At 66.2% G+C, this 41782-nt stretch carries 30 protein-coding genes; 16 read left to right on the forward strand and 14 right to left on the reverse strand.

Annotated features, from left to right (window positions below; all coding sequences use genetic code 11):
* Window positions 1-91: 91 nt before the first annotated feature.
* Together ACODS5_RS20205 and ACODS5_RS20210 are read right to left on the reverse strand one after the other, a co-directional pair.
* Complete coding sequence (locus ACODS5_RS20205; protein ID WP_134693008.1) at window positions 92-748, reverse strand: CoA transferase subunit B; 657 nt, start codon at window positions 746-748, stop codon at window positions 92-94.
* Between the two features lie 35 nt (window positions 749-783).
* Complete coding sequence (locus ACODS5_RS20210; protein ID WP_134693009.1) at window positions 784-1482, reverse strand: CoA transferase subunit A; 699 nt, start codon at window positions 1480-1482, stop codon at window positions 784-786.
* 120 nt (window positions 1483-1602) lie between these two features.
* Here ACODS5_RS20210 and ACODS5_RS20215 point away from each other — a divergent pair, with 120 nt between their 5' ends.
* Both ACODS5_RS20215 and ACODS5_RS20220 read left to right on the forward strand, forming a co-directional pair.
* Window positions 1603-2508, forward strand: coding sequence for a LysR family transcriptional regulator (locus ACODS5_RS20215; protein ID WP_134693010.1), 906 nt, complete (start codon window positions 1603-1605; stop codon window positions 2506-2508).
* On the forward strand, window positions 2496-3317 hold the full coding sequence (locus tag ACODS5_RS20220) for an aldo/keto reductase (protein ID WP_489109504.1): 822 nt from the start codon (window positions 2496-2498) through the stop codon (window positions 3315-3317). The genes ACODS5_RS20215 and ACODS5_RS20220 overlap by 13 nt, the downstream gene beginning before the upstream one ends.
* A gap of 122 nt (window positions 3318-3439) precedes the next feature.
* Here ACODS5_RS20220 and ACODS5_RS20225 read toward each other — a convergent pair whose 3' ends face one another.
* From ACODS5_RS20225 to lexA, 4 genes are read right to left on the reverse strand one after another with little or no spacing between them, the layout of a single operon-like run.
* Entirely contained in the window at window positions 3440-6514 is a 3075-nt protein-coding gene (locus tag ACODS5_RS20225) for an error-prone DNA polymerase (protein WP_489109505.1), read from the reverse strand.
* Window positions 6511-7929, reverse strand: a complete 1419-nt coding sequence (locus tag ACODS5_RS20230) for a Y-family DNA polymerase (RefSeq protein ID WP_134693013.1) — start codon at window positions 7927-7929, stop codon at window positions 6511-6513. The genes ACODS5_RS20225 and ACODS5_RS20230 overlap by 4 nt, the downstream gene beginning before the upstream one ends.
* A 6-nt stretch (window positions 7930-7935) precedes the next feature.
* Complete coding sequence (gene imuA, locus ACODS5_RS20235) at window positions 7936-8556, reverse strand: translesion DNA synthesis-associated protein ImuA (RefSeq protein WP_134693014.1); 621 nt, start codon at window positions 8554-8556, stop codon at window positions 7936-7938.
* Window positions 8556-9173, reverse strand: coding sequence for a transcriptional repressor LexA (gene lexA / locus ACODS5_RS20240; protein ID WP_177414255.1), 618 nt, complete (start codon window positions 9171-9173; stop codon window positions 8556-8558). The genes imuA and lexA overlap by 1 nt, the downstream gene beginning before the upstream one ends.
* Before the next feature lie 94 nt (window positions 9174-9267).
* Between lexA and ACODS5_RS20245 the strand changes: the two genes are divergently transcribed.
* Window positions 9268-9921: an HAD family hydrolase gene (locus ACODS5_RS20245; protein ID WP_489109506.1), complete on the forward strand. Its 654-nt coding sequence runs from the start codon at window positions 9268-9270 to the stop codon at window positions 9919-9921.
* Here ACODS5_RS20245 and ACODS5_RS20250 read toward each other — a convergent pair whose 3' ends face one another.
* Complete coding sequence (locus ACODS5_RS20250) at window positions 9922-10254, reverse strand: YdcA family protein (RefSeq protein ID WP_134693017.1); 333 nt, start codon at window positions 10252-10254, stop codon at window positions 9922-9924.
* A 202-nt stretch (window positions 10255-10456) separates the two neighbouring features.
* Between ACODS5_RS20250 and ACODS5_RS20255 the strand changes: the two genes are divergently transcribed.
* Window positions 10457-11185: a DUF899 domain-containing protein gene (locus ACODS5_RS20255; RefSeq protein WP_489109507.1), complete on the forward strand. Its 729-nt coding sequence runs from the start codon at window positions 10457-10459 to the stop codon at window positions 11183-11185.
* A gap of 47 nt (window positions 11186-11232) precedes the next feature.
* Here the strand turns inward: ACODS5_RS20255 and ACODS5_RS20260 are convergent, their stop codons facing one another.
* Window positions 11233-12114, reverse strand: a complete 882-nt coding sequence (locus ACODS5_RS20260; protein ID WP_134693019.1) for a LysR substrate-binding domain-containing protein — start codon at window positions 12112-12114, stop codon at window positions 11233-11235.
* Window positions 12115-12283: 169 nt separating this feature from the next.
* On the opposite strand from ACODS5_RS20260, the gene ACODS5_RS20265 reads away from it, so the two are divergent.
* Window positions 12284-12931, forward strand: coding sequence for an ankyrin repeat domain-containing protein (locus ACODS5_RS20265; RefSeq protein WP_489109508.1), 648 nt, complete (start codon window positions 12284-12286; stop codon window positions 12929-12931).
* A 92-nt stretch (window positions 12932-13023) separates the two neighbouring features.
* On the opposite strand, the gene pobA is transcribed toward ACODS5_RS20265, so the two are convergent.
* Window positions 13024-14211, reverse strand: a complete 1188-nt coding sequence (gene pobA, locus ACODS5_RS20270; RefSeq protein ID WP_489109509.1) for a 4-hydroxybenzoate 3-monooxygenase — start codon at window positions 14209-14211, stop codon at window positions 13024-13026.
* A 169-nt stretch (window positions 14212-14380) separates the two neighbouring features.
* Here pobA and ACODS5_RS20275 point away from each other — a divergent pair, with 169 nt between their 5' ends.
* Both ACODS5_RS20275 and ACODS5_RS20280 read left to right on the forward strand, forming a co-directional pair.
* Window positions 14381-15256 carry a helix-turn-helix domain-containing protein gene (locus ACODS5_RS20275; RefSeq protein WP_489109510.1) on the forward strand — a complete coding sequence of 292 codons (876 nt, stop codon included), beginning with the start codon at window positions 14381-14383 and terminating at the stop codon, window positions 15254-15256.
* Window positions 15257-15313: 57 nt separating this feature from the next.
* Window positions 15314-16267, forward strand: coding sequence for a siderophore-interacting protein (locus ACODS5_RS20280; protein WP_489109511.1), 954 nt, complete (start codon window positions 15314-15316; stop codon window positions 16265-16267).
* A gap of 202 nt (window positions 16268-16469) precedes the next feature.
* On the opposite strand, the gene ACODS5_RS20285 is transcribed toward ACODS5_RS20280, so the two are convergent.
* The gene (locus ACODS5_RS20285; RefSeq protein WP_134693024.1) at window positions 16470-17249 is read right to left on the reverse strand and encodes an AraC family transcriptional regulator; all 780 of its coding nucleotides are present in this window, start codon (window positions 17247-17249) and stop codon (window positions 16470-16472) included.
* Between the two features lie 112 nt (window positions 17250-17361).
* Here ACODS5_RS20285 and ACODS5_RS20290 point away from each other — a divergent pair, with 112 nt between their 5' ends.
* Together ACODS5_RS20290 and ACODS5_RS20295 are read left to right on the forward strand one after the other, a co-directional pair.
* Window positions 17362-18258 (forward strand): EamA family transporter, encoded by an 897-nt coding sequence (locus ACODS5_RS20290; RefSeq protein ID WP_489109512.1) that lies wholly within the window; start codon window positions 17362-17364, stop codon window positions 18256-18258.
* A gap of 202 nt (window positions 18259-18460) precedes the next feature.
* Window positions 18461-18643, forward strand: coding sequence for a hypothetical protein (locus tag ACODS5_RS20295; protein WP_489109513.1), 183 nt, complete (start codon window positions 18461-18463; stop codon window positions 18641-18643).
* 117 nt (window positions 18644-18760) lie between these two features.
* Here ACODS5_RS20295 and ACODS5_RS20300 read toward each other — a convergent pair whose 3' ends face one another.
* Window positions 18761-19141 (reverse strand): hypothetical protein, encoded by a 381-nt coding sequence (locus ACODS5_RS20300; RefSeq protein ID WP_489109514.1) that lies wholly within the window; start codon window positions 19139-19141, stop codon window positions 18761-18763.
* A gap of 221 nt (window positions 19142-19362) precedes the next feature.
* On the opposite strand from ACODS5_RS20300, the gene pbpG reads away from it, so the two are divergent.
* Window positions 19363-20292: a D-alanyl-D-alanine endopeptidase gene (gene pbpG / locus ACODS5_RS20305; RefSeq protein WP_134693785.1), complete on the forward strand. Its 930-nt coding sequence runs from the start codon at window positions 19363-19365 to the stop codon at window positions 20290-20292.
* Window positions 20293-20337: 45 nt separating this feature from the next.
* On the opposite strand, the gene ACODS5_RS20310 is transcribed toward pbpG, so the two are convergent.
* Window positions 20338-20772 (reverse strand): hypothetical protein, encoded by a 435-nt coding sequence (locus ACODS5_RS20310; RefSeq protein WP_134693784.1) that lies wholly within the window; start codon window positions 20770-20772, stop codon window positions 20338-20340.
* 171 nt (window positions 20773-20943) lie between these two features.
* Here ACODS5_RS20310 and pvdM point away from each other — a divergent pair, with 171 nt between their 5' ends.
* The 6 genes from pvdM to ACODS5_RS20340 all read left to right on the forward strand — a co-directional run bounded on the left by pvdM (window position 20944) and on the right by ACODS5_RS20340 (window position 30152).
* On the forward strand, window positions 20944-22287 hold the full coding sequence (gene pvdM, locus ACODS5_RS20315) for a pyoverdine-tailoring dipeptidase-like protein PvdM (RefSeq protein ID WP_134693783.1): 1344 nt from the start codon (window positions 20944-20946) through the stop codon (window positions 22285-22287).
* A 16-nt stretch (window positions 22288-22303) separates the two neighbouring features.
* Window positions 22304-23578, forward strand: coding sequence for a pyoverdine-tailoring periplasmic protein PvdN (pvdN, locus tag ACODS5_RS20320; RefSeq protein WP_489109515.1), 1275 nt, complete (start codon window positions 22304-22306; stop codon window positions 23576-23578).
* A 14-nt stretch (window positions 23579-23592) separates the two neighbouring features.
* Window positions 23593-24459, forward strand: a complete 867-nt coding sequence (pvdO, locus tag ACODS5_RS20325) for a dihydropyoverdine dehydrogenase (RefSeq protein ID WP_489109516.1) — start codon at window positions 23593-23595, stop codon at window positions 24457-24459.
* Window positions 24460-24557: 98 nt separating this feature from the next.
* Complete coding sequence (locus tag ACODS5_RS20330) at window positions 24558-25904, forward strand: lysine N(6)-hydroxylase/L-ornithine N(5)-oxygenase family protein (RefSeq protein WP_134693780.1); 1347 nt, start codon at window positions 24558-24560, stop codon at window positions 25902-25904.
* A 12-nt stretch (window positions 25905-25916) separates the two neighbouring features.
* On the forward strand, window positions 25917-27566 hold the full coding sequence (locus ACODS5_RS20335) for a cyclic peptide export ABC transporter (protein ID WP_489109517.1): 1650 nt from the start codon (window positions 25917-25919) through the stop codon (window positions 27564-27566).
* A gap of 114 nt (window positions 27567-27680) precedes the next feature.
* On the forward strand, window positions 27681-30152 hold the full coding sequence (locus ACODS5_RS20340; protein WP_489109518.1) for a TonB-dependent siderophore receptor: 2472 nt from the start codon (window positions 27681-27683) through the stop codon (window positions 30150-30152).
* Between the two features lie 70 nt (window positions 30153-30222).
* Here ACODS5_RS20340 and ACODS5_RS20345 read toward each other — a convergent pair whose 3' ends face one another.
* Both ACODS5_RS20345 and ACODS5_RS20350 read right to left on the reverse strand, forming a co-directional pair.
* Window positions 30223-31182, reverse strand: coding sequence for an alpha/beta hydrolase (locus tag ACODS5_RS20345; RefSeq protein WP_134693777.1), 960 nt, complete (start codon window positions 31180-31182; stop codon window positions 30223-30225).
* Between the two features lie 57 nt (window positions 31183-31239).
* Window positions 31240-41782 (reverse strand): amino acid adenylation domain-containing protein (locus ACODS5_RS20350; protein ID WP_489109519.1); only part of this gene is annotated, 10543 nt, incomplete at its 5' end.

Below are 41782 nucleotides of genomic sequence, written 5' to 3' on the forward strand. Positions count from 1 at the left end.
GCTCAGGGCAGCAGCATGAACCTTAACCGGTGTCCAAAATTACTTGACCAGATCAAGGCCGCTCCTACAGGGGGCGGTGTGTTGCGGGTAATTAGAAGGTCATTTCCTGCACATCGTCCGGCACGATCAGCTTGCCGGCGGTTTTCTCGATGATCTCTTCGACGCTCACGCCCGGCGCGGTTTCGCGCAGGATGAAGGCGCCGTTCTCGATCTCCAGGTAGGCCAGGTCGGTCAGCACCTTGCGGATGCAGCCGGCGCCGGTCAGCGGCAGGCTGCACTTGGGCAGCAGCTTGGACTCGCCGTCCTTGGAGGCATGGGTCATGGTGACGATGATGTTGTCGGCACCGGCCACCAGGTCCATGGCGCCGCCCATGCCCTTGACCAGCTTGCCGGGGATCATCCACGAGGCGATGTTGCCCTCCACGTCCACTTCGAAAGCCCCCAGCACGGTGAGGTCGACATGGCCGCCACGGATCATGGCGAAGGATTGCGCCGAATCGAAGATCGACGCGCCACGGCGAGCGGTCACGGTCTGCTTGCCGGCGTTGATCATGTCGGCGTCGATGGTGGCTTCGGTGGGGAACTCGCCCATGCCCAGCAGGCCGTTTTCCGACTGCAGCATCACATCCATGTCGGCAGGCACGTAGTTGGCCACCAAGGTGGGGATGCCGATACCGAGGTTGACGTAGTAGCCGTCCTTCAGTTCACGGGCGACGCGTTGCGCCATTTGTTCGCGGGTCAATGCCATGGTCAGGATCTCTTTGTTGTTCTTGAGGGCGGCGCTCAGGCCTTGACGGTGCGCTTTTCGATGCGCTTCTCGAAGGTGCCGACGATGACCCGGTCGACATAGATGCCCGGGGTGTGGATCTCGCTGGGCAGCAGCACGCCGGGCTCGACGATCTCTTCGACCTCGACCACGGTGATCTTGCCGGCGGTGGCGGCCAGTGGGTTGAAGTTCTGCGCGGTGTTGCGGTACACCACGTTGCCGTAGTGGTCGGCCTTCCAGCCCTTGACGATGGCGAAGTCGCCGGTGATGGATTCTTCGAGGATGTACTTGCGGCCCTTGAACTCGCGTACTTCCTTGCCTTCTGCGACCGGGGTGCCGTAGCCGGTGGCGGTGAAGAAGGCCGGAATGCCGGCGCCGCCAGCGCGCATTTTCTCGGCCAGGGTACCTTGGGGGGTGAGCTCGACTTCCAGTTCGCCGCTGAGCAACTGGCGTTCGAACTCGGCGTTTTCGCCCACGTAGGAGGCAATCATCTTGCGGATCTGCCGGTCCTCGAGCAGCACGCCCAGGCCGAAGCCGTCGACGCCGCAGTTGTTGGAGACCACGGTCAGGCCCTTGACGCCGCGGCGCTTGATCTCGGCGATGAGGTTCTCGGGGATGCCGCACAGGCCGAAGCCACCGGCCAGTACCGTCATATCGTCGGTCAGGCCAGCCAAGGCCTCTTCATAAGTTGCTACACGCTTGTCCAGTCCGGCCATGCTCAGTCGCCTTTTGTAGTTGTTGGAACCGTGCGGTCATCTTCACTGTAGTCGACTGATTTGTTAATTTTGTTTTCGTCATCGATTGATAATTTTTTCAAAACAAAGGTCGAGCCAGTCATGAACGTCAAGCAGCTGCGTGCCTTCGTCACCGTGGCCAAGTACCAGAGCTTCGCCCAGGCCGGCGAGCACCTGCACGTGTCGCAACCGGCCCTGAGCCTGACCATCAAGGCCCTGGAGGACAACCTCGGCGGCGCCCTGCTCACCCGCACCACCCGCAGCGTCAGCCTGACGCCCGAGGGCGAGGTGCTGCTGCCCCTGGCCCGGCGCCTGCTGGCTGACTGGGACGACACCGAGGAGATGCTGCGCCAGCGCTTCACCTTGCAACTGGGCCGGGTGTCGGTGGCGGCCATGCCGGCGTTCGCTGGCAACCTGCTGCCGCAATCGCTGAAGGTGTTCCGCCAGCGCTACCCCAAGGTCAACGTCACCGTGCACGACGTGATCAACGAGCAGGTGCTGGAACTGGTGCGCCATCGCCGCGTCGAACTGGGCATTGGCTTCGAACCCGAAAGCAGCGAGGCGCTGCGGTTCCACCCGCTGTACATGGACCGTTTCGTCGCCGTGGTGCCCGCCGACTCGCCACTGGCGCGCCAGCCGCAGGTGCGCTGGCAGGAACTGCTGGCCGAGGACTTCATCGCCCTGCAGCGGCCCTCGGCGGTGCGCTTGCTGCTCGAGCAGCACCTGGCCGCCGGCCATGGCAAGCTGACGGTGGCCTTCGAGAGCCACCAACTGGCGACCATCGGCCGCATGGTCGCCAGCGGCCTGGGCGTCAGCGCCGTGCCGGCCCTGTGCATCGAGCAGATGCAGCAGCTGGGCGCACGCTGCGTGCGGTTGGTCGAGCCCAGCGTCGAGCGGCGCATCGGCGTGATCGCCCTGAGCGATCACAAGCTGTCGAAAGCCGCCGAAGCGCTGCTCGATGTCCTGCTTACCCATACCCACCCACAGGAGGTGATATGCGCTACCTGAATCTGGCGGGCAGCCGCGTTCCGGTCATTGGCCAGGGCACCTGGTACATGGGCGAGGACCCGGGGCGCAGGGCCGCCGAAGTAGCGGCCCTGCAACAAGGCATCGAATTGGGGCTGAGCCTGATCGACACGGCGGAGATGTACGCCGAAGGTGGGGCCGAGCAGGTGGTCGGCCAGGCCATCGCCGGGCGCCGCGAGCAGGTGTTTCTGGTCAGCAAGGTCTACCCGCACAACGCCAGCCGGCGCGGCATGCCGGCCGCCTGCGAACGCAGCCTGAAACGGCTGGGCACCGACTGTATCGACCTGTACCTGCTGCACTGGCGTGGGCAGTACCCGCTGGAGGAGACGGTGGAGGCGTTCGAGCGGTTGATCGAGCAAGGCAAGATCCGCCGATGGGGCGTGTCGAACTTCGACCTGGACGACCTGCGCGAGCTGGACAACACCGCCTGCGCCACTAACCAGGTGCTGTACAACCCGGCCGAACGCGGCATCGAGTTCGACCTGCTGCCGTGGAGCCGCGAGCAGGGTTTGCCAACCATGGCCTACTGCCCGCTGGCCCAAGCCGGGCGCTTGTTGCGCCATCCGCTGATGGCCCAGGTTGCCGAGCGCCATGGCGCCACGCCGGCCCAGGTGAGCCTGGCCTGGGTGACGCGCGGCGAGGGTGTGATCGCGATTCCCAAGGCGGTGAACCCGGACCACGTGCGCTTGAATGCACAAGCGGCTGGGCTGGTGCTGAGCGAGGAGGACCTGCGGGCGATCGACCAAGCGTTCGCGCCCCCGACCCGCAAGCAGCGCCTGGCGATGGTCTGAGCGCCACCTGTAGGCGCCAGCCCTGCTGGCGAACCAAGCGTCGCGGTGGTGGACGGTACCGGCTGTGCCGATATTCGCCGGCAAGCCGGCTCCTGCGGCGTTGCGCCTGGCGCTGGCTGGCATCAATGAAAATCCCGACTGCGCACATCCAGCCCATTGAGCAGCGGGCTGATGTCTTCCAGGCGCCGGGCAATCAGGTGTCGCACGCCCTTTTCCTGCTCCAGTCGCCCGCTAACTTTAAGCAACCGCGAGCCCACCAGCGCCCGCCGCTGCCGCTCGGCCAGCTCGCGCCAGACCACCACGTTGACCATCCCGTGTTCATCTTCAAGGGTTACGAAGGTCACGCCGCTGGCCGTCTGCGGCCGCTGCCGGCCGACCACGATTCCGGCCACCGCCACGCTGTCACCATGCTCGACACCGGCCAGCTCCTGGGAACTGCGGCATCCCAACGCCCGCAAGCGCGGGCGCAGCAACATCAGTGGATGCGGCCCCAGGGTGGTGCCCAGCGTGTGGTAGTCGGCGGCCAGGTCTTCGCCCTGCGTCGGCGTCGGCAGACTCACCTCCGGCTCCGGCGCGCGCTCGAGCTGGGCGAACAACGGCAACTGCGCCTGCACCGCCGCCACCTGCCAGCGCGCCTGGTGCCGGTCGCCGGCCAGCCCGCGCAAGGCCCCGGCATCCGCCAGCCGCGCCCTGGCCCGGGCATCGAGGCCTACACGCAGGCACAGGTCCTCGACATCGCGCCAGGGCCGCTGCGCGCGCGCCTGCTCCAGGCGCCTGGCATCCGCCTCATTGAAGCCACGAATCTGCCGCAAACCCAGGCGGATCGCCAGGACACCCTTGCCCACTGGCTCCAGGGTGCAATCCCAGGCGCTGTGGAACACATCCACCGGGCGCACCTCGATGCCCTGGCGGCGCGCCTCTTGCAACAACTGGTCGGGGCTATAGAAGCCCATCGGCCAGCTATTGACCAGGGCACAGGTGAAGATCGCCGGCTCGTGGCACTTGAGCCAACTGCTGGCATAGCACAGCAAGGCGAAACTGGCGGCGTGGGACTCGGGGAAGCCATAGCTGCCGAAGCCCTTGATCTGCTCGAAGATGCGTTCGGCGAAAGCCAGCTCATAGCCATTGCGCAGCATGCCGCCGATCAAGCGCGCTCGGTGTGGTTCCAGGCCACCATGGCGCTTCCAGGCAGCCATGCTGCGGCGCAACTGGTCGGCCTCGCCCGGGCTGTAGTCGGCGGCGACCATGGCCAGTTCCATGACCTGCTCCTGGAACAGCGGCACGCCCAAGGTGCGTTCGAACACAGCCTTGAGCTTTTCCGAGGGATAAGTGACAGGCTCCTGTTGCAAGCGCCGACGCAAGTAGGGATGCACCATGTCGCCCTGGATCGGCCCGGGGCGCACGATCGCCACCTCGATCACCAGGTCATAGAATTTTTCTGGTTTCAACCGCGGCAGCATGGCCATCTGCGCCCGCGATTCGATCTGGAACACGCCCATGGTCTCGGCCCGGCTGATCATGGCGTAGGTGGCCGGGTCTTCCTTGGGCAGGGTCGCCAGGCGGTACTCATGCCCCCGGTGCAATGCCATCAGGTCGAAGCAACGGCGCAACGCACTGAGCATGCCCAGGGCCAGCACATCGACCTTGAGCAAGCCGACCATATCCAGGTCGTCCTTGTCCCACTGGATCACCGTGCGCTCGGCCATGGCCGCGTTCTCCACCGGCACCAGCTGGTCCAGGGGCTGCTCGGAAATGACGAAACCTCCCGGGTGTTGCGACAGATGCCGGGGGAAACCGATCAGTTCGCCGGCCAGCACCAGGATACGCCGCAATGACGGGCTCTGCGCGTCGAACCCGGCCTCGGCCAGGCGCTCGGCATCCGGGATCCGGTCACTCCAGCGCGCGCAGCACTTGGCCAGGGCATCCACCTGGTCACTCGGCAGCCCCAGCACCCGCGCCACATCGCGCACCGCCCCCGCGGCGTGGTAGCTGCTGACCACTGCCGTCAACGCCGCACGGTGCCGGCCGTAGCGCCGGAAGACATACTGGATGACCTCCTCGCGCCGGTCATGCTCGAAATCCACGTCGATATCCGGCGGCTCGTTGCGCTCGCGGGACAGGAAGCGCTCGAACAGCAGCCGATGCTCCATCGGGTCGAGCTCGGTGATGCCCAGCACGAAGCACACCACCGAGTTGGCCGCCGAGCCACGCCCCTGGCACAGGATGCGCTGGCGGCGGGCGAAGGCGACGATGTCATGGACGGTGAGGAAATAGCTCTCGTAGCCCAGCTCCTCGATCAGGGCCAACTCCCGGCCCAGCACCTCGCGCACCTTGTCGCTCGGCCCGTGCGGCCAACGCTCGGGCAAGCCACGCTCACACAGTGCGCGCAACCAGCTGGCCGGCGTCTGGCCCTCGGGCACCAGCTCACGCGGGTACTGGTACTGCAACTCGCCCAGGTCGAAGGTGCAACGCTCGGCCAGCACCAGGGCCTGCGCCAACAGGTCAGCCGGGTACAGCTCCCGCAATTGCTCGAGGGAACGCAGGTGGCGCTCGCCGTTGGCGAACAGCAACTGACCGGCCTCGGTCACCGGGCAATGCGCGCGGATGGCGGTCATGCAGTCCTGCAACGCACGCCGACCACGCACATGCATATGCACATCACCACAGGCCACCAACGGTATGCCCGTGCGTGCGCCCAGCGCCCGCAAACCGGCCAGCCGCTGTTCATCGTCGCCCCCACGATGCAGGTGCACAGCCAGCCACAGGCGTTCGCCGAACAGCGCCTGCAACCAGGCCGCGTCATCGCTGGCGGCCGCCACTACCCACAGTGCCAGCAAGCCTTGGTGATGGGCCTCGAGATCCTCGGCGAGCAGTTGGTAGCTGCCTTTTTCAGCCCGCCGTCGCGCACGAGTGATCAGCGCGCAGAGGTTCTGGTAGCCAGCAAGGTCCTGCACCAGCAAGACCAGCTTGGGCCCTTGATGCACCTGCACCTCGCTCCCGACGATCAGGCGCAGCTCATGCTGCCTTGCAGCCTGCCAGGCCCGAACGATACCGGCCAAGGAGCATTCATCGGTGATCGCCAGGGCCTGGTAGCCCTGCTCGCGCGCTCGACGAAACAGCTCGTCGGCGCTGGAGGCGCCGCGCTGGAAACTGAAGTTCGACAGGCAATGCAGCTCGGCGTAACCCTGCCCGCTCATGCGAACCAGCCTTGCAACCACAGCGGCCCGGGCGCCGCCAGGTCGCGAAAGGCCCAGCCACGCAGGCCGTCACGGGTCTGGACCCGATAATAGTCGCGCCGCACATCGCCACCGTCCCACCAACCGGACTCGATCCGCTCGGCCGGCCCCAACCACTGCAAGCCGACCTCGGCCAGCACCTGGGGTTCGGCCAACAGCCAGCCGGGGCGACTGCCGGGCGCCATCACCAGGCGGCCCTGGGCGCCCTGCTCCGCCGGCTGCCAGGCGCATTCGGGACGATGATCGGCGGCGGCGCACAACCCTGTGACCGCGTCATCGCCCAGGCGGGCACGCAGCCGCTCACGCAACTGCTCCCAAGGCTGCGCCTGCTGGGCGCGGGCCTCGAACAAGGCCTGGCGCTGGGGCACGAAGGGGGGCAAGTCGGCGGCGACCAGCCGCAGGTTACGTACCGGGGCTGGAATCCGTAGCGGCTCCAGGCGTCCGCGTGCCAGTTCGAACAGCATCGCGGCCTCGCGCTCGGCAGCCAGCAGCCCGACCTTGAGCAAGGTATCAGGCCCTTCGGCGTGCTCCAGGTGCAGCTCGAAACGCTGTACGCCGCAATCGCGCCCGCCGAGGAACGCGGCCAGGTCGTTGATCAGCCGGCGCAAGGGGAACAGCAACGCCTGGTGCGACTCGACGTCGAAGTTCAGCTCCAGGCGCGCGTCGAAGCGATCGGGTGGCTGGTAGAAGTCCAGGCCCAGGGTGCGCAGGCCAAGCAACTGGTCCAGGTGCAACTGCACCTGGGCGCTGAAACGCCTGGCCAAGGCCTCGCGCGGCAAGGCCAGGACCTGCCCGAGCCGACGCAGGCCCATGCGGCTGAACGCCTCAGCCGCCTCGGTGGGCAGGCCGGCCCGCTCGACCGGCAGGTGCTGCAAGCTGTCGCGGGTGGCCTGTGGGCAAGTCAGCGCCAGACCGTCATGGCCATTGGCAAGGATTCGCGCCGCCACCGGGTTGCTGGCCACGACGATGCGCTGACGCAGCCCCAGTTCGGCCAGTTCCTGGCGCAGCCGCGCCTCGAACGCGGGCCAGGGGCCGAACAATTGCAGGCTCGAACCGATCTCCAGCAACAACGCCCGCGGGTAATGCAGGCTGACCTGGGCACTGAAGCGATAGGCCCAGGCCGCGAGCAGTTGCTGAACCTGGTCGATGCGTGCCGGCTCGACCTCGACACAGCTGAAGCCGTCGGCCAAGGCCCGGGCGGCGGTCAGGGTCTGCCCCGCGCGCAAGCCCAGGGCGCGGGCTGGCACATTGACCGCCTGGAGGACGCGACGCTGGGTCGGACCACCGATCAAGGCCAGCGGGGTATCAGGGTCGTCGCGTTCGCGCAGGACCGTGTCCAGCGCCAGCTGGGGAAACAGGATGCAGGCCCAGAGCATGGCGCATCAGCCCCATCCCGGGCAGGCGATGGGCGCGGCCGGCGGCAAGCCACCCCGGCACTTGAGCACACGCCATTGCGCCGGTCGGGTGTCGATGGCGATGCGCAGGGCCGCGGGCGACGGGTTGTGCGCGGCCTGCTGCTCCCGGCAGGCGAAGGCCAGGGCCTCGCCGGTTTCCGCCGCAACCTGCAAGCGACGCAGCGCGCGGTCATCGGCGCGCGCCGGCCAACACAGCACGGCCGCGCAACTGCCCGAGCGCAGGCATTGCTCCGCAGCCCACAAGCCGTCATTGCCCTTGCCCTCGACCTGCGCCAACCAGCGCAGGTCCACCCCCGCCGCCTGCCAGGCCGGCGCGTAGGGAATGAACGGCGGCGCCACCAGCACCACCCGTTCGCCCGCGCCGGTCAAGCGCGCCAGGGTCGGCCACAGCAATTGCAACTCGCCACAACCCGGGCTGGCCAGCAGCAGTTCGCTGAGCGCAGCGGCAGGCCAGCCGCCATCCGGCAACCGCGCATCGAGCGCGGCATGCCCGCTGGGCTGCAACGCCTGCGGCCGCGCCTGGGCTTGCCGCCCACGCCAGACCTGGCGCTGGTCGAGCAGCCGCTCGAGGTCGACTACCGCGCCCATCAGTCACGCCTCAGCAGGCCGCAGAACACGCCTTCGATGAAGAATTCGCGCTCCGGGCTGATGTCGATGGGGGCATAGGCAGGGTTGCGCGGCAGCAGGCGATAGCCGCCACGGGTGCGCTGCAGACGCTTGATGGTCACCTCGCCATCGAGCCGGGCGACCACGATCTGCCCATCGCGGGCCTCGCCCTGCTGGCGAATGCCGACCAGGTCGCCGTCGAAGATGCCGTCGTCGATCATCGAGTCGCCGCGCACCTTGAGCAGGTAGTCCGGCGTATGCCGGAACAGGCTGGGATCGAGCAGCAACTGTTCGTGAATATCGAGGTCGGGACCGATGGGCGCGCCGGCGGCCACCTGGCCAAGCACCGGCACTTCGAGGATTTCCGGCCGGCGCAAGGGCTCGGCCAAGCGAATACCCCGCGCCTGATTGGGCGTGACGTCGATGAAACCGGCCTGGTGCAGGGCGGTGATGTGCTTGCGCGCCACGCTGCGCGAGGCGAAACCGAAGCGCTCGGCGATATCGGCCAGCGACGGCGGCTGGCCTTGATCGGTGATGCGCTCGCGGATGAACGCGAGGATGGCGCGACGTTTTGGGGGTAGATTGTCCATGGAGTACATTTGTACTCTTTTCGACGAACACTTAACAGCCCCCTTCGTCGGCGGCATTGGTTATGATGCTGCTGAATTGATTCTCCACCCGCCAGGATGCCCGATGCTGACCGCCCTGCTGTTCGACCTCGATGGGACCCTCACCGATACCGACACCCTGCACCTGCAGGCCTTCCGCCAGCTGCTGCGCGATCACGACGGCCGCGAACTGACCCAGGAACAGTTCAATACCCAGGTCAGCGGCCGCTCCAATGGTCTGTTGTTCGCCGAGCTGTTCCCCGAGGCCGATGCGACACAGTGCCAGGCACTGGCCGAGCGCAAGGAAGCCTTGTTTCGCGAGCTGTCGCCGCACCTCGAGCCCATGCCGGGGCTGCTGCGCCTGCTCGAGCATGCCGAGGAGCACGGCATCGGCATGTGCGTGGTGACCAACGCCCCGCGCCTGAACGCCGAGCACATGCTCGGCGCCATGGGCCTGGGCGAGCGTTTCGACCATGTGCTGGTCGCCGATGAACTGGCCCGGCCCAAGCCCGATCCCCTGCCCTATCTCACCGGCTTGCAGCGCCTGGGGGCCCAGGCCGGGCAGGCACTGGCGTTCGAGGACTCGCTGCCGGGGGTCAAGGCCGCGGTCGATGCGGGCATCTTCACCGTGGGGCTGGCGACCACGCAACCTGAGCAACCCTTGCTGGATGCCGGGGCGAAATTGGTGATCGCCGATTATGACGACCCACGCCTGTGGAAGCTGATCGCCAGTCTCTGATCAGCGGCGCTTGTAGCTCTTGCTGCCCGACGGCGTCAGGCAGTACACGCCACCGCGCGGGCCGACGCAGTACTGGCCCGTGCCGCAGCTACAGCCCTCACTACTGCCGCTGGCACGCAAGGGCTGCGCCCGCGCCGGGCCACCGAACTGGGCGCTGCAGCTTTTCTTCGAGGCACTGATCGAGCCGTCGTTGCACAGGAAGGTATCGCCGTCGCAACCGGCGATGCCGCCTTTGCGCCCGGAACAGGGGGTGTTGCCGGCCTGCGCCACGGGAGCCGCCAGGCACAGGGCCAGCAACGGCACCGCGCAGCGGCGCCAGGAGAAGAAGGTCATCGCCACGCTCCTTGTGATAGATGGCGCAATAGTATCAACCATCGGCAGCGAAGTGGGGCACCGGCTGCGCCGGTGTTCGCCGGCAAGGCCGGCTCCTACGGAGGGTTGGTACTGGCCGTCTGTCGGTATTGGCAATGGCGTTGTCGAAAGCGCCGAGGATGATTCGACCACTGTTTGAATCCCTTACGCTGGAGTCGCCACCATGAGCCCTTCCGATCCCAAGCACGCCGTGGTCTCGCGCAGCCAGTGGCTGGCCGCGCGGCGGCAACTGTGGCTGCACGAGAAAGCCTTCACCCATCAACGCGACGAACTGGCCGCCGCTCGCCGCGCCCTGCCCTGGGTACAGGTAGAGGAGGACTACCGCTTCCACGGCCCACATGGCGAACTGGGCCTGGCCGAGCTGTTCGCCGGGCGCAGTCAGTTGCTGGTCTATCACTTCATGTTCGCTGAAGGTTGGGACGAGGGCTGCCCCGGCTGCTCCTTCCTCGCCGATCACTTCGACGGCGCCAACCTGCACCTGGCGCACCACGACGTGACCTTGGCCGCGGTGTCACGGGCGCCCTATGCCGAGTTCCAGGCGTTCCGCCAACGCATGGGCTGGCATTTCCCGTGGTATTCCTCCCATGGCAGCCGCTTCAACCACGACTTCGGCGTCAGCGTCGCCAGCGACGGCAGCAGCGAGTACAACTATGAGCCGTACACGGGCGACGAGACCGAGCTGCCGGGGCTGAGCGCGTTCTACAAGGCGATCGATGGCAGCCTGTACCACACCTACTCCACCTATGCCCGCGGCCTGGACATCCTGGTCAATGCCTACAACTTCCTCGACCTGGCGCCGCTGGGGCGCAACGAGGCGGGCACGATGGACTGGGTACGCCACCATGACCGCTACGACGGGGTGGCCAGCAAGCCGCATTGCTGCAAGGAGTGACTGGCCTTGCTGACCAGGCAGGCAACGCGATGCCTGCGCATTGAACCTCAGATCGCCTGCACCGCCAGCAACTCGGTCAGCACCTCGGCCAGCGCCTTGACCATCACATCCGCCGTGGGCCGGTGCACGATCACGATCTCGTAGCTGTCCACTTCCGGCAGCCCTTGCCCGGCGCCGAGCACGCGGTGCTCGGCGCTCGCTGCCCGTGGCGGCAGCAGGCTGATGCCCATGCCGTCGGCCACCGCCGCCTGGATGCCACTGAGGCTCGAGCTGGTGAAGCTGATGCGCCAGCGCCGGCCCATGCCCTCGATCGCGCTGATCATGTCGTCGCGGTACAGCCCGCGCGGGGGGAAGGTCACCAGCGGCACCGGGTCGAGTTCGAAGGCCGGCATGCGCGCACTGTCGATCCACTGCAGCCGCTCCGGCCAGCAGGCCACGCCCTCGCGGCTGTTGCGCCGCTGCTTGAGCAGCACCAGGTCAAGCTCGCCGTTGTCGTAGGCCTGGCTGAGGTCGCGGCACAGGCCACTGGTGACTTCGAGCTTGACCTGCGGATGACGCCGGCTGAACGCGGACAAAGCATTGGTGGTGCGCCCGCCGACGAAATCCTCGGGCACGCCCAGGCGCACGGTCATGCCGACCATGGCCCCGGCCAGGGCTTCGAGCATCTGGTCGTTGAGCGCCAGCATGTGCCGGGCATACCCGAGCAAGGTCTGCCCGGCATCGGTGGGCAGCACATCGCGGTTGCCGCGCACCAGCAGGCGATGGCCGACCATATCCTCGAGGCGGCGGACCTTCTGGCTGATGGTCGACTGGGTGGAATGCAGGCGCGCGGCCGCGGTGGTGAAACTGCCGCAATCGGCCACCACGACGATGGCGCGCAACAGGTCAAGGTCGAACAGGGCTCTATTCGATTTCACGCTGGAAGACATCGGGTTATTCAACGAATGAATGACAAGCCCGACTTCTATCACGCGCGCCCCGGCCCGGCAACTCGCCACGGGCCCATTAGCCTGGCCACTGCCTGCCATGCGAATTCTTTACTTCTGTCGCCGCCGCCACTTGCCTAGGATGAGGCCTTGCCCCTCAGGACCCGACACCATGCGCCTGTCCATCGCCACCCTGCTGCTGGCCCTGTTCACCGGCCTTGCCGCCCATGCCGAGCCCTCTGCCATGAATACCCAGCTGTTCGATGCCGCCCGCCGTGGCGATACTGCCGCCATCCACCAGGCCCTGGCCCAAGGCGCCGCGCTGGAGGCCCGCGACGACCAGGGCCAGACTGCCTTGCTGGTGGCCACTCACGGCAACCAGATCCAAGCCGCCAAGGCATTGATCGAAGCCGGTGCCGACGTCAATGCCAAGGATGCCATCCAGGACAGCCCCTACCTGTATGCCGGTGCCCGTGGTTTGAACGAGATCCTGCAATTGACCCTGGCCCACGGCGCCGACCTGAACAGCACCAACCGCTACGGCGGCACCGCGCTGATCCCCGCCGCCGAGCGCGGGCATGTCGAGACCGTGCAGCTATTGATCGATGCTGGCGTCAAGGTGGACCATCTCAACCGCCTGCACTGGACCGCCTTGCTGGAGGCGGTGATCCTCGGCGATGGCGGCCCGCGCCATGTGGAGATCGTGCGCCGCCTGCTGGCCGCCGGAGCAGACCCGACGATCGCCGACAAGGATGGCGTGACGGCGCTGGAACATGCGCGCCAGCGGGGCTACCAGGCCATGGTGGCGTTGCTGGAATAGATCACCTGGCGCCCGCTGCCGCAAACCTCAAGCCATGCGCGTCACCTGCAGGCGCCAGCCTTGCTGGCGAACCAGGCGACGCGGTGCATGGCCTACTCCACCACCTCGAACGGCAACCCCACATAGTTCTCGGCAATGTTCGCCAACCCCGCCGCCGAGCCCAGGTAATAGTCGCGATCGGCCTCCTGCATCTTGCTGTCCCAAGCATCCTGGTGTTCGCCAAAGTCATGCAGCAGCCGGGTCATGAACCAGCTGAAGCGCTCGCCCTTCCACACCCGGCGCAAGGCCATCGGCGAGTACTCGGCCAACAGCTCGGTACGCCCCTCGCGATAGACCTTGACCAGGATCCGATACAGATAGTTGACGTCCGAGGCGGCCAGGTTCAAACCCTTGGCCCCGGTGGGCGGGACGATATGCGCGGCATCGCCGACCAGGAACAGTCGCCCGTGCTGCATGGGTTCGACCACCAGGCTGCGCAGCGGCGCGATGCTTTTTTCCAGCGCCGGCCCGGTCACCAGTTGCGCCGCCACATCCTCCGGCAGGCGCGCCTTGAGCTCATCCCAGAAGCGCGCGTCCGACCAGTCCTCCACGCGCTCCTGCAACGGCACCTGCAGGTAGTAGCGACTACGGCTCTGCGAGCGCTGGCTGCACAGCACGAAGCCGCGTGGGTGATGGGCATAGATCAGCTCATGGTTGACTGGCGGGGTATCGGCCAGCAGCCCCAGCCAGCCGAACGGATAGACCCGCTCGAACGTCTTGAGCACCCCGGCTGGAATGCTCTGCCGGGCCACGCCATGAAAGCCGTCGCAACCGGCGATGTAGTCGCAGTCGACCCGCTGCTGGCGCCCGTCCTTGTCGAAGGTCAGGTAGGGTTGCTCGCCATCGATAGCATGAGGCTGCACGTTGGCCGCCGCATAGATGATCGGCGCCCCGCTCTGCGCCCTGGCCTGCATCAGGTCGCGGGTGACCTCGGTCTGGCCATACACCATGACGGTCTTGCCGCCGGTCAGTGCCTTGAGGTCCAGGCGCTGGCGGCGGCCACCCAGCAAAAGCTCGACCCCTGCGTGCACCAGCCCCTCGCGATCCATGCGCGTAGCCACGCCCGCCTCGCGCAGCAAATCGACAGTGCCTTGCTCGAGCACCCCGGCGCGGATACGCCCCAGCACGTACTCGGGGGTCTGGCGCTCGACGATCAGGGTGTCGATCCCCGCCTGGTGCAGCAGCTGGCCGAGCAGCAGGCCGGAAGGGCCGGCGCCGATGATTGCAACCTGAGTTTTCATTGTTGTTGTCTCGTGATGACGATACCGACCTGGGACTGGTCCAGGCCCGGTATCTACTGTTAGGGTTAGCACCTGTATTTTTACGTGCGATCTATGGGTAGAAAGTGGGTTATCCGCTGAAAAACCTGCACTTTTGCAAAATACGTTCGATTAACGGACAGGCCCCAGCATGCCCAGCCCCCTCCCCGGCATCCCGCTGTTCCAGCTCTACGGTGAAAACCACGCCTGGCCTGGCACCGACCTGCTGCACTGCGAGTCGATCCCGGCGCGCAGCCGCCTGCACCACTGGGAGATCAAGCCGCACCGGCATGCCGAGCTGTTCCAGTTGCTTTATGTGCAACGCGGCGAGGCGCGCATCGAGATCGAAGGCCAGCACAGCCTGATCCGCGAGGCGGCGATCCAGGTTGTGCCGCCGTTGACCGTGCATGGCTTTCGCTTCAGCGCCGATATCCAGGGCCATGTGCTGACCTTCGGCACTGCCCTGGTGGCCGACCTCGAGCAGCGCCTGGGGGCGCCGTTGAGCGTGCTGGCGGCGCCGCGCTGCTACCTGCTGGGCAAGGATCGCCCGCGCCTGGGCGGGTTGCTCGACACCTTGCACCAGGAGTACCAGGGCAGCGCCCCGGCCCGTGCGGCCCTGTTGTCGGCCCTGGTCACGGCACTGATGGTGTGGCTGCTTCGCCAGCAGCCGCTGCAGGCGCCGCGCACCCCGCATGAACGCGACCAGCAACTGTTCGGCCGCTACCTGCGCCTGGTCGAGGCGCACTACCGCGAACACCTGGCGGTGGACGACTTCGCCAGCCGCCTGGGCATCTCCAGCCTGCAACTGAACCTCTTGTGCCGCAGCCTGGCCGGGCAGACTGCGCTGCAGGTCATCCACCAGCGCCTGTTGCTGGAGGCGCGCCGCAACCTGGTATACACGCGCATGAGCATCGGCCAGTTATCCGACAGCCTGGGGTTCAGCGACCCGACCTACTTCGCGCGGTTCTTCAAGCGCCTGACCGGACAAACGCCTAATGCCTACCGCCGTACCAGCCCGCGCGGCTAAATCACTTCGCGCGCCAGTCGTCTTCCGGCTATCGGTCATCTGCAACGAGGTACCCCCATGAGCAGCATGAGCACCCTGGCCTCCAACGTCGCGCGCAACCTGCGCAAGATCATCAAGGGCGACAGCGGCCCGCGCCCCTACCAGCTATTCGATATCCAGTTGCAGCGGCGCGAACGCCTGAGCCCGTCCCTGTGCCGCTTCGTCTTCGCCGGCGACGATGTACGGCAGATGCGCACCCTGGCGGCCGATCAGCGCGTCAAGCTGCTGTTCCCCGATGCCCAGGGCCACGAACCGGCCCTGCCCAAGGACGGCGACTGGCAAGCCGCGCGGCGCCAGGCCCAGCACCCGATGCGCACCTACACCATTCGCGCCCTGCGCGCCGATGCCGGCGAACTGGACATCGACTTCGTCCTGCACGGCGACAGCGGCCCGGCCTCGGCCTGGGCCGAACAGGCCGAGCCCGGCGACCGCCTGCAGATCGTCGCGCCGCACCGCCACGCCCAGGGCGACCCCGGCGGTTATGAATGGCGACCGCCCCAAGGCGTGCGCCAGTTGTTGCTGATTGGCGACGAGACCGCCCTGCCGGCCATCGCCGGCATCCTCGAGAGCCTCGCCGAGCTTGCCACCCCGCCCGCTACCCAGGTATTCCTCGAAGTCCCCGAGCCAGGTGACTGCGTCGATCTGCGCCATGCCCCCGGCACCGAGTTGCACTGGCTGGCCCGTAGCGAGCTCGACTGCCCCCATGGCCAAGCCATGCGCCACGCGGCCTTTGAGCTGGCGCGCCTGCCGCAGGCCACGCAAGCTAGCGCCAAGCCCCTCAAAGAGGTGGATATCGACAAGGAGATTCTCTGGGAACTGGCCGAGTCGGCCGACAGCGCGTTCTACGCCTGGGTAGCCGGTGAGTCGGCTGCCGTCATGGCGATCCGCAAGCACTGGATCAACGAACGCGGCCTCGACCGTGGCAGCCTGACCCTGATGGGCTATTGGCGCCACGGCCGAAGCCTGGAATGACAGCATTGCTCGATTTCATCATCGAACCACTACCGAGCGTGTCGATGCAGCCGGCACGCAAGGTAGCGCCATGATCATGACCGTGGTCAGCGGCGCCATCCACCGCGCACTGGGCCATCTCGCGCCTCAGTCCCTGTCCACGATAGGCCTCGGGCGCCACGAGCAGTTCGAGGACCATCCAGCTGACCCCGAATCGGGTGCCTCATGCGCCAAAGTAACGACTCGGCACCTCCCCCAGCACCTTCTTGAATACCGTAGAAAAAGCGCTCGGGCTGCTATAGCCGAGCGCCACGGCAACCTGCGTAATTGCCTCGCCATTGCCCAACTTGACCGTCGCGGCCAGTAAGCAGGCCTGTTGGCGCCACTGCAGAAAACTGATGCCGGTGTGCTGGCGGAACTGCCGGGTAAAATTACGCCGGCTCATGTTGGCCCAGCGAGCCATCTCGTCGACACCGATCTCAAGCGATGGTGCGTTGAGGAACCGCTGGCAGGCCTTGTCAAGGCGCGGTTCTGCAGGCAGTGGCGCATTGAGGTAAAGAGGCGGCATCCTGGCGATCTCATGCAACAGCAACCCCATCAAATGAGCGTCGCGCTCGTTGCCAGCGTAACGGCCAGGGACCTCGAGCGCCAAGGTGAGCAATTGCCGTACCAGCGCTGAAACAGCGAACACCTGACAGACATTCGGCAGCCCCACGCGCAGGGCGGCGGCCGGACTGACGTAGGTGTTGAGCATGGTGACCGTGCCACGCATCTGCATCCCATGGCGTACCCCTGGTGGCACCCATATTGCGCGCTGCGGTGGCACGGCCCAGTTGCCTCGCTCAGTGTTCACCGTAATGACCCCACAAGCCGCATAGGCGAACTGGCCGCGACGGTGGTCGTGCATGGGAAACCGCGCGCCATCGGCATACTCCCGCGCCGTGACCACCACCTCACAGGGGACCGCGTCATAGGGAGCAGGCTGGCAGGTGTTTTCGTTCATGGCCCGATTTTATTACCAATTGACCCTTCATTGAAAGCGGGCCATCTCGTTCACGCGCAAAGTGCCGCGACCGCCCGGGCCTGATGCCTGGGCACTCGGACAAGCAGATACCATGCATAGAAAACACTTGATGCTTGCGCTGTTGGTAACGGCGCTGTGGGGGCTCAACTTCCCCATCTCCAAACTGGCGCTCGCCGATATGGACCCTTTGCTCCTGACCAGCCTGCGCTTCACGCTGACGGCACTGCCCTGGGTATTCTTCGTCAAGCGCCCCGCCGTGGCCCACCGCTGGTTGATCGCCTATGGCCTGATCTTCGGGGTGGCGATGTGGGCAGCGATCAATCTCGGCATCGCGATGGGGGTACCTGCGGCCAGCGCATCGCTGCTCATCCAAGTCAGCGCGTTCTTCACCATCGGCTGGGGCGTGCTACTGTTTGGTGAGCGCCTGACCGGGCCGCAACGGATCGGCATGCTGCTGGCCGCGCTAGGGCTAACGGGTATTTTCATAGGCAGCCCTGGCAAGGCGACCACACTCGGCTTGGGCCTGATCATGATCAGCGCCTTGGCCTGGAGCATCGGCAACATCATCATCAAGGTTTCCAGGGTACGAGAGATCTTCGCCTTCGTGGTGTGGGCCAGCCTCGTACCGCCGCTCCCTTTGCTGGCGCTGGCCTGGTGGCTGCACGGGGCTACGTCGCTGGACTGGCCAGCCGCACAAATGAATGCGACCGTGCTCTTCTCGCTGATGTTCCAGGTATACGCCGCCACGCACTTCTGCTATTGGGGGTGGAATCTCCTGTTGCGTGAATACCCCGCCTCCAAGGTGGCGCCACTGTCGCTATTGATCCCGATCTTCGGCACGCTCGGCTCGATGGTCATCCTTGACCAGACGCCGAGCACGACAGACTGGTTCGCGATTGGATCGATCCTGCTGGCCCTGTTGATCGGCTTGCACAAAGGGCGCGGCAGGCCGACCGACGACGAGATCGAAGCGGGTGTCCCACGCTAGTGTCCTGTCTCGGCAATAAGCTGTTCACTTTTGCCGGTGTCTTGGGCGCCCGGTCGGCGTTACCACTCGTCAAAAGAGAACGTATGTCCAAGACAGGACACTAGCGAGGGTTGATTTCATCAATGACCACTATTGAGCGTGTCGATTTCAGCCGCGCGCCCCCGGCATGTAAGGTAGCGTCATCTCACACGGAGACACCTACATGGCCAGCATCCAGATCATGTCCGTCGTCGGCAGCGCCGTCCCGCGCGAATTGCGCCAGCAAGGCTTGCTGGCCTGCTGGTACCTGATGTGCAACGGCGAAGCCATAAGCGGCCCGCTCACCTCCCGCGCTTCGGCGCAGGACATCGCCGAGCGCTTCGCCCCCTGCGCGCTGCTGGCCTGAACCCCGAATCTGTTGTTGTGCGTTGCTCCCTTAACGCCCCTTGTGCCCGCCGTCATGGCGGGCTTTTTTTGCCCGTCTGTCCGCAGGGCAGCGCGGCGCCGCTTTCGCCAGCAACGCTCAGCCCTCGAGCGGCATCCACATGACGCACCCTGCTGCGGCCTGAGCCACCAGCCAATCATGCTGCTGTTTGCCGAAGGGCAGTTTCATACCAATGGATTCACGCTCGGCATACCTAGAAGCCACCTTCACTTCAAGCTCGGTGGGCTTCGCTTGGCCTAACTGCTGGTTTTTCTGCAGCCCTGCCACGGCCCCCGTCATGGCCAGGCCCTGGCCCAGGCCATCGCCACTCTCCTCCAATATCGATACCGCGATAAACGCCGCATTCGAGCAACGATCGACCTTCATCACTTGTTTCTCGACGGCCTCCATGTCCTGAAAGTTCGAACCATGGGCCACGACAGATACCGCCAAGGCCACGCAGGCCACAACAACACGCATTGCTGATTTCCTTACCAAGTAGACGCGATATCGATACCGCGTTCGGCCACGATACTCATCAAGAACAACGGATTGCAAAGTACAGGATTAAATTTCCTTCACCTTGCGCCCTTTGGATATAAGGCATTCGACAGCGCTTCGGCCATACTCCAAAATGCAACGGTTTTTTGGGGGAAACCCTTGCACAGCCAACGACATACCAACATTTAGTGAGCCTCAACGTGAAAACTTCCCTGTCCATCCTCAGCCTGCTGCTGTTGCTCACAGGTACCGCCACCCTGCCGTCGACCGCTGCTGCACAACAACCCCCGGCCCAGCAGCAACGCGACCCCGCCAAGCTGCACCTGGCCTCCGGCAGCGCCCTGCTGATCGACCTGAACACCAACCAGCAGCTGTACGCCAGCCACGCCGACCGCGTACGCCCGATCGCCTCGGTCACCAAGCTGATGACCGCGATGGTGGTGCTCGACGCCAAGCTGCCCATGGACGAAATGCTCGGCATGACCATCGCCAACAACCCAGAGATGAAAGGCGTGTATTCGCGAGTACGCTTGGGCAGCGAGCTGAGCCGTCGCGAAACCCTGCTGATCACCCTGATGTCGTCGGAAAACCGCGCGGCCAACAGCCTGGCCAACCACTACCCCGGCGGCTATGGCGCGTTCATCAAGGCGATGAACGCCAAGGCCCGCAGCCTGGGCATGAGCCACACCCGCTATGTCGAGCCGACCGGCCTGTCGACCCAGAACGTCTCCACCGCCCAGGACCTGGCCAAGCTGCTGATGGCCTCGCGCAAGTACCCGCAGCTCAGCGAGCTGTCGACCACCCGCGAGAAGACCGTGGCGTTTCGCAAGCCCAACTACACCCTGGGTTTTCGTAACACCGACCACCTGGTCAACAAGAGCAACTGGGACATCAAGCTGACCAAGACCGGCTTCACCAACGAGGCCGGCCACTGCCTGGTGCTGCTGACCAAGATGGACAACCGCCCCGTGGCCATGGTCATCCTCGACGCCTTCGGCAAGTACACCCACTTCGCCGATGCCAGCCGCATGCGCCAGTGGCTGGAGACCGGCAGCGCCAAGCCAGCCCCAGCAGTGGCCATGCAGTACAAGAGCGAGCGGCAGAACCGCGCGCGCCTGGCCCAGGACTGAGGCCAGAGGGCCGGGGCCAGTCGCCGGCCCCGGCGCCACGGTGCATCAGGCCGTGGTGTTGATCGAACCACCGGCGCTGCTGCCACCGCTCTTGTTCAGCGCCTCCAGCAACTGCGCGGTCGCGGCCATGATCAACCCGGTCAGGGTGGTGATGCTGGCCTGCTTGGCCTGCACCGCCGCCATTTTGCTGGGGTCTTTCTTCGCTTGCTCCTGCAGTTGGGCCAGTTGCTTCTGCTCCTCGGCCAACTGCTTTTGCAGGCGCTTGATCTCCTCGCGCAGCTCCTTGATGCTCGGCGGCTCAGTTGGGTCGGACTCCACCGCCTCGGGCTTGCTGTCCGGGGCTTTGAATGCATCCCCCTGGAACACCAGGCCACCGCGCTCGTTGACCTCAGGCTTGCCCGGCTGCGAAGTGGTCGCCAGGGGCTGGCTGGCGCCAGACAGGGTCGGGATATTGATATTGGCGTTGGTTATTGCAACCATTGCGCACCTTCCTTGAAATAGATTTTTACACTACCGGCTATCGGCCACCCCGCCTGGTTCTTGAATGCCGCGCGCGGATAAATTTGCCCGCGCGCCACTCGTCCACCTGATACCCGAGCCCTGCCCGCGTTTGCCGGCAGGCCGATCCGATCAGTCCGCAACGAGATGGCAATGACCAAGACCCGTTCCCGCAAAGCCCTGTACATCGGCCTGCCGCTGGCCCTGGCGGTCGCCCTGGGCAGCGCCGCCGGCTACCTCTACTGGCCACGCGAGGCCGGCTACCCACGCCAGGTCGTCGAGCAGGCCAATGCCTTGCACGAGCACATGCTGTCGTTCGACAGCCACATCACCGTGCCCCTGGACCTGGGCGCCGCCGGCCACGAACTGGACAAGGACGGCCCTGGCCAGTTCGACCTGGCCAAGGCCGGCAAGGGTCGCTTGTCGGGCGCGGCGTTGACCATCTTCGGCTGGCCGGAGATCTGGAACGGCGCCAACGCCCCGCACCGCCCCACCCCCGGCTTCGTCGACGCGGCGCGCCAGGAACAGGAAGCCCGCTACAAGATCATCAGCGGCATGGTCCGCGACTTCCCCAACCAGGTCGGCATCGCGTACACCCCCGAGGACTTTCGCCGCCTCAATGGCGAAGGCAAGTTCGCCATCTTCATCAGCATGCTCAACGCCTACCCGCTCGGCCACGACCTGGCGCAGCTGGACCTGTGGGCCGCGCGCGGCATGCGCATGTTCGGCTTCAGCTACACCGGCAACAACGACTGGGCCGACTCCTCGCGCCCGCTGCCGTTCTTCAACGACAGCGCCGACGCCCTCGGCGGCCTGTCACCGATCGGTGAACAGGCGGTCAAGCGCCTCAACGACCTGGGCGTGATCATCGATGTGTCGCAGATGTCGACCCTGGCCCTGGAGGACGTCGCCCGCCTGTCGCGCGCGCCCTTCGTCGCCTCGCACTCGGCGCCCCGGGCGCTGGTGGACATCCCGCGCAACCTCTCCGACAAGGAGATGCAGCTGATCAAGGACAGCGGCGGAGTCATCCAGGTGGTCGGCTTCGGCCAGTATCTCAAGCCGCTGGGCAAGCCGGTGCTGGACAAGCTCGAGGCCTTGCGCGTGCGCTTCGACCTGCAGCCGCTGCAGGGCCTGGCCAATGCGCTGATGCCGGGCGACGCGGTGATCGCCATCTGGCCCGAGCAGCGCTTCGGCGAATACGCCAGCGCCCTGTACGGCATCCTCGAAGAAGAGCCCAAGGCGACCCTCAAGCAGTACGTCGACGCCATCGACTACACGGTGAAGAAAGTCGGCATCGACCATGTCGGCATCAGCTCGGACTTCAACGACGGCGGCGGCCTGGATGGCTGGAAAGATGTCAGCGAGATCCGCAACGTCACCGCCGAGCTGCTCAGCCGCGGCTACAGCGAAACCGACATCGGCAAACTCTGGGCGGGCAATTTCCTGCGCGTCTGGGAGCAGGTGCAGAAGTCCGCCCACCCCGTCGCCAACCGTTGAGTCGAGCCTGTCCTCCATGAACAACCGTCGCACCTTTCTCAAGCAGGCCGGCCTGCTGGCCGCCAGCCTGCCGCTGCTGCCCCAGGCCCTGGCCGATACGCCCGACAAGCCGCTGGGCGGCGCCGACAAATGGCGCAACCTGCGTGAGCTGTTCCCCCTCGACCCCAACGTGGCGCACTTCGCCAACTTCCTGGTCACCGCCCACCCACGCCCGGTTCAGGCCGCCATCGACCGCCACCGCGCCGACCTCGACCGCAACCCCGCCGCGCTGATGGACTGGGAAAGCCAGTACGAATGGCAGCGCGAGGATGAAGTACGCGAGTGGGCCGCGCGCTACCTGGAAGTAGGCCCGCGCCAGATCGCCCTGACCGGCAGCACCACCGAAGGCCTGGCGATGATCTATGGCGGCCTCAAAGTCGGCGCCGGGCAGGAGATCCTGATTACCGAGCACGAGCACTATTGCGCGCAGAAGACGCTGGAGTTCCGCAACCAGCGCCAGGGCACCGCGGTGCGCAAGATCCGTCTGTTCGACGACCCGTGGACGGTGTCCACCGACCAGGTGCTGAGCACCCTCGACAAGGCCATCAAGCCCAACACCCGGGTGCTGGGCATGACCTGGGTGCACTCTGGCAGTGGCGTCAAGCTGCCGGTGGGCGAGATCGGTGAACTGGTGCGCCGGCACAACCGCGAGCGCAGCGAAGCCGAGCGCATTCTGTATGTGGTCGACGGCGTGCATGGCTTCGGCGTGGAAAACGCCTGCTTCGCCGACTTCAATTGCGACTACTTCATCGCCGGCACCCACAAGTGGATGTTCGGCCCGCGCGGCACCGGGATCATCTGCGCCGCCTCCACCGGCATGCAGCACCTGGTGCCCAGCGTCGCCACCTTCTCCCGCGACGAAGACTTCGCCACCATCATGACCCCAGGCGGCTACCACGCCTTCGAGCATCGCTGGGCCGCCGGCGAAGCGTTCAAGCTGCACCTGCAGCTGGGCAAGGCCGAGGTGCAGCAGCGCATCCACCAGCTCAACAGCCTGCTCAAACAGCGCCTGACCGAGCACCGCCAGATCCAGCTGGTGACCCCGCGCAGCGAACAGTTCTCCGCCGGTTTCACCTTCCTGCGCATCAAGGATCGTGATCCGGACGCCGTGGCCGCCCACCTGTGCGCCAACAAGGTGATGTGCGACGCGGTGGCTCGCGACGTCGGCCCGGTGATCCGCCTGGCCCCGAGCCTGCTCAACGACGAGCGGCAGATCGACCGGGTCATGGCCCTCATTACCCAGCAACTTTGAACAAGGCATCTCCCATGAGCGCACCTCTGCACCGCCTCACCCTGGCCGCCGTGCTGGCCGCCTGCAGCCTGCCGGCCCTGGCCGCGCAACCGTCGCACACCCCCGGCACGGTGTTTCGCGACTGCGACAAGACCTGCCCGGAAATGGTAGTGCTGCCTGCCGGCAGCTTCATGATGGGCACCCCCGACGATGAACAGGGCCGCCAGGATGACGAAGGCCCGATGCACCAGGTGACCTTCGCCAAGCCGTTCGCCATGAGCCGTTTCCAGATTACCGCCGGGGAATGGGCCGCCTACCAGAAGGCAACCGGCACGGTGCTGGCCGACGGCGACGAGCGCCCGGGCCGGCGCTGCAGCAATGGCAAGCCCAGCTACAAACAAGGCCCGCGTCAGCCCGCCGTATGCATGGACTACGCCGACGTCGAACGCTATGTGGCATGGCTGTCGAAGAAGACCGGCCAGCACTACCGCATGGTCAGCGAGGCCGAGCGCGAATATGCCGCCCGCGCCGGCAGCACCGGGCCGTTCCCCTTCCCGTTCGACAAGGACGGCGACTACCAGATCAGCCAGCACGCCAATGTCTACGGCCCTACCGACGGTTTCAGCTACAGCTCGCCGGTCGGCAGTTTCAAGCCCAATGCCTTCGGCATGTACGACATGCACGGCAATGTCTACGAATGGGTCGCCGACTGCTGGCACGACAGCTACGAGGGCGCGCCGAGCGATGGCAGCGCCTGGATGACCGGCAACTGCAAGACCGCGCAGATCCGCGGCAACGACTGGGGCGAGGCACCGATCTTCTCGCGCTCGGGCAACCGCAACACCGTGGTACGCAGCGAACGCGGCGATTGGCTCGGCGTGCGCGTGGCCCGCGAGCTCTGATCGACGACAACGCCTGGTCGGCGATCCCGGCCAGGCGGTAAATTAGCCAGGCAGCCAGTCGTTTACAGGGAATCTACTCCCAACGAATGGACTGCCCCATGAGTCAGACGAACGCTTCGAACAAGATCCACGACCTGATCACGGTCGGTTTCGGCCCCTCCAACCTGGCCCTGGCCATCGCGCTGCAGGAACTGGAGCAGAGCACCGGCCACAAGCTCGACGCCCTGTTCCTGGACAAGCAGACCCACTACCGCTGGCACGGCGACACCCTGGCCAGCCAGAGCGAACTGCAGATTTCCTTCCTCAAGGACCTGGTCTCGCTGCGCAACCCCACCAGCCCCTACAGCTTCGTCAACTACCTGCACAGCAACAACCGCCTGGTCGACTTCGTCAACCTCGGCACCTTCTACCCCTGCCGCCTGGAATTCAACGACTACCTGCGCTGGGTGGCCGAGCACTTCAGCCACCAGGCCCGCTACGGCGAGCAGGTGCTGCGCATCGAACCGGAACTGGAAAACGGCCGCGTCGCCCACCTGCGGGTGATCGCCCGCGACCAGCAAGGCAAGGAATACACTCGTCGCACCCGCAGCGTGGTGGTCGGCACCGGCGGCACGCCGAAAGTGCCCGAGCTGTTCCGCCCGTTCAAGGATGACCCTCGGGTGTTCCACCACTCCAGCTACCTCAGCGCCCTGGAGAAACTGCCTTGCGCCAAGGGCAAGCCGATGCGCATCGCCATCATTGGTTCCGGGCAGAGTGCCGCCGAGGCGTTCATCGACCTCAACGACAGCTACCCGTCGGTCAAGGTCGACATGATCCTGCGCTCCTCGGCACTCAAGCCCGCCGATGACAGCCCGTTCGTCAACGAGATCTTCGCCCCGCAGTACACCGACCTGGTGTTCGACCAGCCACCGGCCGAACGCCGCAAGATCATCGACGAGTACCACAACACCAACTACTCGGTGGTCGACCTGAACCTGATCGAGCGCATCTATGGCGTGCTGTACCGGCAGAAGGTCTCGCACCAGTTCCGCCACTCGGTCCTGTGCCGCCGCCAGGTGGAAAAAGCCGTGGATACCGCCGAAGGCATCGAGCTCACCTTGCGCGACCTGGCCACCAACGGCCAGCTCACCCATCGCTATGACGCGGTGATCCTCGCCACCGGCTACGAACGCCGCACCCACCGCGACCTGTTGGCGCCACTGGCCGAATACCTGCAGGACTTCGAGGTCGACCGCGACTACCGCGCCATCGGCAGCGGCAAGCTGGAGGCCGCGGTCTACCTGCAAGGCTTCTGTGAACAGTCCCACGGCCTGAGCGATACCTTGCTGTCGGTCCTGCCGATGCGCGCCGCCGAAATCGGCCAGTCGCTGTACCACAGCCTGGGCAAGCTGGCCCCGGACGCGGTGCGCGACACCGAACAGTTGCTGCCCCTGACCAACGCCTGACGAGCCCTCGACATGACCGCAAAAAACCGCGGGGCGCTCGGCCAGCTGTTCCCGCTGCTGCGCCCATTCTGGCCCATCGTGGCCATCTCGATCGTCCTGGGCATGATTGGCGGCCTGAGCGTCACCGCGCTGCTGGCCACCATCAACAATGCCTTGCACCAGGAGGGCGGCCTGGGCCAGGGCGCCCTGCTGGCCTTCGCCGGCCTGTGCGTGACCGCCCTGTGCTGCTCGATCCTGTCCGACATCGGTACCAACCATGTCGGCCAGAACATCATCGCCAGCCTGCGCAAGAGCCTGGGGGAGAAGGTCCTGGCGGCGCCGATCGACCAGATCGAGCGCTATCGCAGCCATCGCCTGATCCCGGTGCTGACCCATGACGTCGACACCATCAGCGACTTCGCCTTCGCCTTCGCGCCACTGGCCATCTCTTTCACCGTGACGCTCGGCTGCCTGGGCTACCTGGCAATGCTGTCCTGGCCGATGTTCCTACTGTTGATCGTGGCGATCGCGATCGGCATGGGCGCCCAGTCCATCGCCCAGTCCATCGGCCTGAAGGGCTTCGACAGCGCCCGCGCCGCCGAGGACGACCTGCAGCGCCAGTACAATGCGATCGCCGACGGCGCCAAGGAACTGCGCATCCACCGACGCCGCCGCCACCGCATGTTCGTGCATGGGGTGCAGGCCACCGCCGACTTCATCTGCCGCACCCAGATCCGCTCGATCAATACCTTCGTCATCGCCAAGTCGTTCGGCTCCATGCTGTTCTTCGTGGTGATTGGCGTCGCCTTGGTCATGCAGTCGCTCTGGCCCGCCGACAACCCGGCGGTGATGAGTGGCTTCGTGCTGGTGCTGCTATACATGAAAGGCCCGCTGGAACACCTGATCGGCACCCTGCCGATCATCGGTCGCGCGCGTATCGCCTTCCAGCGTATCGCCCAGCTGTCCGAGCAGTTCTCCTCGCCCGAGCCGCACCTGCCGCTGACCGACAACACGCCCAGCCCCCAGGCGATACACAGCCTGGAACTGAGCAACGTGCGCTATGCCTTCGACCCGGTGCCCGGCGCCACGCCGTTCTGCCTGGGGCCGGTGAACCTGCGCATCGAACAGGGCGAGATCACCTTCATCGTTGGCGAGAACGGCTGTGGCAAGACCACACTGATCAAGCTGCTGCTGGGCCTGTACGCGCCGCAACAGGGTGAGGTACGCCTCGATGGCAAGGCGGTCCAGGCCGAGCAGCGCGATGACTACCGGCAGCTATTCACCACGATCTTCGCCGACTACTACCTGTTCGATGACATCGTCCAGGGTGACCAGCACATCCCCGAAGACGCCAACGCCTACCTGCAACGCCTGGAGATCGCCCACAAGGTCAGCGTGCAGGACGGCCGCTTCACCACCACCGACCTGTCGACCGGCCAACGCAAGCGCCTGGCGTTGATCAACGCCTGGCTCGAAGAGCGCCCGATCCTGGTGTTCGACGAGTGGGCCGCCGACCAGGACCCGACCTTCCGCCGCATCTTCTATACCGAGCTGCTGCCGGACCTCAAGCGCCTGGGCAAGACCATCATCGTGATCTCCCACGACGATCGCTACTTCGATATCGCCGACCAGCTGGTGCGCATGGAAGCCGGCCGGGTGGTCAGCGAACGCGCCCTGGCCTGACCCCAAACCACGAATCGCAGGAAACTTTTCCGGTTTCCTACGATTCGTGCGTCTCATTCCCCAGTAGTAATAATTCTCAATTAGACTGCCACCCCAACTACGGACAAGACTCGAATGAGCAGCCCCGACGTACGTGCCCCTCGCTCCCGCTTCCCTCACCCGAAGACCTTGCTTGCCCTCGGTGTCACCCTGGCGCTCAGTTGCACCCAGGCGCATGCCGAGGTGGTCGAGCTGAACATTCCTGCGCAGTCGCTTTCCAGCGCCCTGCAGGCACTCGGACACCAGGCCAACCTGCAGATTCTGTACAGCCCGGACACCGTCGGCAGCCTGCGCGCCAATGCGATCCAGGGCCGCATCGACAGCATCGATGCGCTGCGCCGATTGCTCCAGGGTACCGGCATCACCTACCAGGTCGAAGGCAACGTGGTGACCCTGAACGGGGGATTTGACACCAGCAGCGGCGCGATCAACCTCGACACCACTTCGGTCACCGCCTCGCAGTTGGGCAACATCACCGAGAACACCGGCTCCTACACCGCCGGCGCGGTCACCGTGGGCGGCAAGACCCCCACCGCCATGCGCGAGATCCCGCAGTCGGTATCGGTGATCAGCAGCCAGCGCATCGAGGACCAGGGCTTGCACAACGTCGAGCAAGTGCTCAAGCAGGCCCCCGGCATCACCCTGGTCGGTGGCAACGACAACGATGTGCAGATCTACTCGCGCGGCTTCAAGGTCAGTAGCTTCACCACCGACAGCGGCGCGCCGTCGATGCGCGAGGAGACCTACCAGACCCTGCCGGACATGATCCAGTACGACCACGTCGAAGTGCTGCGCGGCTCCGACGGCATGAACACCGGCAACGGCGAGCCTGGCGGCACCATCAACCTGGTGCGCAAGCGCGCCCTGGACCACAACCAGGTCAAGCTCGCCAGCTCCGCCGGCAGCTGGGCCAACTATCGCCAGGAAGTCGACGTGACCGGCCCCATGGGCTTCGACGGCAAGCTGCGTGGCCGCTTCGCCGCCGCCTACGAGGACCGCGACTACTTCTACCACGGCTCCAACAGCCAGAAGCAGGCATTCTTCGGCGTGCTCGAAGCCGACCTGACGCCGGACACCCTGCTGACCTTCGGCGGCAGCTACGAAAAACGCGACATGGACGGCTACTGGGACCAGGGCCTGGTGCGTTCCAGCAGTGGCGAAGACCTGGGGCTGTCGCGCAAGACCTCGCTGGCCGCCGACTGGTCGTCCGCCAACAACGAACGCATGGAAGCCTTCACCAAGCTCGAGCAGGCCTTCAACGAGAACTGGAAAGGCGAGTTCAGCTACACCTTCAGCAAATTCAACACCAGCCACGACCTCGGCCAGGTCATCAGCCCACCGAACCTGCAGACCGGCACCCAGGCCAACTTCCAGCGCATCCTGCGTGACTACGAGAACGTCCAGCAGCTGTTCGCCGCCAACATCCACGGCACCTTCGAGGCGTTCGGCCGCGAGCACGAGCTGCTGATCGGCGCTGACCACTCGAACATCCACCGGATGTACGCCGACCACAGCACCAACACCGAAGTCACCCCGGTGGACCTGTACAACACCGACATCGGTTCGCTGCCCAAGGGCAGCCACCCTGGCCTGTTGTACACCTTCCCGACCTGGGACGCGAAGAAGACCGGCGGCTACATGACCCTCAAGGCGCAACTGACCGATCCGCTCAAGCTGATCGTCGGTGCCCGCTACAACGACTTCGAGGACGCGCTGTTCAGCGTGGTGCCCAACGCGGACGGCAGCACCTCGACCTACACCTCCGGTGGCAAGGACTCCGGCAACATCACCTACTACGGCGGCCTGGTCTACGACGTCGACGAGAACTGGTCGCTGTACACCAGCTACTCGGAGATCTACCAGCCACAGACCAGCATGCTCAGCAGCTCGTTCGGCCCGATCGCGCCAATCGAAGGCAAGACCTACGAGGTGGGGGTGAAAAGCGCGTTCTACGACGGGCGCCTGAACTTCTCCAGCGCCCTGTACTACGTCAAACGTGAAAACGAAGGCGTGTACATCGGTGGCCCGTCCACCGCGGCCAACTCCTGCTGCTACGTCAACGGTGGCGAAATCGTCAGCCGTGGCTGGGACACCGAGATCAGCGGCGAACTGCTGCCGGGCTGGGAAATGTCCGCCGGCTACACCTTCAACATGAACGAGTACCGCAAGTCCGGTACCGCCGACAACGTAGGCAAGCCGCTCAGCTCGCAGACGCCCAAGCACCTGTTCAAGTTCTTCACCACCTACCAGCTGCCGGGCGACCTGGAGCGCTGGAAGGTCGGCGTAGGCGCCAATATCCAGAGCCGCAACTACATCCAGGGTGAAGTGGTGCGCGACAGTGTCAGCACCCCGTTCGCCTACGAGCAGGCCGGCTACGCAGTATGGAACAGCCTGCTCGAGTACCGCATCGATCAGCACTGGACCGCCGCGGTCAACGCCAACAACCTGTTCGACAAGCGCTACTACCAGACCGTCGGCACCAGCGAGAAAGGCAACTGGTACGGCGAACCACGCAACTACATGCTGACCCTGCGCGGCACCTTCTGACTCAGCCCCAGGCAAGCGAAAACGCCCGATGCAGCGCTGGCTGCATCGGGCGTTTTACATTGTGCGCGGTTCAGGCCGACAAGTAGCGGCGAATCACCCCCGCCAACTGTTCATGCACCTGCTCCACCGCCGGCACCACGCTGCGCATGCGCAGCAGGTCGTGGGTCAGCTCGCGGTACTCCAGCAACTCCACCTGCACGCCGCTCTCGCGCAGGCGTCGGGCGTAGGCCAGCCCCTCATCGAGCAGCGGGTCGAAACCTGCCACCGCCACCACCGCCGGCGCCGAGCCGCTCAGGTCCTCGGCCAGCAATGGCGAGAAACGCCAATCGCGGCGGTCCTCGGCGCTACGCGCGTACTGCTGGTAGAACCATTCCAGGGTCGGGGCTTCCAGCAAATAGCCTTCGGCGAACAGCGCCATCGACTCGCTGGCCTGCGATGCATCGGTCATCGGGTAGCACAGCAGCTGCAGGCACGGGGTCAGCGGCGCCTCGGCGCCCAGGCGCGCGGCCTCGATCGCCAGCACCGTGGCCAGGCTGGCGCCGACGCTGTCGCCAACCAGCGCCACCCGGGCCAGGTCGATGCCCATCGCCGGCGCCTGGGCCTTGAGCCAGTGCAGTACATCGGTGCAATCGTGCAACGCGGTGGGGAACTTGTGCTGCGGCGCCAGGCGGTAGCCCACCGCCAGCACCGGGAAGCCGCTGCGCTGGCACAGCTCGCGGCACACGCCGTCATGGGAGTCGAGGCTGCCCACCACGTAGCCGCCGCCATGCAGGTACAGCACCAGGCCATGGGGGCCGGCGCCCAGCCCATGCGGGCGGTACAGGCGTAATTCCAGTGCCTGGCCGTCGCGGCTGTCGATGTGCAGGGCCTGCACGTCCAAGTCCTGTGGGGCCGGCCAGCTGAGCTGCCGGGTGGTCTGTTCGAACGCCGCGCGGGCTTGTTCGGCGCTCATCTGGTGGAAGGCCGGTTGGCGCGCCTGGGCTTCATCGGCCAGGTCGAGAAACGCGCCGATATCGGGATGCAGGGTCATGTGAAATTCCTGAAAGTGGGCAACGCACGCCCGGCGAGGGGCGTGCGTGCAGTCGGATCATGCCGGCGTGGTGTGCGCCAGGCAGTGCTCGATCATGTGCAGCAGCTCCTCGCGGAACGCCTCCATCAATGCCTCGACCGTGCTCGCGCGGTAACGCCGGGTACTGTAGAAGCACAGCAACGACATTTGCCCGTCGTACACCTGGCCGGTCACCTCCAGCCAGTTGCTCATCGGAGCCCGTGGCGCAAACTGGGCACCGGAGCTTTCGCTGGCCGGCGACAACAGCCCGTCCTCCTCGAAGGTCTGGTCGAACTGCCCCATGTAGTTGAAGGTCACCCGCGCCTCTGGCAGGCCAGCGAAGCGCTCGGCGATCTCCGGCGCCGCCATGTGCCGCAGGATGCCGTAGCCCAGGCCCTTGTTCGGGACCTGCGCCAGCTGCTGGCGAACCGCCTTGATCGAGCTGCCGAAGTCCGCGCCCAGCCCCGGCTGCAGACGCAGCGGGTACATGCTGGTGAACCAACCCAGGGTGCGGCTCAGGTCCAGCGCCTCGAACAGGTCCTCGCGGCCATGGCCCTCGAACTGCAGCAGCACCGACTCGGCCTCGCTCCAGCGACACAGCACGCGGCTCAACGCCGTGAGCAGGATGTCGTTGATCTGGGTCTGGTACACCGCCGGCACTTCCTTGAGCAACCGCGCTGTCTCGCGCTCGCTGAGCTTGATCTGGGCGCTGGCCTCGAACTGCATCTCGTTGCGCCCGCGCGGGTTGTCGCAAGGCAGCTCGGTGCTGGTCTGGTCGAGCTGCGCGAGCCAGTAGTCGAGCTCGTTCGCCGCCAGGTTGGGCGCCTCGCCTTGCAACGACTCGGCCCAGGAACGGAAGCTGCTGGTACGGATCGGCAGCACCGCCTCGTCCCCCGCGGCGCAGGCCGCATAGGCCTGCTGCAGGTCCTGCAGGAGGATGCGCCAGGACACCCCGTCGATCACCAGGTGGTGAATGGCGATCATCAGGCGGCTTTCGCCGTCGGCCATCTGTGCATGCACCACGCGAATCACCGGCCCGTCGACCAGGTCGAGGCTGCGCTGCGCCGCGTTGACCAGCTCGTTGAGCGCCTGGGCATCGGCCACATCCCGATGCCAGATCCATTCACAGCTGCCGGCCAGGGTGTCGTAGTACTGGTACCAGCGACCGTTTTCCTGGCGGAAGCGCAGGCGCAGGCTGTCATGGTGGCGCACCACCTGCAGCAAGGCCTTTTCCAGGGCCACGCCATCAAGCGGCTGGCTGGCGCGCAACATCAGCGACTGGTTGAAGTGATGCGGCGCCTCCATCTGCTGGTCGAAGAACCACTGCTGGATCGGTATCAGGTTGAACAACCCCTCCCCGGCCAGTTGCGTGAGGTCCTGCTGCGGGCCACGACGCTGGGCCGCGCCCTGGTCGAACAGCGCTTCGATGCTCTGGTGGCGCATCAGGTCGCGCAGCTTGAGGTCCATCTCCAGGGTCGGGTGGTTACGCACTCGGGAAATCACCTGCAGGCTGAGGATCGAGTCGCCACCCAGCTCGAAGAAGTTGTCGGTGATGCCCACCTGCTCCACCTGCAGCACGTCCTCCCAGATCTGCGCCAGCCACTGTTCGCGCGGGTTGCGCGGTGCCACGTAGCGGGCCGCCTCGAACTGTGGCTCGGGCAGGCCGCGGCGGTCGATCTTGCCATTGGGTGTCAGCGGGAAGCGCGCCAGGCAGACGATCTGCGCCGGCACCATGTACTCCGGTAGCACCTGGCGCAGGGCCGCCTTGAGTTCGTTGCCCAGCCCTTCGCCGGCGGCGCTCACCACGTAGCCGATCAGTTGCTTGCCCGAGGGGCTTTCGCGAGCGATGACCAATGCATCGTCCACCTGCGCCTGTTGGCGCAGACGGGCCTCGATCTCGCCCAGTTCGATACGGAAACCGCGGATCTTGACCTGATGGTCGATACGGCCAACGTAGTCGATGATCCCGTCGGCGCGCAGGCGCACCAGGTCGCCGGTGCGGTACAGGCGGTCGCCGTCGGCGCTGAACGGGTTGGGCACGAAGCGCTCGGCACTGGCGTCCGGGCGGCGGTGATAACCACGCGCCACGCCATAACCGCCGATGTAGAGTTCCCCGGCAAAGCCGGCCGGCAACGGGCGCAGGTCGTCATCAAGCACGTACAACGCACGCGGCCCGACCGCGCGGCCGATTGGCGCGTAGGCCGCCGCGCAGCGCTCCATGCTGTCGGCCTTCCACAGCATGGGCGTGACCACGGTTTCGGTGGGGCCATAGCCGTTGGTGAAGTAGCGCGGCTTGAGCGCGGCCTTGACCTGCTCGTAGGTCTGCTCGGGCACCGCGTCACCACCGAAGCAGTAGATACGCACCGGCGGCGCCGGCTCGGCGCTGGCCTGGACGAACTCGGCCAGTTGCTTGAGGTAGGCCGGCGGGAAGCAGGCGATGGTGATGCCATGGCGATGCAGGGCCGCGCAGGTCTGCTCCGGCGTCCACAGTTCGTTGTCGCGCAGCACCAGGGTACCGCCGGCCAGCAGCGTGCTCAGCCAGCGCTCATGGGCGCCGTCGAAGGCGAACGACATGAAGTGCAGTTCGCGGCTGTGGGCATCCATTTCATACAGCTCGACGATAGCCTGGCAATGCGCGCTGATCGGCCCATGGGCCACGGCGACGCCTTTCGGGCGTCCGGTGGAGCCGGAGGTGTAGATCAGGTACGCCAGCGAGTGCTCGCGAATCCCGCTCGACGGTGCCTGCGCCGGATAGGCGTGGGTGTCGCAGCGGTCGACTTCGAGCACCGCCAGGGTCGCCGGCAGGTCGAAGCGTGCGCGCAGGGCCTGCTCGGTCAACAGCAGGCTCATGCCCGAATCCTCGATCATGTAGGCCAGGCGCTCCGGCGGATAGTCGATATCCAGTGGTACGTAGGCCGCGCCACTCTTGAACACCGCCAGCAGCGCCACCAGCAGTTCAGGCGAACGCTGCATGGCCACGCCGACCACCCGCTCCGGCCCCGCGCCCTGGGCTTGCAGGGCATGGGCCAGGCGATTGGCCCGCTGCTCGAGGGTGGCGTAGTCCAGGCTGGCCTGGCCACACTGCACGGCGATGGCCTGGGGTTGCCGCTCGGCATGGTGGGCGATCAACTGCGGCAGGTCCAGGGCCTGGTGGCTCGCCTGCGGCGCCGCGCTCCAGCCCTGCAGCGCCTGCTGCTGCGCCGTCGCCAGCCGCGGCAGGTTGCCCAGCGCCAGGTCCGCCGGCGCTTCGAGCAAGGCGTCCAGGGTTTGCTCCATGCACGCGCGGATCCCCTCCACCGCCTCGGCGGCGAAGCTGTTGCGCAGGTACATGTACTCGATGGTCAGGCGGTCGCTGAGGCTGACGGCCAGGTCCATCGGGAAGTTGGTCAGGCCCTGGCTGGCACTGGCGCCGAAACTCAGGCCGGTGTCGATTTCCTCGTTCAGGCGCTCGTCGATCGGGTAGTTCTCGAACACGATGATGCTGTCGAACAAGCCCTGGGCGCCCAGCCCGGCCCAGCGCTGCACGTCCGCCAACGGTGCCTGGGAGTAATCGCGGATGTCCAGGTTGTAGTGCTGCAGCGCGTGCAACCACTGCTCCAGGGGCTGCGTCGGCTCCAGGGTCTGGATCACCGGCAAGGTATTGATGAACAGGCCGAGCATGCTGTCGGCACCCGGCAGGCTCTCCGGGCGCCCGGCCACGGTGGCGCCGAAGGCCAGGGTGGTCTGCCCGGTGTAGCGCTGCAACACCAGTAGCCAGGCAGCCTGCACCAAGGTGTTGAGGGTGATGCGCAGGTCGCGGCAACGCTGCTGCAACTGGGTGGTGCGCGCCGAGTCCCAGTGCGAGTACAGCGCCTGGTGCCCCGACAATGCCACCTCGTGACGCGGATGCACCGCCTGGCTGAGCAGGGTCGGTTCCTCCAGCGGGCGCAGGCGCTCGCGCCAGAACTGCTCCAGGGCGACCCGATCCTGGTTCACCAGCCAAGCGATGAAGTCGCGGTAATGCCCCACCTGCTCCGGCAGCGCCTGCCCGGCATAATGTTGCAGGACCTCGGCGAACAGCCGCGAGCTGCTCCAGCCATCCATCAGGATGTGGTGGCTGGTCCAGATCATCTGGTGCCGCGTCTCGCTCAGGCGCACCAGCAACACCCGGTGCAGTGGCGCGCTGGACAACTCGAAGCCGCGCTCGCGCTCCTCGCGCGCCAGCTCGGCAAGGCGTTGCTCGTCCACTGCCGCGTCACGCCAGTCGAGTTCGCGCAGGTCCAGTTCGACATGCCGGTGCACCACTTGCAAGGGTTTGCTCAGCCCGGCCTGCCAGTGGAAGCTGCTGCGTTGCACGGCATGCCGCTCGGTGACGAACATCCAGGCTTGGCGCAGGCGCGGCACATCCAGGCCGTCGATGCTCATGCTCGACTGGTTGATGTACAGCTCGCCATCATCGTCGCTGACGCTGTGGAACAGCATGCCCTCCTGCATCGGCGACAGCGGGTAGATATCCTCGATGTCCACCGCGGCCACCGGCAGTTGGTCAAGGTCGCGCTGGGTCAGGGCCGCCAATGGGAAGTCCGAGGGTGTCACGCCTTGGTTGTGCGGGTCGAGGCAATGCTCCACCAGCCGTTGCAGCTGCGCCTGGTAGCGCGCGGCGAGACGTTGCAGGTCTGCTGCCTGGTAACACCCTTCGAGGGTCCAGTGCAGGTGCAAGCGCTCATCCTGCTGGGTGACCTGCAAATGCAGCCCCGCCGGTGCGTTGACCAAGCCTTGGCCCAGCACTGGCCAGGCATCGGCCGTAGAGGCCGGCCTGGTCGCGTAGGTGAAGGCAATGGCCGGCAGCGGCTGCGCGCCGGCTTGCCCGCCGCGCACGCCTTCCTTGACAGCCTTGATGGCACTGGCCAGGTCGCTTGCCAGCGGCAGGTGCAGGACCTGGCGGCCGGCGAATGGCCCGACGCTGCGCGTCAGGTCGCAGGTCGCGACAAGGCGGCCGGTCTGGGCGGCCACGGCGATCGACGGCAGCTCGCTGTCGGCGCCCAGGCACAACACCAGGGCGGTCAGCAGCAGTTCGCCCGCATCGCTGCGGTAGGCGGCCGGGGCCAGGCCCAGCAATGGCTGGCCAAGGTTGACCGGCAGGCGCTCATCAAGGCTGAACGTCCCTGGTTGCGCCGTGGTTTGCGCCAAGGCCGTCAGGCACGGCGCCACAGGCCCCTGGACGTGGCTCGACGCCGGGCGCTGCGCCAGCCAATGGCGTAGCGAATGCGTCTTGGCCGGCAACACGCGCTGCTCGCAAAGCGCCTGCAGGTCCTGCCCGAGCAGCGTCCACGAGTGGCTGTCGAGCACTTCGCCGGCACCGACCAGCAGCAGGTTGCGCTGCCCCTCGATCACCGGGCCCAGGGCGGCGCGCAATAGAATACCCGCCGTCGGCGCCAGGCCCTCGGCCAGCACCTGGCGCTGCGCGGCCTGCGCATCGCCGTCGATTAGCAAGGGTTGCGCCTGCCAGGCTGTTTGCAGGGCCTCCAGCGGCAAGTACTCGTTGCCCTCCACGGCAACACGCACGCGCAAGCTGTCGTGATGGCCGACCAGCGCCCCCAGCGCCTGCTCGAGCCGCGCCCGGTCCAGCGTCGCCGGCACGCGCCACTGCATCCACTGCGCGCCGGCGTCGGCCAGCACCGGCAAGGCCGGCAACGCGCCGCTGAGCGCCTCCTGCTGCCGCGCAGGGTCGCCGCCGTCATGGCTGGCCACCGCCGCCAGCGCGGCGATGGTCTGCTGTTCGAACAGCTGTTTCGGGGTGAACACGATACCGGCGCGACGCGCCCGGCTGACCACCTGGATCGAGACGATCGAATCACCACCCAACTCGAAGAAGTTGTCGCTGATGCCAACGCGCTCAAGGTGCAGCACGTCCTGCCAGATCGTCGCCAGGGTGGCCTGCAGGGCATCGCGCGGCGCCTCGTAGGCTTGCTGCAGTTCGCTGGTGTCAACCTCCGGCAGTGCCTTGCGATCCAGCTTGCCGTTGGGGCTCAGCGGCAGGCGCGGCAAGGCCACCAGGTAGGCGGGCACCATGTAGTCCGGCAACAACGCCTTGAGGTGCTCGCGCAGCGACTCGCGCAACAACGCGGTATCCGCGCCCTGCGCTTGGTCACGCGCCACGTAGTAGCCAACCAGCTGGTGGCCGCTGGCGGCCTTGCGCGCCACCACCACCGCTTCATGCACCTGCGGGTGCTCGACCAGGCGTGCCTCGATTTCACCCAGCTCGATACGGAAACCGCGAATCTTCACCTGGTGGTCGACCCGACCGATGTAGTCGATCAGCCCGTCCTCGCGATAACGAACCAGGTCACCGGTGCGGTACAAACGACCACCATCGGCGGCAAACGGGTCAGGCAGGAAGCGCTCGGCGGTCAGCCCCGGGCGGCCGAAATAACCGCGCGCCAGCAACTCACCGCCAATCATCAACTCACCGACCACCCCCACCGCGGCGGGTTGGCCATGATCGTCCAGCAGGTACAGGCTGCGCCCTGGCAGGGCCCGGCCAATGGACAGGGTCAACGGCAACGGCTCGCGGCCATTGACGTAGTCGCTGCAATCGAGGGTGCTCACCGTCACCGTGGCCTCGGTCGGGCCATAGGTGTTGAGCAGGCGCACATGGCCCAGGCCCGCGGCCTGCCAGGCGGCCAGGCCTTCAACCGGCATCGCTTCGCCACCGCTGTGCACCTGGCGCAGGCGACCATAGGCGCGTGGCGCCTGGGCGGCGAAGTCCTTGGCCAGCATGTTCCAGTAGGCGGTGGTCAGGTCGACCACACTGATGTCCTTGTCGATCAGTTCGCGGTAGAACGTTTCGCTGTCCCAGATCTCGTTACCGCGCAAGACCACGCTGGCGCCGCAGATCAGCGGCGGATACAACTGCTCGACGAAGCCGTCGAAGTTGAAGGTGGAAAACTGCAGCCCACGGTCCTCGGCGCTCAGCCCAAAGAAACCGACGGACACGAAGGCATGCCGGGTCAGCGCGCGCTGACTGATGCCCACGCCCTTGGGTCGGCCCGTGGAGCCGGAGGTGAACATGACGTACGCCAGGTGTTCGCCATGCACCCGGTTGACCAGGTTGTCGGTGGCGTACCGCGCCCAGTGCTGCGGCTGGTCCAGCAACAGGCGCGGCAAGCTGTCGGGCACCGCCAGGCGGCCAACCACTTCGGCATGGCCAAGCAGCAAGGCAATGCGACTGTCCTCGATCATGCACAACAGGCGGTCCTGCGGGTAGCTGGGGTCGAGCGGCACATAGCCGCCGCCGGCCTTGAGCACCGCCAGCAGGCCAACGATCATCTCCAGGCCACGGTCGGCGGCGATGCCCACCAGCACATCCGGACCCACTCCCTGCTCGACCAGCTTGCGCGCCAGTTGGTTGGCCTGCTCGTTCAGTGCCCGATAGCTCAGTTGCCGGTCTTCGAACAACAACGCCGGGGCCTCGGGCGTGCGCGCTGCCTGGGCTTCGAACAGCACATGCACCGGCTCATCGCTCGGGCAGTCGAACGCCGCCGTGCTCCAGTCATGCACCAGCCGTCGCGACTCATCGGCCTCCAGCCAGGCCAGTTCGCTGAGCGGCGCGTCGGCATCGTCCTGCATCGACGCCAGCAGTTTGACCAGACGGTTGGCCAACTGCGCGGTCATCGCCGCACTGAAGGCCGCGTGGGTGTAGCTGAAGTGCAGGTGCAGGCTGGCCCCGAGGGTGACCGACAGGGTCAACGGGTAGTTGGTCTGCTCGTGATTGTCGATCCCGGAGAAACTCAGCCCCGCCGGTGCCTCCTGCTCGAGCGCCTCGGCGACCGGGTAGTTCTCGAACACCATGAGGGTATCGAACAGCGATTCGGCGCCATGGCCGGACCAACGCTGAACCTCGAACAGCGGCGTGTGCTCGAACTCGCGCAGCGCCAGGTTCTGCGCCTGGACCTGCTGCAGCCACTGGCCGACGCGCTGCTCTGGCAGGGGCGCGGCCACCACCGGCAGCGTGTTGATGAACAAGCCGACCTGCTGCTCGGCGCCACGAACCTCGGCGGAGCGCCCGGCCACCGTGGCACCGAAGGCCACCGCATCCTGTCCGGTCTGGCGCTGCAGCAGCAGCAGCCAGGCCGCCTGGACCACGGTGTTGACGGTGACTTTCTGCTGCCGTGCGAAACCTGCGAGGGCTGCCGTCTGCTGCGCGTCGAGCAGGCGAACAAGCTCGCCATGCCCCTGGGTCGGGGCATCCTTGGCACGCAGGTTGGCCATGGCCTGCACCAGGCGCGTCGGTTCCTCGAGCAGGGCCAGCTGGCCACGCCAGAAGCCCTCGGCCTTGGCCGCGTCCTGACGCTGCAGCCAGGCGATGTAATCGCGATAGCGACCGACCCTGGCCGGCAGCGTGTTGCCGTTGTAGCGCTGCAGTACTTCGGCCATCAACTGCGAATGGCTCCAGCCATCCATGAGAATGTGATGGTGGGTCTGGATCAACTGATAACAGGTGTCGTCCAGCTGCACCAGCAATACCCGCAGCAGTGGCGCGGCACCGAGTTCGAAACCTTGCGTCAACTCTGCGTGCGCCAGGGCCTCGAGCGCCGCCTGCTGATCGTCGCGGCCACGCCAGTCCAGGCACTGGAACGGCAGCGCCAGGTGCTTGTGCACCACCTGCACCGGCTCGTCCAGCCCTTCCCAGACAAAGCTGCTGCGCAGTACTTCGTGTTCGTCGAGGGTGGCCTGCCAGGCGGCACGGAAGCGTTGCGGGTCGAGCCCGTCGACCGCCAGGCTCATCTGGTTGAGGTAGTCCCCGCCCTCGGCCTCGTACAAGGTATGGAACAGCATGCCGCGCTGCATGGGTGCCAGCGCATAGATGTCCTCAATGTGCGCCGCCGCTATCGGCAGCTCGTCGAGCTGCGCCTGGGTCAACGCCGCCAGCGGGAAGTCGCTCGGCGTGACGCCGCCGTGCTCTGCTGCCAGGCAATGGGCGACCATCGCCTGCAGCTGCGCGCCATAGGCGTCGGCCAGGGCCTGCACGGTGGCGTCATCGAACTGCTCGGCGCTGAAGGTCCAAGCCATGCTGAAGACGCCGTCGAACACCTGGCCGTTCAGGGTCAGGCTGTTGCCCAGCGGCGCCTCGAGATCCTGTTCGTCACCCTTGGCGCCCGCGCACAGCGCCAGCAAGGCCGGCTGGTCGGCGTCGCCACCGGCATCGAACTGGCCCAGGTAGTTGAAGGTGATGCCCGCCTCAGGCAGTGCCGCCAATGCCGCACGGCTGGCAGGGTCACCGAGGTGGCGCAGCGCCGAGTAGCCCAGGCCCTTGTCGGGAATGGCACGCAACTGCTCCTTGACCTGCTTGATGGTCGCGCCGATCTCGGCGTGGGCGTCCAGGCGTGCCGGATACAGGCTGGTGAACCAGCCGACGCTGCGCACCAGGTCGATGTCGTCGAACAACGCCTCGCGACCATGGCCTTCCAGCTGCACCAGCACTGCATTGTTGCCGGTCCAACCGGCGATCACCCGCGCCAAGGCACTGAGCAACAAGTCGTTGACCTGGGTGCGGTAGGCCGCTGGCGCCTGCTGCAACAGCTGGCGGGTGACGACCGGGTCCAGGTGGGTATGCACGGTCCGTGCATGGCGGCGCGCCAGGCTGCCGGCACGGTCCAGCGGTAGCGCCGTGGCCAGGCCTTGCAGCTGGGTTTGCCAGAATTGCAGCTCGGCTTGCCGACGCTCGTCGCGGGCATAGCCCTGCAGACGCTCGGCCCACTGGCGCACCGAGCTGGTCTTGGCCGGCAGCACGGTGGCCTGGCCGTCGACCAGCGCCTGGTAGGCGCGCTGCAGGTCCTCGAGGAAGATGCGCCAGGACACGCCATCGACCGCCAGGTGATGGATCACCAGCAGCAGTCGTTGCTCACCCTCGGCACAATCGACCAGCACGCCGCGCACCAGGCGGCCCTGGCCCAGGTCGAGGCTGCGCTGGGCTTCGTCGCCGATGGCCTGCAAGGTGTGCTCGTCATTGGCCGTGGCACGCCACAACAGTGGCTCGCGCTGCCACAGCGCCTGCACGGCATCCAGGTCGAGGAAGCGCGCCTGCCAGCCTTCGGCCTGCTCGACGAAGCTCAGGCGCAAGGCATCGTGATGGCGCACCAGCGCTTGCAGTGCCTGCTCCAGCAGTTCAGCCTGCAATGTCTCGCCGGCCTTGAGCAGGACCGACTGGTTCCAGTGATGGCGTTCGGGGATCTCGGTGTCGAAGAACACCTGCTGGAACGGCAACAGCGGCGTGTCGCCCTGCAGGGGGCTCTGGTCGATCGCCAGTGCCGCCTCGCCAACCCGGGCGACCCCGGCCAATTGCTGCACGGTCTGTTGCTCGAACAGATCCTTGGGAGTGAAGCGGATACCGGCCTGACGCGCCCGGCTGACTACCTGGATCGAGATGATCGAGTCACCGCCCAGCTCGAAGAAGTTGTCGTGCAGGCCTACTTGCTCGACCTTGAGCACCTCTTGCCAGATCTGCGCAATACGCTGCTCCAACTCACTGCGCGGTGCCACGTAGGCCTGCTGCTGGCTCACATCCGGCGCCGGCAACGCCTTGCGCTCCAGCTTGCCGTTG

The sequence above is a fragment of the Pseudomonas sp. FG47 genome (assembly GCF_057809115.1).

Bases quoted from the DNA above. Each gene is read 5' to 3' on its own strand.
- ACODS5_RS20205 (WP_134693008.1), bottom strand. From the start codon at position 748: ATGGCATTGACCCGCGAACAAATGGCGCAACGCGTCGCCCGTGAACTG.
- ACODS5_RS20210 (WP_134693009.1), bottom strand. From the start codon at position 1,482: ATGGCCGGACTGGACAAGCGTGTAGCAACTTATGAAGAGGCCTTGGCT.
- ACODS5_RS20215 (WP_134693010.1), top strand. From the start codon at position 1,603: ATGAACGTCAAGCAGCTGCGTGCCTTCGTCACCGTGGCCAAGTACCAG.
- ACODS5_RS20220 (WP_489109504.1), top strand. From the start codon at position 2,496: ATGCGCTACCTGAATCTGGCGGGCAGCCGCGTTCCGGTCATTGGCCAG.
- ACODS5_RS20225 (WP_489109505.1), bottom strand. From the start codon at position 6,514: ATGAGCGGGCAGGGTTACGCCGAGCTGCATTGCCTGTCGAACTTCAGT.
- ACODS5_RS20230 (WP_134693013.1), bottom strand. From the start codon at position 7,929: ATGCTCTGGGCCTGCATCCTGTTTCCCCAGCTGGCGCTGGACACGGTC.
- imuA (WP_134693014.1), bottom strand. From the start codon at position 8,556: ATGGGCGCGGTAGTCGACCTCGAGCGGCTGCTCGACCAGCGCCAGGTC.
- lexA (WP_177414255.1), bottom strand. From the start codon at position 9,173: ATGTACTCCATGGACAATCTACCCCCAAAACGTCGCGCCATCCTCGCG.
- ACODS5_RS20245 (WP_489109506.1), top strand. From the start codon at position 9,268: ATGCTGACCGCCCTGCTGTTCGACCTCGATGGGACCCTCACCGATACC.
- ACODS5_RS20250 (WP_134693017.1), bottom strand. From the start codon at position 10,254: ATGACCTTCTTCTCCTGGCGCCGCTGCGCGGTGCCGTTGCTGGCCCTG.
- ACODS5_RS20255 (WP_489109507.1), top strand. From the start codon at position 10,457: ATGAGCCCTTCCGATCCCAAGCACGCCGTGGTCTCGCGCAGCCAGTGG.
- ACODS5_RS20260 (WP_134693019.1), bottom strand. From the start codon at position 12,114: ATGTCTTCCAGCGTGAAATCGAATAGAGCCCTGTTCGACCTTGACCTG.
- ACODS5_RS20265 (WP_489109508.1), top strand. From the start codon at position 12,284: ATGCGCCTGTCCATCGCCACCCTGCTGCTGGCCCTGTTCACCGGCCTT.
- pobA (WP_489109509.1), bottom strand. From the start codon at position 14,211: ATGAAAACTCAGGTTGCAATCATCGGCGCCGGCCCTTCCGGCCTGCTG.
- ACODS5_RS20275 (WP_489109510.1), top strand. From the start codon at position 14,381: ATGCCCAGCCCCCTCCCCGGCATCCCGCTGTTCCAGCTCTACGGTGAA.
- ACODS5_RS20280 (WP_489109511.1), top strand. From the start codon at position 15,314: ATGAGCAGCATGAGCACCCTGGCCTCCAACGTCGCGCGCAACCTGCGC.
- ACODS5_RS20285 (WP_134693024.1), bottom strand. From the start codon at position 17,249: ATGAACGAAAACACCTGCCAGCCTGCTCCCTATGACGCGGTCCCCTGT.
- ACODS5_RS20290 (WP_489109512.1), top strand. From the start codon at position 17,362: ATGCATAGAAAACACTTGATGCTTGCGCTGTTGGTAACGGCGCTGTGG.
- ACODS5_RS20295 (WP_489109513.1), top strand. From the start codon at position 18,461: ATGGCCAGCATCCAGATCATGTCCGTCGTCGGCAGCGCCGTCCCGCGC.
- ACODS5_RS20300 (WP_489109514.1), bottom strand. From the start codon at position 19,141: ATGCGTGTTGTTGTGGCCTGCGTGGCCTTGGCGGTATCTGTCGTGGCC.
- ACODS5_RS20310 (WP_134693784.1), bottom strand. From the start codon at position 20,772: ATGGTTGCAATAACCAACGCCAATATCAATATCCCGACCCTGTCTGGC.
- pvdM (WP_134693783.1), top strand. From the start codon at position 20,944: ATGACCAAGACCCGTTCCCGCAAAGCCCTGTACATCGGCCTGCCGCTG.
- pvdN (WP_489109515.1), top strand. From the start codon at position 22,304: ATGAACAACCGTCGCACCTTTCTCAAGCAGGCCGGCCTGCTGGCCGCC.
- pvdO (WP_489109516.1), top strand. From the start codon at position 23,593: ATGAGCGCACCTCTGCACCGCCTCACCCTGGCCGCCGTGCTGGCCGCC.
- ACODS5_RS20330 (WP_134693780.1), top strand. From the start codon at position 24,558: ATGAGTCAGACGAACGCTTCGAACAAGATCCACGACCTGATCACGGTC.
- ACODS5_RS20335 (WP_489109517.1), top strand. From the start codon at position 25,917: ATGACCGCAAAAAACCGCGGGGCGCTCGGCCAGCTGTTCCCGCTGCTG.
- ACODS5_RS20340 (WP_489109518.1), top strand. From the start codon at position 27,681: ATGAGCAGCCCCGACGTACGTGCCCCTCGCTCCCGCTTCCCTCACCCG.
- ACODS5_RS20345 (WP_134693777.1), bottom strand. From the start codon at position 31,182: ATGACCCTGCATCCCGATATCGGCGCGTTTCTCGACCTGGCCGATGAA.